Origin of the sequence: Bradyrhizobium sacchari (genome assembly GCF_002068095.1) — a bacterium.
Taxonomy (GTDB): Bacteria; Pseudomonadota; Alphaproteobacteria; order Rhizobiales; family Xanthobacteraceae; genus Bradyrhizobium; species Bradyrhizobium sacchari.
In genome coordinates this window covers 1-43682 of record NZ_LWIG01000006.1, presented here as the reverse complement: position 1 = coordinate 43682, position 43682 = coordinate 1, and the positions used below count along the sequence as shown (strand labels likewise).

Below are 43682 nucleotides of genomic sequence, written 5' to 3'. Positions count from 1 at the left end.
GGACGGAGGCTTCGGATGGGATTGGACAGCAAAAAGGACGTCTATTTGGACGGCTCATCGGCGGGGTCGGTGAGCCGGCTGGAGATTCTTGAAGGGCCGTCAGGACGTCGTGTGCGGTCGGAAGCTGAGAGAGCGCGGATCGCCGCGGAGAGTCTGTCGCCCGGCGTCCAGGTATCCGAGGTAGCGCGCAAGCACGGAGTGACGCGCTGGCAGGTCTACGATTGGCGACGGCGGCTTCGACAGCGAGGTATGTTGCCGCCGTGCGAGGCGTCTCCACCAACGTTTGCGCCGCTGGTTGTGGAAGATGCGTTGAAGGAGCGTCAGGCTCCGGCGGTCAAGCTTGAGATTGCGATCGGCGATGTCGTGCTGCGGACTGACACAGCCATAGATGCTGACCAGCTATCCCGGGTGATCCGTGCGGTGCGAGCGTCACGATGATCGCGGCCGGTGCTGATCTGAAGATTTACGTTGCCACGCGGCCGATCGACTTCCGCTGTGGCCACGACGGGCTTGCGGCGAAGGTACAGGAGATGCTTCGTCTCGATCCGTTCAGCGGCGCAGCCTTCGTGTTCCGATCGAAACGAGCGGACCGGATCAAGATTTTGGTCTGGGATCGAACGGGTCTGGTGTTGGTGCACAAACGCCTCGAAGGTTGCAAGTTCGTTTGGCCAACGATCGCGGACGGAGTGATGCGCATGTCGCCGGCGATGTTCGCTGCCTTGTTCGAAGGGCTGGATTGGAGATTGGTCCGCCCGGAAGAAGCACGGCGCCCGCAGGTGGCGGGATAACTGCGGCAGAATGACTCGGCAGCTATTTTGATCGTGGCACGGGCGGCGGCGATGTGCTCGAAATAGCGCATGAGCATCGCGACACTGCGCGACGAAAACGAACGCCTAAAGGCGCTTCTGGCGCAAACGCAGGCGGCCTTGAGCGAGCATCAGGGGGCACTGGCGGCATCGGAGGAAGCGCGGCGTCGGCTGGAGGTCATTCTCGGCGAATTGCGACGCGACAAGTTCGGCTCGAAATCCGAGAAGCTACGACCAGATCAGTTCCATTTGCCGCTCGAAGACGTGGAGATCGCGCAAGGCATTCTGGACGCGGCGCAGGAAAGAGCCGAGAAGGTCATCCAGGGTCGATCGCGCAGCGATCCGGACGATCGAGGCTCCCATCGCAATCGCGGCTGTCTGCCTGCCCATTTGCCGCGAGTGGAACGGATCATCGAGCCTGCGAGCACGCTCTGTCCGTGCGGTTGCGGCGCCATGACGAAGATCGGCGAGGACGTCAGCAAGCGACTCGACGTGATCCCGGCGCAATGGCGCGTGCTGGTCACACGCCGCCCGAAATACATCTGTCGCCGCTGCTCGGGCCCTGTCGCGCAGGCGCACGCACCGGAACACGTCGTGCCCGGCGGGCTGCCGACCGAAGCGGCTATCGCTCATGTGATCGTCTCCAAGTTTGGCGACCACACGCCGTTTTATCGTCAGGCCGAGATCTATGCGCGTCAAGGCATTCGGCTTGATCGGGCGACTCTGGGCAACTGGTCCGGCCGCGCCTGCTTCCATCTTCAGCCCATCGCGGACCACATGCGCCGCCACCTGGCCATGGCGGATCGCCTGTTCATGGACGAGACCACGGCACCGGTGCTTGATCCGGGGCGAGGTCAAACGAAGAAAGGCTACTTCTGGGCGATCGCGTCAGACGACCGTGGCCACAGCGGTCCAAGTCCACCGATCGTGTTGTTCCGATATGCCCCCGGTCGCAGCGGCGCCTTCGCGGAGCAGTTCCTGGACGGCTTTGGCGGAAGCTTCCTGCAATGCGATGCCTACGACGGGTATGACCGGCTGACCGAAGTCGTTCGACCGCAAGGGCCTTGGACGCTCGTGCATTGCTGGAGCCATTTGCGCCGGCGCTTTGTGAAATTGGCCCGCAACAGCAAGTCGCCGATCGCCGAGGCCGCCATTCGGCACATCGCGCAGCTTTACGCCATCGAAGCCATGGCGCGCGGTGCATCGCCGGACATCCGGCTGGCCGCGCGCAAGGAGCACTCGCTGCCCATGGTCGCCGCGTTGAAGTCCTGGTTCGAGAAACAGCTGTCGATGATCTCCAGCGGTTCGACGCTCGCCGAGGATATCCGCTATGCGCTCAATCATTGGCAGGGGCTGACCCGCTTCCTCGAAGACGGGCGTCTCGAGCTCGACACCAACCCGGTCGAGAACGCCATCCGGCCGATCTGCTTGACCAGGAAAAACGCGCTCTTCGCCGGACATGAAATCGGGGCGGAAAACTGGGCTTTGCTCGCCTCGATCGTCGCCACCTGCAAACTCAACGACGTAAACCCTGCTGCCTACATCGCCGAAACACTCGAGGCGATCATCGACGGCCATCCCCACAGCAGGATCGATGACCTCATGCCGTGGCGATTCCGCAAAGCGTCAAGCCCGCATCAATAGGGTGACCGCTAAGCGCTTACGAAGCACCTCGTGCTGGCTCAGCCAAAGCTGTTGACCGTCGACAGTTACCTGCCATTGGAGCCCGACGCGCCGCATCTGTTCTTCCAGCTGGTAGCCGGCGCACGAAACCGGCGCCATGCTGATCACGTGGTTCGGCCGTACCCGCTGCCGACGTGCCCGCCAATGTAGCCTCCGGACCAGTTCCACACCGATGGACAAACGAGCGTCGACAGTCGTTATTGCGCGGCGAGCGTCGAAGGCCCGCGGCATATGCGACTTTCATGTCTTTAATTGAAGTTTGCGCGGACCCCTTCCGCTCTGAATGAATCGCGTGATTGCAAGTGCAATGTCTTTTCACCGCGCGAGCTGCCGTGATGACAAGCAACCGGTCATTGCAAGTTCCGTCATGTTAATTTTTGGGAGCGTGAGTACGCGCGAAAGCTAGGGTAGTGCCCGGACCGCTTTAGGACCGACGCGCCTGTCGTCTTGCGGCTTTCGTCGCCTTTCCGCGTCCTTGAGCGCGTAGGGATGGTTCCACCCGAGGGCAAGATCGGATGGACCTCGGCCGAAGAAATCGATCACTAGATAGTTGCTGATCTCCTAACCTAAAACAGATTTCGATACGGGAGTCGCACGGTCGCGACTGGATGGAAGGGATCCTCTCGGCATTGCGCCCGAAAGTAAATCGACGCGCAAAGAGCGAGCCGCAAGCGATCGTCATCAAGTGCGTTTGTGAACAGCACATCTGCAACCCTGACATCAAGCGGCACAATCTGCGTATGCTAAGATAATATCAGGATCAGCGTCCGGCCGTCTCAGCCGCGATTGGGAATTGATCGAGCGTCATCAGATTTCTAAAGTAAATACGAGGTCGGGCACGTCCGCGGAGATCTTGCCTAGAGTAGGCTCGACAGATGTTTTGAACTCCACGTCGGGGCTATACCTCATAAAGCACGTTCGCGACCGTACGCACCGCACTCCGCGCCAAGGTCTGTCGAACAAGGCTGGCGCTCGCAATAATCTTCAAGCTGGACGAGGCAGCCGAAAAAACCTGGTGTCGGTCGATGGCCTCAACGAGTTGCCTCAACCCTACCCGTGTAAATTCGCCGACCAATTAAGTCGTCAGACCGCAGACTCAATCCACTGCCGCCTAGCCCGTTGGGGCATCAACATTCACGGATGGTTCTTTATTCCACGATAAGTCACACGTCGGATCGAAAAACAAGTAATTGCAAGTCAGTTCTTCACCAGGTTGTACGTCACGCGCGGTTAAAATTCGGCAATGATCGTCTTGATATGTGTTTGGCTGACTGCTGTGGTTCATGAAGCGGGCGTTGTCAGCATTGTACTCGATCACGCCATCGCTAACCCTGTAGTCTCTTGGATAGGCATGCTTATCAAGTAGCGCTTGAAATGTTGGAGCTAGAGTTTCGTACTGCTCAGGCGTCACCGCGATATCAACGATCGGATTGTGAATCCAAATCAGCGAACCTTTAGGCAAAAATGCAGCGGAGAAAAGTCCAATACCGCCAAACTGGTCTGGCTTCAAAATAGTTTCGACAATCAACACCGAGGAGGTCTCCCCTTACACCCAACAAGTTAACGGACCTGAGCCCCAAAATCTCCTGCACAAATCGGTAGGGTCGTCTAATCGCGCCTCCGTCCCAAATTGGAAGTTTTTGGCATTCGTTGCGGCAGCGGCTGCTGCGGATCGCCTTTAGCGGTACCGCCATCTTGGCGGTGCTGGAAGGAGGCTGCAAGTCAGTGGGATTCGGAGCAAAGATCCGCGTCGATCAAGGCGGCGAGTTCATGTCGCACGATCGTGACCTGTAAGCCTACCGGCGAGGCGATACGCTTACTTCCCGCGGTCCGGCAAGCCGCCGAGAACGGTTTCATCGAGACGTTCAAGAACCGCTTTCGCGCCGAATGCCTCAATGGCCACTGGTTCCTGTCCCTTGCGATGCCCAGGACAGAACGGGAGACATGGGCACATCGTTAGCGAAGGGCCACCCCGTGGGCGATCGGTAGTCGAACGCTGGTGTTGCCGCACAATCACGTCGGCGCAACCAGCGCGCCATCGTGATCTCGGGACAGAGCTCTAGTCTTGGGTGGTCTAAAGTTCGGTCTCACTGAAGGTCCCGAGATGCAACCGCCGCTGGATGAAAGTTCGGTGGCAGGTCAGGTGTAGGATAATTTCTCGGGCGTATCCACCGTACTGGCGGCACGTGAGCGATCTGGCGCTGGTGGCGTGCTCCTAGACTCCTGGTCATCTCCCGCGCTTCCGCTGCGACGCCGTCCTGTGAGGACGCCAAATCTGCACTAAGCGTTTGGCCGGATGCTTCCCCCTGTCTCGGGACAGAGGCCCCAATCAATGGCAATGCTGTAAAACGCAACGGCAATAACACCGTGGGTGTTCTTCGCAGCTTTGGCGTTCGCAAAGATCAAAGGGCGATGGCTGTGCGGCTCAACGTGGAGCCGCACAGCGATGATGCGCGCAAGTTAATCGGGCCGGGTTGCGCTCACCGCCTCCCAAGAACCGCGCCAGGCTCGCAAGACTCGCTGGAGCAAGCTCTGCTACATTCACAAGTCCAATACCGGACCTATGTGGACGGGTTCCTAGTTCCTAGCGTGGGGATTGTCTCTCGGCATCTACATGACTTGGGTGATGGATGAGCCGAACGTCATTGGGACCTCCCTGCCCCAAGAGGGCGGTGTAACGCTCGCCGCGAATGTCGTAGTTTATTTCCGGCTGCGCCTCGTTGGGCACGTGGCCCCAGCGGCGGAGCTTCGAGAGCATCGTCTCCGGGGCTGGTTGGGTGCCGTGCAAAAAATCCTCGGGAACGGCGAATGATGCAGCATAGGTCTCGCGGGGCGCGGGGAACGTCCTCTCAGCCCTGGAGGACGACGGAGCGCCTTGCTCCATCGACCGTCCAAGCCGCGATGATGAGGCTCGATTCGCTGGCTGCGCGCCGGGCTGCGGAATGTTTTCCGGTCGAGATCCCATAGGAATGGTAGCGCCTGGCGGATTGAGTGGGGTGCTTCGCCTCATCGCCGCCGCGGGCACAAACAGTGCCGTGTAACGGTCATTGTGAACGATAAAACTGTTGGGTCGGCTGTCCTGGCTCGGCGGGACGTCGCTCTGGTCAAGCGCAGCGGACGCGTGCTGGGCGCCCTGCCGGAATTTGATGGGAAGAACGGCCGATTCTGAATTCAGAGCTTGGTGATGACCCTCGGTTGGCTCGAGAGACGGCGATGGGCCGGCGTTTCCCACCATCGCCCACAGCAGATCCTGATCGTAGCCTTCGGCAGAAAGGACGAACTGATCGCTGGCCTGAAACGGTGCGCCGGCGTCTGCCATCAGTTCGCGAGCGACTGAACTGCCGGGCTCGCTCTCCGTGCGCCCGATCGCGTCCCCTCCCGTATGGCTTAGTGCTCTTTGCCTCTTCGCAGGCCTCAACTGCCCCGTGTAATCCTCACCGATGAGGGGATCGTGACCTGAAAGGGGAGCGCTCCCGATTAGCGCGTTCGGAGCCGGCAGGTAGTCGGCGCTCCAGTTGAACTGACGAACTGCTTCTTCGGGATCCGATCTCTGGTGATCGCGCGCGGTTGGGGGGCGAGATGATGCTAGCATAGCTTCGCCCATCATCCCTCGCCGCGGATCCTGATTGTGACCTTCCGCAGGCAGCTCGTTCGGCCAACTAAAAGCTTCCCGCGACGCGCTATGCTGCGCAGCGACGTTCCCGACGCCTCTGGTGACTGCGTCTTCGGGACGAGGACCGCGGGCCCCCTCGTGCCCAAGTTCCAAAGCCTCAATGAGGCTACGCTCTTCCTCAGACAGATGAGGATAGTAGCGATCTGAAGAAGCAGGAATCTCTGAAACGGCAGGGGCATCAAGCTGCGGCACTTCATCCAAGTACGGCTCAAACTCCGCTTGCTGCTGTTGCGGTACCGCGGGGTGGTCACGGTCGAATGGGTTGATGCTGTTAAATGGGTCCATGTTCACTCCCGAGGTTTGAGTCGGTTCGCAATGCCGAGCCGCTAGTATCACTCTCTCTCCCTCTATTAGGATCAGCTGTCGACAAGCTGACGGTTAGAGACTTACCGGATTGCGATCTCAGACTAGTCATTTCGCCCCTCTTAGCCGCGACTTGTGACGGAGCCGACAGGCGGCATGGCTTTGTGTGTTCGGGACGAGCTCAATGGCGTCGGCACTCTGACGCCGCGACAATCCCGGCAATCGATTGGGGCTCTTCAGTCAACTCGCGCTTTCGACGCCGCCTTGATCAGCTTGCACCATCGATCTTACAGCTTGTGGCGACAACGGTTCCTTGGCTCGCATACTCGTGTGCCGCACCGCGGCGGATTCTCTCGATCGGATTGTAGTTCTCAGCTGGCTCTGGTGCCCGCTAGGAAAGTCATAGAAAGCCAATAGGCTCTAGATTGGCGATCCTTGTCCGGTAATCAACGTCACGCACATATTGGTGGATCCTCGGCAAAGATAATCGAGTGCATACCCCGCGACCGCCCGGCGGGGCGCCATTGAGATCCTGCATGGCCTTCTTCTTGCCGCTCGAACCAGCTCCGGATCTCTTGGAGAGCGCTGACGATATTGTTCTGCCGGCGCTCGTATTCGCCCTGCGACAGGTCGTTCAGGCCCGAAATCACAAAGGCGAAAGCTTCGGCGCATCCTTTGCAGCAGGGCCGAGAGCGCCTCCTGGAATCGCCTGTCGACACACCGTGCAGCTAAGAGGTGGGCAACAAGGGATCTAGGCTCCTGGTCCGTCGGGCTCGGACTGGCGAAATCACCTATGTGAAGCTGATACAACCGGCAGGCTGCTCGCGCATCGGTCCTCACCTTGTGCCTAGCAGCCTCGATCGGGCCAATATCCGTTGCGGTGTTGCGCGCCGGGCCATAGCCGTGCCGCACGGCCGGCGCAACCATCCGGCGCGGCTTCGGCTTGCCGGGATCTCCGGAACGCATCGGTTTCGCCTCGATGGCCCTGGCGAACAGATCACGCGTTCTGTTGGGGAGAATTTGTACGAAATGCATGATCAACCGCAGACGACTGGGCGAAGGGCAGGATGTTGATCGTCTCTTAGGTGATTATGTGAATCAAGCTCACGAGTCCTGGCATGTCGATTGCTAGGAAGCGCCTGCTACATCACGCCACTGGACCAGATGCGAAGGCCGAGACAGATCTGCCGTCCAAACCAATTCTCTAGCATAGAAGCGGCGCTGTTAACTGCGGCTCCGCCAACGGGGCCAGGTCATGCCGATCGACACATCCAAAATCTTCGCCTCCATTCGCATTAACAAGAAGGAAGCGCAGGAGCGCCAGACCGCGGCGCTATGCGAATGGCCTGATTGCCAGAACAAGGCTACCCATCCCGCGCCAAAGGGCCGCGGCAATGCGCGCGAATATTGGCACTTCTGCATCGACCATGTTCGCGAATACAATCAGTCCTACAACTTCTTCTCGGGGATGGACGCGGAAGCGGTCGCGCGCTACCAGCAGGACGCGCTGATCGGCCATCGTCCAACCTGGAAGATGGGCGAGAACATCAGCGCTCGCACAATGACCGGCAGCGCGGCCGATTCCAAGGACGCCTGCGATGCCTTTTGCATGCTCGCCGAGCTGAGCGGACGCGCCAGTGCTCGCCCGCGCGCGGAGACCAAGCCTGAGGCGCGCAAGATTTTCAATGCCGAGCGGAAGGCGTTGCAGGTGATGGGCCTGAGTGTCGATGCGACGCTCGGAGATATCAAGGCGAGGTACAAGGCGATGGTCAAACAGCACCATCCCGATGCCAATGGGGGCGATCGTTCTACGGAGGGGCGCCTGGTCGAGATCATCAAGGCCTATCATTACTTGAAGACCGTGGTGCGCGAGAGCTAGCCCGCACACGACTTGAACGGCTTGTCTCCACCAGCCGCTACGTAGCCTTTCACCGTGTGAAGGCTGCATCCGAGCTGGCGTGTAATCCGCTTCAGACCGCCTCACTATTACGCCCGCGGGCGCAACATCTCTGCCACGTCACCCGGGGTCTTTATCAACTGCCCCCGGATCAATCCATGACGAGCCTTCCGTGATTCTTTCCTCTTTCATTCGCTATCTCCTCGGCTCTCGAAGGGGGGCAAGTCCTTATGACGCCGATGGGGCAGTTCGCAAGGCGCGCCACAGCGAGACGCCGAAAGCGCCGCTCCACGACTGCTCAAAGACCCCGATAGACTAAACTCCTGCTCCGCTGCTCGATTCAAGATGGGAAGACTAGTGTTGGATTTTGGTCGCGCCTTAGGACCGCACTCACAGGCAGTGCCCATCCGCGTTCCGCGTCAATCCAGGTGAGGCAACCGGCCTTAAATCACGCTCTTGATTTATATCAATTCGATGTCGTGCCTGAGACGATGTCGCATGTCTGACTTATGTCACATCGGCTCAAACATCTCAGAGGAGACCGCTTTTCTCTGGGTGCATCTCTTAAGGGGCCAATTTGCCGATCGGAATGTGGCGCGAGAATTGCTGTGCCCATCATCGTGGTTCTTGGAAAGGAGGATCGCATACACGCTGTCGTGCTCGCCAAGTAGATTTGCGAATGTCAGCGAGTGGCGGCCCAACATGCGCAAGCGCCTGAGGGGGCTGCTCCGGTCCGTAACCCGAGGTGTGCCGAGCTGTGCGAAGAGTTACGTGCCATGCTCATTTCTTTACGTCGGCGCTCCAGATGCGGGTATTTTCTTACGAGAAGTGCTGACCTTGGCAGCCGCAACCGTTGCATCATTTGCCAACCATTGTTTCGAGAGTCTGGATCCGCTCGCGACGATTTAGCACTCCCGGCAACGAACAAAGTCAGCTCCGCCTCGGCTCAACCTGCCGGCGCGTCGGGGTTTGCTCCACCTTTCACCTCGGTGCGCGCTGGACCGGGTCAAACATTCCGGGCCCGGCCTTTCCTTCGCGCGCGAGCGTTCACCTGCAACAAGCGGAGCCAACATCTGGGTACGCAAAAGGAAATAGAAATGTATGACCAATCGAAGGGTGAAATGCCAATCTCTCCAAACGGACGGAAAGGCGGCGGTCCCGACCTATTCAGCTTCGTCCAATGCGCGACGCAGACCAAATCAATCAAAGCGCTGTTCGAGCTTCTTGTGAATTACGCGAGCAATGAAGGGTTTGATAAAGTCGCCTACGGAGCACTCACCTGCCCGAATGAGCGTCGCCTGCCGGCGTATCTGCCGCCCCCGCCAACTATAAACTTTCCCTCTGATTGGTGCCAACGCTATGCTGAGCAAGCGTACAGAGCGATCGACCCGGTGGTCCGGCGGACAGCAACGCTGCTAAGGCCCTTTCTGTGGGATGAACTAACCCGTCGATATCAACTACAGCCCCGTGAGCTGCGCGTCTTAGACGAGGCCAGAGAAGCAGGTCTTAAGCATGGCATGAGCGTGCCATTGTTTGGATCGCAAGGTCGATTGGCTTTCGTATCATTTGCCTCTCCCTTCGATGATGCCGACCCACAGGCTCGCATGGCTCATCTCACGACGTTGGCGTCGGCGTTTCACAACGCTGTGGCGCAGATTACACCGCCCCCTGATGAAGCTTGCGAGACAGACATTCCGCTAACAGGGCGAGAAACAGAGTGCCTATACTGGGTCGCAGAGGGAAAGTCAGCCTGGGTGATCGGGCGGCTTGTTAACGTCAGCGACAACACCGTCAATTTTCACATGAAGAACGTCATCCGAAAGCTGGGGGCGGCGAACCGGATAAATGCTGTCGCCATAGCAATCCGACGCCGCCTCATTTAACAGCGTTCGCGTTTAAAGGAACGATCGGAGACGCCGACCTTGGGCCGGCTCTTCTGTTACCATTCATCTGCTGCGAATCGGGACACCGATCTCAAGTCGCTTCAACGGTGGACTTCAACGGAAGCGGCTCAACCAGATAACTGCGCGGGGAAGCGCATGAGGGGCGCGTATGTAGTGTCCTCCAGCAGTGCGCAGTGTGGATTTGGGCCGCCGTCGTTGCATGCGAGTCTCGTTGCATAAGACCGCCGACGAGCTCAATCCGCTCTCAGACCTTGAATTTCTTACCACGGACGATGCACGCCCTGCGTGCTAATCGCATGCCTTGTCGCTTCAATCACAAGATGCTGGCGGGATTGATGCGAAAATTCCATCCTTTTCAGATCGAGGATGTCGATTTGATTGCCGAGAATCGCGATGAAATTGGTTCTTGCGAGTTATTGTTGCTAAAACAGGCTGCTCAAACGAGATGGACGGGTTGAAGGGAGACACCGACATCATCATCATTCTCGCCACCAACCGTCCCTTGGTGCTCGAGGCTGCGCTGGCTGTCCCTCGCGGCCGTATCGATCACGGCAATAGAGGTGCCGCTGCCCGATACGACCGGCCGCGGCAAGCTGGTTCGAACCTATGGCAACGGCTTGCCGCCGGACGAAGCCATGGTCACTGACGCCGTGCGCCTCACGCCGCCGGACGGCGCCGCTTTTATCGAGGACTTGATGCTTCGCATTGCGGAATTGTGGCTTGCCAGCCACGGCGGCAATTGTTGCGCGATTTCCAGCAACCTGAAGCTATCTGCTCGTGCTGCGAGGTCAATCGCTCGATGAGCTTTGTGGTAAAGATTCTCCCGACATCCATCTTGCGCATGTTGATCTGGCCGAGGTGAGCAGGCCAAGGCGACATTGCCGCGGCGCCCGCTGACGGACAACACAGTCTTTATCTTGATTCGTCGCTTAAACTCCTCCGACCGCTCAATGGTGTGGTACCAGGTATGAGATGTCCCGGTACCAACGTGCCGCTGCGGTGTTCTGCAGCGTTGTAATGGTGCTACCATCGGAACAGAGGCAGCGGGAACACGAATTGCGTGCCCGGCGACAGGGGCAATGAGCCGGGAGTTCGAGTTGGGAGCTGGCCGCCCCCGCTGCTCGCTGCGTTGTGCCAAGAGCGCGAATTCGCACTCGTCGTGTCGCCGCAGCTCAGATGCCGATGAGACGAGTGATTGGAGCTGGCATCCACCGAAGCTTCGGAGAGGTGTTGTTTGGGGCGGCGGAAGGCTCCGCCGAGCACTGATATGACGCGGAGTGCGCTAGAGAGCTGGCAAGACCCCGCTGGCCAACGATGAGGTGGTGCTCGAGGTGACAGGCAACAGTATGGCGGTCTCGCCCGTGCGGACGCTTTTCGCGGTGCGTGTGATTATCGCAAGTCCGCTTCAAAGCGAAGCGACTCGCGCGGCTCTCGACAAAAACGACAAGATCGTCCCGGTCGCGACGACAAATTTGGAGGAGGAAGGCAACCTTCCCAGATCCGGATGCGTGAGAGCCCAGAAGCAACATCGCGAATACGTTGCCACCTTCGGGCAGGATAAGCCGAAGAGCAGGCACAATAGTGCCCGGTCTTCGATCTTCTGCCGATTTGCGACAGCAACCAGGACAAGAGACTCGTTCCCCACGCACACGGGGCAGACCGTCTAACAGGCAGCGGGCTTCAGGCAGCCGAACGCGGCGACAAGCTCGCAACCTCTTTGGCGCAACACCGATCTTACGGCCTGTTTAACCCCCCACCTCAACGATTTTTGACTGCCAGGCTTAGTGTCAATTTGTTTGGCAACGTCCTTCCACGATCGACTTCAAAGTTTCGTGCCAATTGCGAGCGTGCAGCAAGGCTCGACATTGATGGATTGTCTGAGCGGGCGGACACAGACTCTGAGCTCCGCGCACCCATGGCCGGCGGTCCTTCGGGATGGTGTAGGATCTTGGCTACTCGCAGAAGTCGCCGAAACTACCGCGGACTGGCGAAGTCCTTCATCGGAATCTCGCCACAGCGAAGCTGGCCCGTCGGTCATGCCCTCGGGTCACAGTGCACCTCCCAATCTTTAGTTCTCTACTTGTTTATTCCCGCGCGCGATGAGGCTTGATGAGCGAATTGCGACAAGTTTGTCGCCCTCCAGCTGTTCGCTTTCTTCATCAGCACTCTCATCTCGCATCTGCTTTTGCGCGACATCAAAGCGTGTAGATCAGCTCATGGCTAGATGAGCAAAACGCGGACCAACTTCAGCAGCGGTACTTGCTTCATGGCGCTCACGCAGAGATTAGAGTTTCGGCAGTCGCAGTCGTTAGTGATGTCGCCGCAGCTGATGCAGGCGATCAAGCTGCTGCAGCTATCCAATTTGGATCTCACGACCTTCGTGGAAGAGGAACTCGAGCGGAATCCCCTGCTGGAGCGGGCCAATGACGGGGCCGCCGGCGATGAAGCCCCGATTGAAGTCAATCAGGTCAGCGCCGAACAGTTGGCCGACGCCCAAGCGCACAACGCCCAGGATGGCCCCCTGACCACCTACACCGAATGGGGCGGCGGCGCTTCCGGCGAGGAAGACCACAATCTGGAAGCATTTGTCGCAGCCGAGATGACGCTGTCGGACCATCTGGCCGAGCAGCTCTCGGTCGCCTTCACCGCGCCGGCGCAGCGCATGATCGGCCAGTACCTGATCGACCTTGTCGACGAGGCCGGCTATCTGCCGCCGGATCTCGGCCAGGCCGCCGAGCGTCTTGGCGCATCGCAGAAGGACGTCGAGGACGTCCTTGCCGTGCTGCAAAAATTCGACCCGCCCGGCGTCTGCGCGCGCAACTTGAGCGAATGCCTGGCGATCCAGCTCCGCGAGCTCGACCGCTACGATCCCGCGATGCAGGCCCTGGTCGAGCATCTCGATCTGCTGGCCAAGCGCGACATCGCGAGCTTGCGCAAGCTCTGCGGCGTCGACGACGAGGACATCGCCGACATGATCGGCGAGATCCGCCGCCTCAATCCCAAGCCCGGCATGAAGTTCGGCTCGGCCCGTTTGCAGACCATGGTGCCCGACGTCTATGTCCGTTCGGGTCCCGATGGCGACTGGCATGTCGAACTCAACAGCGACACCTTGCCGCGGGTACTGGTCAACCAGACCTACTATTCCGAGCTGTCGAAGAAGATCGGCAAGGACGGCGACAAGTCCTATTTCACCAACGCGCTGCAGAATGCGACCTGGCTGGTGCGCGCGCTGGATCAGCGCGCCCGCACCATCCTGAAAGTTGCGACCGAGATCGTGCGCCAGCAGGACGGCTTCTTCACCCATGGCGTCGCTCATCTGCGGCCGCTGAATCTGAAGGCGGTCGCCGACGCCATCCAGATGCATGAATCCACGGTGTCGCGCGTTACCGCCAACAAGTACATGGCGACAAATCGCGGCACATTCGAATTGAAATATTTCTTCACGGCGTCAATCGCCTCGGCCGACGGCGGCGAGGCGCACTCGGCCGAAGCGGTGCGTCATCACATCAAGCAGCTGATCGATGCGGAAGAACCCTCGGCGATCCTGTCGGATGATACCATCGTGGAACGCCTGCGCGCCTTGGGCATTGATATTGCCCGCCGCACGGTCGCCAAGTACCGCGAAGCCATGCGCATTCCCTCCTCGGTGCAACGCCGCCGCGACAAGCAGTGGTCAACGATCAACAGTCGAGCATCGGGCGGAACTGGCCTCCGTGAAGAAAATCCCAGCCTCGATTTGGAATCCAGAATCGACGCTTTGTATTTACCTGAAAGCGGGCCTTTAGAGCGAGATTTGGAGATTGATAATTGACCGAAGCCGCTGGCGCGGCATTTGGTAGCAAAGGCCGACGCCGTCTGAGAGGATCTAACGTTCTCAGAGCCGACCTCTTCAGACAGGAGGGTCTCTGATGACCCAGCTGAGCCCTCTCCGCCGCCGCATGATCGAGGACACGGCGGTCGCAATTTGTCGCGGGGGACGCAGCCGATGGTATCTCAGCGCAGTATCGAAGTTTGGCCGATATTGCGGCCGACCGCCCGCTCGGAGGATGTTCATGCGTTCCAGGCTCAGTTGGTGGTGACGGGGATCTCTTGCCGGCCCTCAAGCAGATCATCTGTGCGTTGGGCTTTTTCGACGGCATTACGCTCGGCCACAGCGGATTGCCCAGCGGATCGCTTATGCGCGCGAGCTGCCGGTCACAAAGTTGAAGCGCGAATCATTACCATGACCAAAATATCTGGCACTAAATGTTGTAAAAGCTACACTAGAGGACCACATTTGGGAAATGAACAGGTTGTGGGGGCACAGCTGTAAGCCGCGGCCAACATCACTAGGCGGAGATCCGGCGGGACGCCAGCGTTGCACCAAAGGAGGACTGCTCAGGACTAGCGAGCTCATGGCGGCTTCAAGACAATCGACGAGGCTTCGGCAGGCACGACACCATGACCCTCGGCTGAGGATGGATGAATCTGCCGAATTACACGTCTTCTGAAGAGGCGCGTCCGAACTCGGCGACGGTCCAACGTAGTGACCGGGTCGGCGGCCAACGCCATCGCTCATAGCGTCTTGAGATACTCGACAAGCGCTCGCCGCTCGGCGTCGGTCAATTCTGGTCCGATGACGCCAGGCGGCAGTTTCCTTAAGTCGGTTTCCTTGCCCTCAAACGAATGCCCGCGATTGCTGTTCCCAAGCAGCGACACATCGAAGTTCGTGAGGCCGGCCGCACAGCTGTCGGTCACCTGTGCTTTCGTGACAAGCCCAACATTGACGGGATCGAACGCACGGCTGCCGACGCAAAACGACGTCGGCCGTTGGGCCTGCGGCACCAACATGTGTCTCAGGGTCGGAACGGACCCGTTGTGCAGATAAGGAGCTGTTGCCCAAACACCATCCAATGGGCGCGCCCGGTACTGAGGTTGAAGGGCGAGAACAACCTCGTCCTTGCCGTTGCGGCTCGCACGCGCCTCGACGTAGACCCGCTGGTTTTGGCAGTTCTTCCTCGGCCCCCACATCTGCCGCTTTGTTTCTTCAGAAGTGCCGTTCGTAATGGTCCATTGGTCGATCGTCTTGCCGACCACGTCCATGAGCGCGAGTACAAAAAGAGGATCTGTCCCTTTATCGACGGGAAGGCCGCAACCTCCGGCTTTGTTGAGGTCATCGGCAGGATTTAATGCGAGTGACTCGGGTAGGTGGACGCGCCGTGTCGTAAGGACGTCCGATTGTTGGCGGTCGGTGCCGATCGCCGAGACCGGCATCTGGACCACATTGAAATAATGGCGTCCGCCGATCTCCACCCAGTTCTTCTCGTTCTTGGCCGAACGATCGGGGTTCTCTGGGCGCCAGAACGAATCCTCCGGCCACTTTTTGTCGAAGGCATCATCGTTGACCGGGCCTCGGTGGCATTCAAAGCAGTGAGCGCGATAAAGATCGCGACCTTGTTCGACGAGCCTTTCATCAATCGCCCAGGCCGAGTCACCGCGGAATTTCTCCGCTGCGTCCTTCCATCGGGGCGCTACCAGCCCTGTGAATTTTCTGCCGGCTGCATCTCCCGTCGAAAAGGGATCGGCGCCGCGAAGAAGCTCTTCGAACCGCGCAATTTCGGAGAGATGTATCGACGAGGCAAAAAGCGGCCGTCCGGGAGCGGCCGCTGTCATGTTGATTTTCGCGCTAACACCAAGCGCCTCGCCTGAATTGCGAACGAGTTCGTTCAGAACAGAGGCGTCATACTGCGCCCAAAGGAAATACGGCGTGTCCCAGATCGGCGGAAAGCTCACGGGCGCATCGTGGCGCGCGAAGTTGCCCTTGAGGAGTGGGTCCCTAAGTTTGCCGGTCACGGGATCCAGTAGGTTGGTATAGAAAACCTGGTTGCCAATTCGGTTCAGCGCATCAAGTCGACCGAATCCTTCATCGAGATCCGCCACCCCCTGGCCCGTCAAAAGTCTGTCGGTCTCTGCCTTTTGATTCTTGATTTTTTGAAGTGCTAGCTCAAGTTCGCTTCGCAGCTGCTTTCGATCGACGTTCTGCCCCTTAATCTGCTCCAGCTTGCTGGCAAAACGCTCAAAACGCCATGGCAAAATCAGCGTGTAGCCGATCGACAGCCCGATGGCTCTTTCAACCTCGCCAAGATTGACCATCGCCGGACCGCCGTCGAACCGTATGCTGACATTCTTGTATTCGAGATGCCCCGTATGACAAGCGGCGCAGGTTAGTCCGATCTGATCATCATAAGGAGCGCCGGTCGTCGGATCTACACCGCCCTTGAGGATGGCAAAGCCGACCGGCAAAGCATTCGGATTCTCGGGTGCGCTTGGACTCCAATCGGGCTTCGCTGTGTCCCCATTCGGCGCATCCTCGTGATAACCGTATACGGGCGCATTACCGGCGAAGTCCTTTGAGCCTGGGCTCGGAATGAAGCCGAGGCGGCGCAGGTAGTTCTCGTCCGTCAATTTCGTGTAAGAGAACGACAGCTCCGGGCGTTCCAGGGCCAAAAACCACTGATAGGGGACAGGAATGGTCGCGGTCCCCTGCGATGTGTGGTGAAACCAGTAACGCTGGCGGGAGGTCCAATTTTGCGGCAGCCAATAGGCGCTTTCGATTTTTGATGACTCCGGCAGGGTCGCAGGCAGCAATTGAGCGACCAGATTGGCGTCGTTCTTGATTTTGAGAGCTGCATCGCGAACCCTCTCTGGGGCGAAATACACCACGCCGGCCGCCGCGATCACAACAACGACGATTGCCAATAGCAGGCTGGTGATATGAGGCCAGCGCAGCGCGGAGGAATAAATACGAGAGCTAAAAGAAGGTCTTCCCATAGCAAGCACTCCATAAATCTTTTCGCGCGTCCCAGCCGAGTCCGGCGGGGCCGCCGGAAACAGCGACGGCGTCTGCTACTTGTTCAGCAATTGGCTATTGATGAAGGCGACCACGTCGGCGGTCTCGGCTGCCGCGCGCCGGGTTATCGTCGCCGCTGCTGGGCCGCCGTGCAAGAACGACGGGAACCAACCGAAGTTGCGAACATTCCAATCTTCTTTCGGCCAGACAGCGCGGTTCACGCCAACCGCTGCGAAGTTTGGAATTTTCCTGGCGAGTGGCTGCGCGGTCTCGGTGTGACAGCTCACGCAATCGGTATTGAAGAAGTGGCTCTTCTTCGGATCTGCAATGGTATTGACGATCTCGATGATGCGGCTGTTGGACACATGCCCATCGATGAACTCGGCGGTTGAAACACCCTTGCGATCAGCCGCCGGCAAGGGCGGATTTTGCAACGCAGCGTGGCGACAGCTGATCGGATGTTGATTGTTCGTAGCCGGTTGCGGGACGACGTGTTTTCCGCCGATGATGCTGAACATCTGTGCTGCGTGCATACCATCAAGTGTCGGGCCGGGCACGGGTATCAAGCCGGCCTGCGGGACCCTTAACATCGACACGAAAATCCAGGGCTCGGGTGGTGCGATGCCCATCACTGCCATGGTGTTAAGGCGCTGCGGCGAGAGATGCTTCTCAAGCAAGGTCTTCAGCGCATCGCGAAACGCCTTCGCTGATGCCCCGACAAGACCCGGATGCACGTTCAAATCACCGGCAGTCGAGACCTTGACCTTACCAAAATCTCCGGCTGCGAGCTGATCGCGTAAGGTCGCGACGTCACGAACGATCGCCTTGAAGGCTTCGTCGTCCGGTTTGAATCGCGGGAACGGCGCGCAACCGCCCAGAGGCGGATCCGCGTCGAGAGTGAAGCTGAAGATAAGGTGGCCTGCGGTGTCGTGAACCTTGAAGCCGCCCGGCCCATTGGTCACCGGCTGAATGATGAGGCGGATTTGCGGTTGCCGGCCAAACTGGGCGATGACATCCGGCGACAACCCCGGCGCGCCCGGATCGATACGGATGCCGGCTACAAACCAGGCCTCGATCTTTTTCAAGGCATCCGGCAACTGAATGTGACCTACACCCGAGTCCGGCACGCCCGGACGCTCCGGATTTTCGGCGTTGGCGATGAATCGCGCGAAGTCCGCGTCGGAAAACAGCCGCTGCGGCGATCCCGTGGGGCCGGCGAGATCGGACACCGCGATCAGATTGGCGAGGTCGCCTTCCGACTTTGGCGGAGGAAAGAGAACGGACACATCATTGGGCGCAAGCGGCTTTGACGCAGCTTGCGCCAGAGCCGTTCCTCCATTCAAAGCCGCGGCGAACATGACCCCCGCCGCAAACAGTCTTGCAAGCCGCCGACGAACGATCGATCGGTGCATCTCACCACCCGCCACCATTGGCAATCCCCCTGTAAGATCAAAAGTTCAAAAATCAGCTGTCGAAAGCGGCGATCTCGCCACTACGCTCTCGCCACGGTGATGCGAGCTACGAGATCAAACGCCTCATTGCTCACCATAAAATTGGCTTTGCAAGGTCTTGAGTTTCGTCGGATGCAAGGTCTCCTCGATACAGCCGAGGAACATCTCACTTCTTGCATTGACCCGAGCGCTGTCAGCCGGCGCATGCGCCATGTCCGTTTGCAGCGCGCGCACGGCTGTCCAGTCGTTCGCACGATCTTTGAGCAACTCGAACAATGTTCGGCGATGGGTGGGCGCAGATAGCCGGTCGTCCTTATACTGGTGCAATCGGAAGTGAGCGAAAGTAACCTTGGCCGAGATCTTTGGATCCCTTAGCGCGTCGGGAAGCGTTAGCAGATCAAGTCCTTCCAGCTCGCCCAACTGCTGCATTTGGTCCTGCGCCTCCTGATATTGCTCGCGGCCGACCAGTTGATACATTCCTCGTGGGCGAAACAGCCAACCGTCATCGGTCCCGGGCTGGTTGCCGAACAGATTCCCGTCATAGCCAAGAACGAAGTTGGCCAATTCCTTGGGATGGTTGAGCAATGAACTCACGTCGACCGCGGGCTTGTTTGCGGCCATAAGCTTTGCGTTATTCTTCTCGATGCGATCATGCCATTTCTGCGGGAGCTGTGAAGCTGCGCTGTACGAGAAGTTCTCGCTGCTGCGGGTAAAGTCGGCACTGTCGTAGGAGACTGATCCAAGAATATAGGCCAGAATACGGGGATCCGTCTCCTCGACGCGATCCCATTCCTGCAACAAGGCTTTGACCTGCTCGGCCTGATAATAGGCCATGTAGCTCTTGCGATATGGCGGAAGGGGTGGCGGAGCAGGCGAAGGGTCCTTGCTCGACTCGGTCAACTGGTGCTCGTAGGCAGCGACGTTTTCCTGATATTTCTCATAACCGCGCGCTTGCAGCCAATTGCTCTCATAACAAGCAAGCAATGGCTGCGGCTTGACCTTTGAAGTTGGTTGATATTCCTTGGCTAGCTCGCCGGCGTAGGCAGCCCGTGCGAGTTTGGCGTCCTTTAGCGTTTCAAATGCGGACGCGACCGATCCATTCAGAAGATGGAACAACTTCACCTGCAGGCAATCAGCGTTGCTCTGCCTCTCGCGGGACTGATCGAAGTCGTCCTTCGGCACACAGTCCCAAAACCGGCCGCTGCTCAGTGAGATGATATCCTCGGTCTTCTGAGACAACGTCCAGCCGAGCGGAAGGCTATAGAACAAGCCCGTTATGTCGGTTCGGCCGAAGGTCGGAAATCGCTGCACGGTGGAAGTGACTTCGGGGTCCGGCCGACGATCGATGCTGGTTGCATGATTGAGCGCGACGTAGGTTCGGGAGGTTCGCGTGCTCAAGAGCGCGCGTACCGGCTCCATGAGCTCTCCGAACATGAATGAGCCATGATCACCGAATTGCCCGCTCACGAGGGACAGAAGGTAGATGCGGAATTTCAGCGCATCGGAGGTGCCCTTGATGACATTGAGCTTCTCAATCAGGTCGAGCGCGGTCTCGATGCCGGAGTTCTCGACATAGCCACCGTCCACGAGGCGCGCCTGCGCATTAGCGGTGATGCAGTCATTTTTGAGCGAGACGGTCGCCGCCGGCGTCACCCACGGGAAACGCGCGCTCGTGAAAGCGGCTGTGCTGAGCGGAATACGAAGCGAGTGGCTCTTGACCGTTTGGTCGGCCCCGGCCCCCGCGCGTTCAAGCGCCGCAAGAACACACAGGTCCGTGTCTTTCGGGTGCAGCGGATCGAAATCGAAGGGAGAGATGACGGCTCGTTTACCGCTGCCGGCATCTGTCGTGTTGAATAGCAGGGCCGGCATGTTGTTACCGGGCGCCCAATGGGACTGATAGTCGGCCCTTAGCAGATTGGATTGATCGCCGCTGCCCTTGTGGCTGCCGAGCATTCTATCACCGGCGTTCTCTAAAGTGTATTCGAGAAAGCGCGCGCGATCGAAGGCCGGGACCGCGAACGGTGAAAACATTTGAGTGAAATCGGTAAACAGAAAGCCGGCGACCAAAGGCGACAGAAAATCGTTCGCCAAGACGCTTGCAACGCGCTGCTCGACTGGCCCGGGAACATCAATATCTTGGACCCGTCCGACCCCAGCCAGGAAATCCGCGATTTTGGGGCATGTCTTTCCTTCAGCGGCATTCGAATCAATGGCTGCATTCTCGGCGTGAAGCGCAGCGGCGAAAATTGCAGAACCGACACTGCCCCCGGAGACAGCGCTTATCGCAAATAGATGTTGCCGAAATGCCGGACAGAGATCCTGCATCCTCGCAAGGAACCGCGCCGCATTATTGGCGGCATAGATACCTCCTCCTTGAGCCGCCACAATGAAGACGGGATATTCGCCGAGCCTCTTGGCTTCCTCGACCCGCGGCCTTTGTAAAAGCCACTCACGGAACGCCGTGGCGGCCGACATGCGCGCGTCTTCCGGCGGGCTGTTTACTTTAGCGACGGTGCGCAGTTCGTGGTCGTCGCCTCCCAAGAGGGAGGCAAGCAGAAACAAGCCACCAAAGACAACGGGAATAAACGGAAACGCAAATTCGATCGTCATCAAAGCAAAATGGACGGTGAGACCAACGACGCAAACCGCAAAGAGAGCGATCACGCCGAACGATCCGAAAAATTGTGAGAGCCTATCCGGCAGCAGGATGAATGCCGTCGTCAACAGTACTATGCCGCCGATCGTGAGCGCGAGAAACCTGTAGCGGATAAAGTAGGCGTTGTTGGCTCGACTCGCGAGATCGATCGAGCGATCTCTGGATCCGATCCGCCACGTAAATATGACGAAGCAGATGAGCATGATCAGCATGGCGATGGCGAGGATGAACAGCATGTTCCGCTCAAATGCGAGCGCCTGGTCCTGAATGCGGAAAATACTTCCGACTTCCTCGACCTCACCAATCTTTTGCGCCGGCCGCGAGGCGAATTGTCCTGCCGTCGCAGCCGCGATAGGCAGTGCCCCAAGCAGAACGGGCGCGAATCTTATGTAGAAGGCCAGGCGTCCCGTAGGGTGGGGAATTTGCGGCAGGGACGCAGTTGTCAGCTGAAACGCGCCTGCCCAGATCGTTATGGCAATCACGCCCAGAGAAGCGAACTCCCTGACAGTCACCCAACCAAGGTCGTCGGCGGCTATCCGGTAGAGCTCCTGAATCTGATCTGGCAGGTAGAGCAATAATGAGATCGCTATCGACAGAAAAATTATCCATCGAAGGTTGCGCAACAGGGTAAAGAGCTGCTCGCGCACAGTCATCGCGTCATATCCCCCGTCATATTGATAGAGATCGCTGGCAAGCCAGTGAAATGGCCTCGGGTACCAAGCATTGGCGCTAGCTCATATGAATGTTTTGAGCCCGTAGGCCTAAGGGCGACTTTGCAAGAAATGGGACACGCTCTTAGGTAGCGCGTTAATTATTTGCAGCTTACCTACAGTACTGTGCCTGACTTGTCGATATGTTCTGCACAGCGATCCGAGAGTTTTTCTCCGAATGACTTCGACGTCTTTCCACTCCTACCGCCCATCCCTCGCTAACGTGCGACTCGCGCCTTATCGCCAGGCCCGTACGAACGCACCGTTGCCTTGTAGGCGAAGCACGCGCTTGCCAGGGCGTGGTGTGAGTTGGTCTGTGACGAAGCTGCGATCAACGGGGCTTGATGGAAGCGTCTTGAGGCTTGAAAGCATGAGTTGGCGCTGTTGTTCGTCGCCGATGCCCATTAAAACGCGAAAAACCCGCGCCATTGATGAACTAATTTTATGGATTACGAAGCTTACGAAGCGCCGTTGGTTGGGCTCCCCTCTGGACGGCATCGCTGAAGGATGACAGCAATCGCAAGAGCGATTCTCTTTAGGCAATGATGATGCTCACCATCTGCCTTACGCGTTCGAACTTTTCGAGCAGAGGTGAGTTCAGTCGCGAGTTGAGTATTTGTGCTGCTCCCACCCGTTAAGCGTTCGTGGGCTTGGCTGGCGTAAGTTGGTCGGCGACCGACCGCTGTCCCATAGACATTTGCGCCGGACCGCGATGGGGCTGGCATTCCTTGCTTGTTCTGTATTCTTGGCTTTATTTCAAACAGGTGGCTCGAGGAGTAGTCACGCGGTATAGGTGGTCTAAGCACCTGGATGTTCGCTCGAAGTTCTTCAGCCAAGCATGGATTGAAACGCGACGGCAGCCAGTCTTGATCTGCATCAAGATGCTCTTGCTTGCGGGCTTTTGACCCATCTGGTGCGACAGGACGTTGCCCGAGGTGGGCGCGTCCGAGCTTGTGCAGTACATTCGTTGCGTAGGCCGACTGATCCAACACAAGGCCAACGCACTCTTTCGCTAGGAGGAGAGACCTCTCATTCCGCGCCTGAATTCTCCTGTACCTTGGTACAATGTTCCTTAGTACATGCGCCAATTACCCTTCTACTGGCAACTACGGTTCTACTGGAAAGTGCGATGGAGCTTAGCCGTGTTTCTGCGTACCACTCGAAACAGTAAGCCCCACATCAATACGCTCGACGACTTCGGTATAGCGAGTCATTCAGGCGCCGCGGTAAGCCTGAACGAAATCACCTATAGAAAAGGCACGGAAGTTTACGGCGAAAAGGAGCCGGCCGAATACGTCTATCAAGTTAAAAAGGGCGCCGTGCGAACATACAAGCTGCTCTCCGATGGCCGACGGCAGATTGGCGCGTTTCACTTGGTGGGAGATATTTTTGGTCTCGCCGATGACGATGCCCACCGGTTCACCGCGGAGGCAATCATTGAGACCACACTGCGTTTGATCAAGCGTCAGACGTTGGAGACGGTCGCCGAGACCAACAACCTCATAACTCGCGAACTCCTCAGCATGGCTACGCTGAATTTGAAGCATGTCGAGGACCATATGTTGCTCTTGGGTCGCAAGGACTCAGTTGAAAGGGTGGCCGCTTTTCTCGTGGAAATGGACGAACGTGTCGCTTCGCAAGTTATGGCTCTCCCTATGACGCGACGGGATATCGCCGATTATCTCGGACTGACACTAGAGACTGTATCTCGCGCCTTGTCCAAAATGCGCCGCGCGGGACTGCTCGACTTCGTGGGCTCGACGCAGCGTAAAATCATTATCCTGGATCGGGCGAGACTTCGCGCAGCTGAGTTCCAGCGTCAGTGAGGCGCCCGTCCGCTGCGGGTCAAAACCGGCAATACTCTGATGAGCAGAAAATATCTGCTGAGACCCGGAAAGCGGACCTCTTTGCCATTATGAGTGCACGCCCTAAGACTAGCATAGCTTGCGCGTTTTCCTTCCATGTTGCGAAGGATAATTGCGACTTCGGCGCGGCCGATCCTGTGAAATCGTCCACAGGCGAAACCGCAGGTCTCGGCTTATCGGCAAGCCGCGACTTCAGGCACGAGGACGTCAAGATTTTCCGTTGTCAGGGACACAGCCAAAGATCTTTTTGGAGAATAGCCAGCGGGAGTGTGGCCCGCGCTACGATTAGAGGTCTTCCAACTAAACCTGCCCGATTGCAGGGAAGATCGAGGTCGACGACCTGGTTTCGACGTTCTTTGGATCAATGAGATCGGTAATTTGTCCTAAGCAAGACGAGTGCGACGGCTTTTGCCGATACATTGGCATTCACCGCGACCATAGCCCGATCAGTCTCTCCGCACGTACCGTCGCGCTGTCGGGAAGCGGGTGAGGGGACGGCGCGCGCCGCACGCCTCGGCGTCTCCGGATCGAGGGTGGATATGCGCTGATCATTTGTCTGTCGCTCGACACGATGAACGGCTCCAGGCGGACGGATCAGAGCGCGGTTTGATGCTGTCACTCAAGCAGTCTCGACGCTTATCCTGATTGCCTTTTCGCCAAGCCAGAGCTCTTGTTCTTCGTCGCCACCACATCGAATGTCGTGTGCTTTTGAGCTGCAGGTCCGTTTTGAATCACAAGATCGTCAATCCCGGAGAATCTAGGATTGAACGTGGTTCCGTTGGGCGTCCTCGTCGCCTCCATCAAACTGGCCTACCTTGTTCCGCGAGACATGCTTGGGTTCATCAGCGTCGCATGAACACCACGCAAATCGCCTCATCTCGGGGCGCTGGTATTCTGTCATCCGCACTCTGTTTCTATTCTGAGTGCACGGCCATGAAACCAAAACGGCCGCGCTCCGTAGCGAAAATCTTCGGGCAGAACCAAAAACGCAGCTCACCGCCGAGGACGACCTGCATTCCGTGGCGAGTGCAAATTGTGAAAATTGATGGATTGAGTCCGTTGTTAGGGATCACTGGAAGTTGCAGTCTCCTAAATTTGCGCCGCTCTCCCGATCGGCAAAGTCATAGAGCAAACCCAATAGATTAGCTGACGAGAGAGGTCGCATAGAGCATCTCGAGGTCGCGAAAAGATGATTGGGAGCCCGTTGAGGTAGTCGTCCAGGCATGCTACATCGTTAAGTAGATTGATCCTTCTTGAGGCGGCGCGTCCTATCTGCCTCGCAAGCCCAGGCGCGAACCAGTTCCATTCTTCATAGCGAGGATGAGGGCGTGCGGGTCGTATGAGGTGACGACGCAATCGTTATTCGAGGATTTTCCAAGCACGAGTTCTGAGGCGAGGCGAACGTTACGCAAGCTCGAAAAGAAAGCTGGTTTCGTTTCATGGACTGGACATGGATTGCCTTTATGATCTGCGCTGTTGATCAGGCTGCAAATCGATCGAGTGGCCTTATATGCGAGTGCCCTTCTATGGGAACGGCACTGGTCGTGTCGTCACGCAGAGAGAGTCAGATCTTAAGATGCTGGTGGTGTGTATCAAAATTCAGCCGCCTGATTGTGCGGCGTGGTGACCCCCGCGCTCAGACAATTCGGATGTGTGTCCTTCGTTTGTCGCCGGACACGACCACCAAACTCGGAGCTTGTTTAGACACCCACAGAGAGAGGCACCGTCATGAGTGGCACAATGACCGTTGATAACGTCTTCCCGCGCGCAGACATCGTCAAACGCGCGGATCGGCTTGGTGCCGAAATCAAGAACATTAAACTGTCCGACGATTTGCCTGACGAGGTTATCATTGCCTTTAAACGGCTGCTGCTGGAGCATAAGGTCATCTTCTTCCGTAATCAGGGACATCTCGATGACGCCCAGGAGGAGCGTTTTGTGCTCCGCCTCGGCTCGCTGATGCCGAATCCCAAAATGGTGAACACAAGCGGCGGCTTAACAATCCGTAAGACGCTGCCTGGTCGCGCTTGCAGTCATAGGGACCAGATCGAGGATGAGGTCGTCTTCAACGCCGGCACCATTTCAGCGCTGCGGAGTGCAGCGATCCCGCCTTTTGGCGGGGACATCGCTTGGTCGAGCATGGCGGCCGCTTATCTGGACCTTCCCGAGTCTCTGCGGATGCTTGCAGATAATCTCTGGGCTGTGAGCTGCGTCGCATTCGATCTCACTGGGACAGAGGGGGCCGCCGAGGCCAACAAGAGGGCATGGCATGGCGTATCCACCGGAACGATCTACGAAACGGCACATCCGATCGTTCGTGTTCATCCCGAGACCGACGAACGTATGCTCTGGCTTGGTCGGTCAGTGCAGAGCTTCGTCGGCCTGCAGCGCTTTCCCAGCCAAAGACTATTTGAACGGCTGCAATCGTATCTCATCGCGCCGCGGAACACCCTGTCCTGGGATTGGAAATCAGGCGACCTCGTAATCTGGGACAATCGCGCGACCGAGCCGTACCCCATCAACAAAATTGGCAACCCTCAATGGAACATGGATCAGCTTGCGATTGACGCCGGCGTACCGCACATGAAGAGGCCGAAATCACGCACCGCTAGGGCTGCCTAGCACGTAGAGGCCCTGCCATGTCGAGCGGAGCCGTGCCTTCTAATTCGCCACGAGCGGGCTAACCGGCGCGGCGCTACGCTTGTTGTGGAACCTACGAGCTCGCACCTTCACGGCCTCAGATGCGCTGAGGTCCTGCGCCGCCTCGCTGTACGCTGGCGCCCTGCTCGACGTCTTCCAGGCCCAGCAGCTTTAATCTTCGGGCAGCCTTTCTGCCCGCTGGCCAAACTGATGCTGCTGCATTTCCTTGATGATCTGACGCAGCCGTTCGCTTTTCCTCGGTAAGTAGCATCGCTTTCAGCGTCTCGGGATCGTTGGGCAGGGGGCGCTCACACGCAATTCAGAACATACTCGCGCCATCTGTCGACGTTCCGATGAAGCTGATCAGCTAGCCCCGGCGTCCGCAGTGACTATCCCGAAGCCTTCGTGCCGTAAGCGTTCATTTCGAAGATGCTCGGCCTCATAACATTCGGCGCTGGGCGTTCTTGAAGCGGAACGTGCGCGCGGCACCGGCTCGAAATCGGCGGCCGCAGATTCGAAGCGAGCACGTGGGGAGATCAGGCTCGCTTGCTCCCGTCGTTAGCTCAAAGATGGCTCTCTCGAGCAACTACGTCCTGTTCCGATAGAGCCGTGCCGGCTTGCGTCCTCTAGACATCGGCTTGGGGGGCATCGCACCCTTGGCTGGCTCAGCGAACAATTCGGACAAGTGAATACCCAAGGTCGCGGCGATACGGTCCAGGAGATCAACGGTCGGGTTCTCTTTCTCCTGCTCAATGCGCCCCATATATGAGCGGTCGATCCCGGCATCATAGGCCAATTGCTCTTGCGGAATGCCGCGCTCTACGCGGATCCGGCGCACATTCCAAGCCACAAGCGCACGAGCGTTCATGCGCAAAGGCAGCCATTCAGATGACTATCAAACCACAGGTTATAGCCAGACTAATACGATAACCTCACACCCGATCAGTGGCTGTCCTCCTTCCCCAATTGCTTCAAGGAAGCAGGCTACGGTGCGATGCAGAGGCCCGTAGCGTTTGTCGTCTTCGAATGTCCTTGACCACCACATGCGTTCTCGGGGGGCGATAGCTTGCCATTGGCGGGAGAGCAGGCATTGACGCTCAGACTTAGCAGGGCGTTTTCCGATCACCGCAACTAAATAGGACAACCGTTCAACTGCACCTCGAAAGGGAAACGAATCTTCTCCGGTTGGCTGGGCCTGGCCAGCGCTTTTCATTGTGCGAGGGAGCCGGTCGCAACGGGCCACCATGCCTTTCCGGCAGGGAAGAGCAGAAACAGCCAAGTTGCAGGGCAAATCTGCGATCAGTTCCGGTGCGGACTGCGATGAACGAGGCAATGCGCAGGATGGAGACAGCAGGTCACTGTAAGCCGATATGCGATGGCGGTCTTGGCGCGAAACGGAGGTTGTCGCTGCATCCATTGGGCTGATACCAAAATGCGCCCAATTAGTTATCGTCGTTTGAATTTTGGTAGCTTTTTCAGTTTGGTAGGAATTTGAGGCAGTGCCGGCCGAGCCGAAGGTCGCAGAATCGGCGCGAAGCGGCCACGAGCTCACGTCATACGACAAGGAGTACGCTGTGACCTACATGCGCCTCCTTGATGCCGCGGCTGATAAGGCGGATTTGGGGAAATCGCGCGCTTTGTGCTTTATCTGACGGCTGTGTCGGATAGTGCGCGACGCACGTCCGAAAGTCATCTGGCTCGGGCAAATGACTAGCAGGTCACGGCTATTGCGATCTGCTGCGTGGCGGTTGGCCAAAGCAATGACCACCGCGGATGTCAGGATCCACGACATTCCTAGCAATCACAAAAGTTGATCATTCCATCGACCAGCTGCGTGCAAGGCGCGCAGCGCGACGCAAGCAACTCCAAACGGCCACAACCATAGGCTGCAGTTTGCCACGTGTGAAGATTGTGCGGAAATAGTGCGACGCCGGACTGCAGATCTGACGAAGCGTATAGCGGTCTCAAGAAGCCAGAGGCTGCCGACCTGGCCTGGGAGTTGCTGCGCCGAGAGAGTGACTACCAATTATAAGCGGCTATCTCGCCGCGAACATTCAAGCGCCGCGGCAGGCCAATTCTGGCGCAAGTGGGGGCTCTCGTTTTCCAGCTGATCCGCAAAAGACCTTCGACAAGCAAGCAGCCTTCTGGGCGCCCGAGGCGCTCTCGACCGTACTGGCTGTGCCGGCGCCAAGTGCATCGCGCCCAAAAGCTATCAGCTCGATTTCGTCAATCTGTGGGGCAGCGAGCTTCGCCGCGCGCCGGATGGGTGGCATGCGATCGTGCCGCTCGGGGGCGCGAAGCATCGCCTTTGGCTATCCATCACATCATTCGATCTCCATAGGAAGATTGCCGCATATATGGGGTCGGTTGCTCATAAATCCACGCCGAGCCATGATATTGGTCCGGTACCGCACAAGATCTGCGTTAACAATTCGGTGCCGTAACGGGGGCTATCTCTTTTTGCGGCGTGCCGACTTCGGCTTACGACCTTTACGTAATGTAGCGGGTAGCGGCGCACCCTTGGATGGCCGAACAAACAGCTCGGAGACGGCAACCCCGAGCGTCTCGGCGAGACGATCGAGAAGATCAATTGTCGGGTTCGCCTTTTGGCGCTCAAGTCCGCTCATATAAGAGCGATCAACACCCGCATCGTATGCCAATTGTTCTTGCGGAATACCGCGCTCGACGCGGATCCGGCGCACATTGTAAGCCACAAGCGCACGAGCTCTCATGCGCGAAGGCAGCCATTGCGCTGGTCATCAAACCACTGGCTATATCCGACATAAAAGCATTACAAAATTGCAGGCGAGAGTAAGAGCGCAAGCGGCGAGGCGTCGCGAAATGGATCCGTCACGATCAAGTCGTGCAGATGGCGACGCCTATCCTTCCATGACTTCTGAGCCTGAAAGGATGCACACTCAGGCCGGGTTGAGACTAGCTGGGCAATTTCGCCTTTCCTTGTCCGTACCAATCGAAAGCCGGGCGCCGGATACGCCAAGGAGAGACTTCGATGTTTCCCACGACGCGTCAAACGCGACGAGGGTGTCAGGAAAGAGCTTTTGCAGAAGACGGGGAGCTGCCCGGACGCGATTGGCGTCATGGGAGGCAATCCGATGCTGATCCTACTAGCCCGCAAATTAGCCCGAGTAGTTCGGCGCTCGCGCAGTGAATCCCTGAAAGCCTGTTCCTTGCAAATGCCGCAACCCTTTGTCGTCAACCAAAGCCGGCCAGCTTTGCTCTCGTGAGCGGCAGGCCCACACGATGCTACCAAGTGGTATCGTTGAGAGGTGCCGCAAGGTGGTGGGCAGGCCTTCAAAGACGACGCCGTCCGGGCCAACGACGTCAAAGGTTAGCGGCGACATGACTTGGCGCAGTCCTGGAAAGCGCTGTCCCTGCCACGCCGCTAAATTTGGTGCCAGCCTAATCCCATCCGGCGTCAAGGCTGACACTTTGCCTCCTCCAAGATGCCGCCAAATGTTTTTAGGCCCAGAACGATTGCCAATAATCCACCTGAGTTGGTCGGATCGTCTGCAGCTTTCTAAGCTGGTCCGCCGCCTTGTGAAGAAATCGATAATGCGCTGCATGCCAGAACCGTACGCTGCATGACAAAGGCCGACACGCTGCCGCTCAGGAGAGAAAATATAGACTGTTAGTCGGGTAACACGGGAGGTGATGGAAGCGATCGCATGAAAGACTACCCGCGCCGCTGACTTCAACATGGTCAGCCTCCATTGCAAAGGCCTGACCGGGCGTCTATCGCCGGGCAAGGCATACACTCATTTCAGGAGTGGTCGTGTCTCGCCACCGGGAGCAGCGCGGGCGCGACTCGGCGCCCGTCGGTTGGGCTGCATCGGCGCTGTCCCTGCCGCGCCTGCGCTGCAGATTGAGGTTAGCAGAAACGTGACTCGGCGCTGTCCCATTCTGGTAAGGCGCTGTCCCTGCCACGCGTCGCTAACCGCAACGCCTCTGTATCCAGGCTAGCTTTCTAAAAGCTGACGAAACCGTGCAGAAATTCACAGACGAAAAGCAGCTCGTGCGCCGCTTGCTGACGACGCTCACTGACGCCGCTGAAGCGTCTTGTCAGCGACTACGCCCGTATACCAAAAACGGACCGATCGCTCCCAAGCGATGGCACAAAGGACCCTCTCTGCAGTGGTAGGCGCGGCAAGGACAGATTTTGCCGCACGAGATCATGGCGAGCCAAAATCGATTGTAGACCATCGATGTGCGCACAGCACGGCGATCTGTTCAGCTGAAGGCATCGATCTCAGAAATTGGGTGGTGCGCAACGGATTGGTGTTGGCTTGGCCTCAATCTTCGTGACGGCCACACCAAGCTGCGCAACGCGCTGCCGGCCGCGCCCGACCAGTGTTATGAGCGGGCGGCTTTGGCGTACCTTGGCTGTACGCGTGTGCATCCGGTTTGCTGGCGGGCGAGCTAGTCGTTCGGGTGAGGCATACACATCGTTGACGCGCGTTCCCCACAGCGGCAGAAAGTCGCCGAGGATCACCGCGTACACAGAATAAGCCAGTCACGAGGAGCTGGCCTGATCAGGGGCGAGTGAAGCTCAGGATCTCGTCGGCTCTGGGCCTGCCCTCAGGGCCCACAACGTTTGCGAGGGCAGCCAACCCCATCGGGGCCGGCCGTTTCGATTGGCAGAGCATGGGGCCTGCCAGCTGTCGCGCGTCGACGCGTACTTATGGGACAAGTTGTCACTACCAGAGTTGGCGGTTGCGAAACGGTACTTGCGTCGTAAGGTTACAGAAAGGTCGGATGCACATAAGCGTGTTTTCATTCAGCTTCTCCAGCTTCGAACGCGCAAAACAATTCTATGGCAAACATGAATCCAGCTCCCAATCTTTTGTCTTTTGCCGATGCACGCGCGCGCCGGCGGGTCGTCACCAACCGAAAAACCACTAAATGGATGGCACTGGTCCCGAGACGCCCAGGTTTCCGAATGCGACGTGGCATGAAGCCGATAGCGCGGATGGCTGCAGCAATGAAGCGAGCGTGCGCGCTATCCGATCTCGAACGGTGCTGCGCAATCTGGTGGCTCTATCGCCTCCATTTCGGAATCACTCGCGACGTGATGTTGGGCCTTACCGCGGCCAAGCTGCCCAGGAGAAATCCCGCTGCAGCAATTAGAAGTCTTGACACCGACGGCCCATACGACCGAAGCGCAGCCCCACCGAGCTCGCCACAGGTCGCGCATTTGGCTGGCGAGCAAAAATGTGAGGCCAGCGCCAATCGTCTCAAGTCTCCCCCAGCCCACAAAGGTCGCAATCACATCTAGCACTGATGACCTGTCCAGGGGTTGGAATGGCTACGGCAAATTCGGTCAGCAGACCGCAACTAGTGCCCGCCGTTGCAGTACCGGCAGCCTGAAATTGATGGCGCGGATGATGCTGCTCATGGAGGTCCCCTAGCGTTAAACGACGGACCAGGCTAGCTGAGAGCCGGGAGCGTCAAAATCGGACCGCTTGGGTGGTAAAGTCTTGCGATCAGGAGCAAGGACGCGACGCTGGCATTCCGCCTGGAGATCTTTGGCGGCTACATGAAAAAAGGGATATGCCGCGCCCGCCGCGAAGCCATTGGAAAGGCAGGTCGAGCAGCTCGTCCAGCAAGCCTGGCCGAGCGCCTTCCGAGGATTGATCCGCGCGCAGAAGCTTATCGGCACGCTGCGTCCCTGTGGATTGACTTTCTCGGTGTGCCATTCGTCCTTGCATACCACTAAGCGTTCAGCCGTTCGCCACCCGCGAACTATGCCGTCGCCACCTATCGACAACGCTTGTGCTCGCCTCCGGGCGCGACGCAATGACAGGACGGTCTTAGCTTCCGGCTCGTTTGGACGCCCTCGCATGAAAGGCAGCCCGGCCGCCCGTGTCTTGCGGTGCCCCGAATGATCACGGTGGTAGATCGACGGATGCTGCAATCGTCGGCCAGTCCTTGCTTGGTCGAACCCGCTTCAGTTGTACGAGTGCAGAGGCGCCCCCAAGAAGACTGCGATTGACTCGACGCGCAGGAACCGCCTGAGGGCGGCACGGCCTTTCCCAACTTCGGCATGTAACCACAATGTTTTAGAAGAGGCTGCTGCGACATAGTATCTGTACGGCCGCGAACGCGAGATCAGGGTGAACGATGACCGACTGGATCCGCTTGGAGCGATTTTCCCCGCAGGTCCCGGGTGATCGTACGAAATGCCGCCTTTTACCCGTCATTCGCTTCGGAGATGGTCACAGTCGGAAACAGGACCGGCTATACCAAGTGACCGAGCACTCCTTCACTCCGTTGGCTTGTTTGACACACCTCTGCGGAAGCGACGAACGTCAGAGCGTTCGGGCTGAAACGCGTCCACCAGAACTGGCACAGCGTTGGCAGGATCACTGTCGCCACATACGAAAACATCGGCGGCCGCGTAGGACCTTTCAGGCCAAGTATGTAAGGTCAGGTGCGACTCAGCCAACAAGGCTATTGCGGAGACGCCGTGACCGGGACAAAACTGATGAACATGAAGGTGGAGCAGTGTCGCCCTCGCTGCACGAATGGCTTTTCGCATTGCGATTTCCGCATGGGCAGGATCGTCGAGATTCTTCGCTCCCCATAGCTCGATGAGCATGTGGGTCGCACCTTCGGATAGAGCCGGCGGGGTAGTCATTTAGAAATCTCCATTGAGTTATCGGCCAAATAGGTTGAGCTATTCGGATTAGGTGACGAGGTGATCAGGCGCTTTGATCGCCGGTGTCGGCGCTTGGATGGCCTCAATTCCTCCTTGAGACTGGCCACTTCGAGCTTCGATAACTCATCTGTACCGTCGAGCAGCCACCGAGTCCTTGAAGCGGCGATCACCGGCGTGAATACCATCGGGCTGGCGGTGGTTGGCGATAAGGAGCCGTCTCCCGTGCGATCCGGTATCGCCCAGTGGCGAACACGCTCTCGACGGGATGGGGCCGGCTCAAGTTCCGCGAAATCGGCAGGTCAATTGCGCTGATCACAAGCCGTAACGAGCCTGTGGGCGCGTTGATTGCCGGTGCCATGCAGACGATCGCAGGTCCACTACAAGAGTTGGTAGGCGCCAAAGTGAACTTGCGGTCGTAGCATCAGCCTCGTTTCTCTGCTGATCATCGGGCCAGAGGCGAACACCCCAGACGATAAGCTCATACGGACAGAACCTTATGATGCGGAATCAGGGTGGCTGCGCAATGCACACCTCGATGAACAGCTTTGGCGTTCCGATTTGGATGCCGCAGAAAGTCACGAATGGCGGGGCGCGTGCCTACGGCAAATCAATCAGACAAAAAGCAATCCGTGGGACGTCAACCGATTGACGCGATCACGGCGATCGATTGCCTTGCAGGATCGAATCCGGAAAGAGTTGCGCTGAGACACGGCGCAGACAAGCTCACATATGGGGAGCTACGATTAAGATCTGATGCCCTTGCAGGGACCTTACGAGAGCAAGGCGCTCACGGAGCGATTGTTGGCTATTGGGGGGAGCGGGACCTCGACTGGGCGACGGCCGTCGTCGCAATTTTGAAAGCTGGATCAACGTATCTACCGCTCGATCCATCGCTGCCGTATTCCCGTTCATCATTCATGATTGAGCAGAGCGGCTGCCGGCTGTTGATTGGTCGAGACCGGCCCGATACGCTGAGCCTGTTCCAGGGGAGCAGCAAAGGCACCACGCAATTCGTAGCTATAGCGGCGGCGCTGCGCCGGATCCAGACTTCATCTGTGGTGCCGGCGCCGAACGAGGACGGACTTGCGTACATTCTGTTTACGTCTGGTTCGACGGGCCAGCCTAAGGGCGCAATGATCGGGCGCGCCGGCCTAAACAATCATTTGGCGGCAAAGATCGATGCTCTAAGCCTCACCCGGGCGGATTGCGTTGCCCAAACGGCGTCGCACTGCTTTGACATCTCGCTGTGGCAGCTTCTGGCTGGGCTTTGCGTCGGAGCCTCTACAGCGATCATTGATGATACGACACTGAGATCGCCGTCATCCCTCCTCCAAGCAATTCGAGGATTCGGCGCCACCGTTGTCCAATTCGTCCCGTCCATGCTGGCAGTCTTTGTTGAATATCTGCAGTCGCTTCCTGCGGCGGAGCGAACCATGGACGATTTGCGGATTATTTCGACCGTCGGAGAACCTCTAACACCTGGATTGGCGCGCGCTTGGCTTGCCTTGTATCCCCGCGTTTCCATTCTCAACCACTACGGGCCGACCGAGTGCGCGGACGGCGTCACGCATCATCTGGTTTCCGTGCCGCCTTCCTTGGCTGAGCCGTACGTACCGATCGGCAGACCGATTCAAAACGTTGAGGTTTATATCGCGGACGGTCCACGGCTGTGCAACGTCGGAGAGGTTGGCGAAATCTGTGTTGGCGGTGCTGGTGTCGCTGCGGGTTACGTCAATGATGATGTTCGCACTAAGGATGCCTTTGGGCCAAACCCGTTCACAAGCAATCGGTCGTTTCGGTGCCTATACCGGACAGGTGATCTTGGGCGCGTTCGCACCGATGGCCTTTTGGAATGTCTCGGCCGGCGGGATCGTCAGGTCAAAATTCGAGGACACAGAATCGAGCTGGGCGAAATCGAGGCGCGACTGTCCGCTCATCACATGGTGCATGGCGCGGTTGCGGTCGCCTCTGTCTGCGCAGGTGTAAAGCTTACGGCTCGTGATATCGCTCGGGCCGAGACGCAAGCTGAATCGAGGCGACTATTTGCGTATGTGTCAGCACCAGCTGAGCTGGCGGAAAGCGAGCTCCAGAGCTTTCTTGCCGAGGCACTCCCCAGCTACATGCTTCCGGAAAGAATTATCCACGTCAACTGCATTCCACTGACCAGGAACGGAAAGGTCGATTTTGGAGCGTTGCCTGACCCGGCGAGTGTTCGTCCTCGACTGTCGACGCCATTCGAAGAGCCGCAAACAGACCTCGAAGTCCGGCTGCGTCAAATATGGGCCGGCATTTTGCGTATCGAGAAGATAGGTGTGAATGACCAATTCATGAGCCTCGGCGGAGACTCGCTCCGCGCAATGCTCGTATTAGGACAACTACAGACCTCCCTCGGAGTGAGAGTGGATTTCAGGCTGGTCCTGAATGGGACAATTCGCTCTCTTGCCGCTGCGATCGCGGCACGCGCCGAGCCCAATTCGTGCACAGCTTTGACATGCGAAAGGTTTAACCGGGCGCCTCTGACGCGCCTCCAGGAGCACCTGTGGTTTCTCTCGCAGCTCGATCCGTCTGCTAGGAACTACATCATTCAAGGCGGCTTGCGAATTAGAGGAATCATCGATTTAGCTCGGTTCAATCGCGCCTGGACGGATGTCATTCATTCCCACCAGGCACTTTGGGCGCGCTTTGTCGACGAAGACGGTCCGGTTCAATATTTTGATGCTCCGCCGTGCACCAGTCTTGAATTGACCGATGCATCAGATCTCACCTCGTCGCAGGCTGATGAGCTCATCGCACAGTTTCGGCGAACGGAGCTGAAAGACAGTTTTGATCTCCGACAAGGCCACCTGTTTCGTGCGCGCATGGTCCGGCTTGGCCCCGAGAACCATGTCATATTGATTACCGCTCATGAAATCATCCTCGATGCCTGGTCGATCTCTATTCTGCTCAGGGATCTTGAGCGAAGATACGTAGATGCCGGGGCGGATTGCCCGGAGAGCCGCGCGTCACTCTCGAGTTACGCGGTATGGGAGGCAAAATACGTTCCGCCAGAGGCGCTGGAGAGCCAACGTCACTATTGGCGACGCCAGATCGGTGATGATCCGCCGGTGCTTTCGCTTGGAACGGGAGGAGCGCGCCCACAAGCAAGTTCGTACCGCGGCGCCTCGCACGCAGTGCTGCTTGGCGGCGATCTCCCCAGTCGGGTGAGAGAATTTGCGCGCCGAAATGGCTGCACCACGTCGACAACACTGCTGGCTTGCTTCAAGCTGCTGCTACGGATGTACAGCGGTGAGGACGATATTGTCGTCGGCATACCACACGCGGTACGGGATCAACCCGGCAGCGCCGACATCGTCGGCTTTTTTCTGAACATGCTGCCAATCCGCACCGCGATCGAGGGCGGTCAATGCTTTGCTGCTCATGCCGCGCGCATCCAGGGCCTGATCAGCGATGCCATCGCAAATTCGGCCTATCCATTCGGCTGGATCGTCAGGGATATCCGGTTGTGTCGCGAAGCGGGGCGATCACCGATCTTCCAGGTCATGTTCAACATGTACTCCGAAGCCGCCGAGCCACTTGGCCAACACGAACTGGGCCTGACATTCCGCGAGTACGACACAGGCTATGTCAAGTTCGACCTGACGTTGTACGCGCAAGATCACGGCGATGAAATTGCGCTCCAGCTCGCGTACGCGGAAGATATATTCTCGAGCGATTTGGCTCTTCGTATGGCCAACAATTTGCGCTGTCTGATTGCCGCCTGCGTTGATAAACCGCTTGCGCCCATTGAAGAGCTGAGCTGCCTCAGCGCGTCAGACCTCACTATACTGGACTCCCTGGATGGGGCGAACCAGTCATATGAGTCTGAATGTCCGCTTGTTGAAGCCTTCGAGAAAATCAGCGTCTCCAATCACGGCACGGTCGCATATTTTGGCGAGTTCGGGGAGGTCACATTCGGCGAGCTGCGCGAGCGCGTAGCGGCTATCACGTCGTCGTTGCGGAATATGAAGGTGGGGGCCGGCGATCTGGTCGCCATCCTCGTTGACCGGTCCCCCGACGTTGCCGCCGTAACGCTTGCGGCGCGAGCCTTGCACTCTGTTGTTGTGCCGATAACGCCGGAATATCCACGCGATCGGATCCAACATATCCTGCGAGATAGTCAGGCAAAGCTTTTGGTTCACGCGAATATCACGGAGCCTGATTTTGACATACCCTCGATTTGTCTACTTACCTTAGAGAGGTACAGGGGGGCGGCGAATAATTTCGACTCCAGCGACACACCCTCAGATCCCCGAATTGCGAACCTAATATACACGTCCTCCTCAACAGGGCGGGCGAAAGGAGTTCTTATACCAGAATCGGCCATTCTTAATCGGCTGAACTGGATGTGGCGACGCTTTCCCTTCGATAGCACCGACGTGATGGTTGTCCAGAAGTCGGCTTGCCTTGTTGCGTCCGCTTGGGAGTATTTTGGGGGGCTTCTGAGAGGCGTGCCCACGCTGATCTTAACCCAGGAGCAGGTGGTAGATCCAGATCTGCTGTTGTGCAGTTTGGCAAAACATCGGGTGACACGCTTTTTTGCCTCTCCGCCAGTCCTGTCCGGTCTGATTAGGTCCCAGCAACAGCAACCGCAAAGGACCGCCTTGAGGTTGGTCACAAGCAGCGCCGAGCAGATGCCTTCCTCGCTGGCCGCTCGCTGGCGAGCGTCTTTTCCGGACGTGCCGTTGTGGAACTTCTATGGTGCGACGGAATGCGCATCGAATGCAGCCGTCTACGAAACATCGGATGCCTATGACAACTCGGCACTCGTCCCAGTGGGGCAACCAATCGACAACGTCAAAGTCTACGTGCTCGATACCCGATTGAAGAGAGTGCCTGTTGGAGCCCCCGGCGAACTCTGCATCGCGGGCCGCTGTTTGAGCGCTGGGTACTGGCGGGATCAAGATCGGACTGACCGCTGTTTCGTTCCCAATCCGTATGATAGCGGAAAATACGGCATGCTTTACCGAACTGGGGATATCGCACGCATCTCAACCAGTGGCCTTGTCGAGATTTGCGGCCGATCGGACAACCAGATCAAGCTGAGGGGATTTCGAATTGAGCCGGAGGAGGTCGAAACGGCCCTTGAATCTCATCCGGCAATCGCAAAGGCCGTAGTGTTCGCAGAAGGCATGGATGAGGGTCGTCGCTTAGCCGCTATCGTGGTACCCGCTCGCGACAATCTAAGCTCTAGCGAGATTCTCACCCACCTGCGCAACAAATTGCCATCGTACATGCTTCCAGCAGCCTTCAGGGCAGCGGACAGTATTCCCCTGACGACGAGCGGAAAGATAGACCGCACTCGCCTGTCCTCCGTTCCTTACCGCTACATCGAGACTAACCTATCTGCTGAGCCCCGCACCAGAAACGAGCAAGTTCTTGCTCGGATCTGGGAGGATCTATTAGGTGCCAAGGCGGTAGGAATCGACGGCAGTTTCTTTGATCTTGGCGGAGATTCTCTTCTGAGCGTACGTTGCGTCACGCTGGCGCGCAAAGCCGGGTTGAATCTCACCGTCAACCAACTTTATCGAACACCCACCATCAGGGACTTGGCGGCGGACGAAGCGCGCGGGGCATCCCATAACGTCCCTTCTGAGAACGGCTCACTGCCTGTGCCCCCGGCAATCGCGTCTTGGAACCATCTTGTCGGGTTTGATGAGCATTTTAACATGGGCGACCTGTTCTTCTTGCCCGGCCGCATCCTGAATATCCAGATCCTGGAACGGGCTCTCGCCCATGTCATGGAGCGGCACGAAGGCCTCAGGCTGCGCATTGCCAGAACCCAAGATGGACTACGTCTGAGGATCGGACCTTGCCTCGCCGAGCGCATCGTGGAAGAGATCAATCTCGTCGGAATGACCGGCCCAGACCAGCGCAGGGCAATCGAGAGCGTTTCGGCAAGACGTCAACATATGTTTCGGTTTGACGGCCACACGCCTCTTGTTCACGTCACGGCCTTCCGCACTTCGGAAAGCGGTGATTACTACCTGCTGGCATTGATCCATCACTTCGTAGCGGATGGGATAGGCTATCGCCTGTTCCTGGAAGCATTGGATGGCGCATACAACGCCCTTGCCGCGGGCGATGACGTGAATGGTTCCAAGACCCCACAAGGGCTCTCTCATTGGTTGAAGCGCCTCGAGCACTATGCGAACAGCGAAGCGCCAGGCGAACTCAAATATTGGGAGCAGATTGACTACGATCAATTCAATTTGCGTGTCAGCGACACGTCCTCGCGAGGCGCGAGTTTTGGCAAAGAGACCGCGAGAGAGCTTCACTATGCAAATCTCGGAGGTAGCCGGGAGGATGCGTGCTGCCGTTCGCTTTCGGAAGAGCAGGCCATGTATCATCTTGCGATGGACGAGGAAGCGACAGCGGGCCTCCTCAGCATTACAGCCAGATCAGCGCATTGTCAGGACGTTGATGTGTTTCTTGCCGCCCTGTCTGGTGCGTTTGGCGGGCTTTTCGGCAACTACTCGCTCTTCATTGATGGCCTTACCTCGGCACGAGGTGGGCTGTTTGACGATTTCGACTCATCTCAAATCATTGGCCATATCAGCGAGCTTGTTCCGCTTCCATTGATTGTCACCGGAAGGGAGCCGCGTTCCAACCGTGCCCGTTCAATATACCAGCAGCGCAATGCTCTGCCGCGCAGAGGAATAGGATTTCGCGCCCTGAAATTCCTGAACCGAGATCCAGCCGTGCGGAGTCGAATCGATCGTCTGCCGCTGCCCAGAATTGGGGTGAATTATCGAGCGGGTTTGCAGCGCCATTTCCCACGCCGTCTCCTAGACTCAGACCCTTCTCCACTTTCGATCGGCGACTACATGGATGAAGCGGCAGCGATTCACCTCTTCTGGTTCGATGTCGGATATCAATCCGGCCGTCTACAGATTGAAATGAGGTATGATCCGAGTGAGGTCGGTTATGAGGTGACGTGCCGTCTTTGCACGGTGTTGCAACAGGAGCTGCTACAGACGATCAATGAGTTTGGCAGAACTCACGACCGTACGAACCATGAATGAGCGCGATGCGGAGGTCGCCCTCGAGAGGGATCGCGATGCGATGCGCAAGAAGAGTCAGCACATTGATCTCTCGGATCAGAATCTTTTGAGCCTTCTCCTGCGGCTCGCCATCCCGTCTGTTATCGGCTTGTCGATCAACGCCCTACAGCAGCTCCTCAACGCGATTTTTGTTGGCTCACTTGGCGCGCAGGCGATCGCGGCTGTGAGCATGACCATGCCGATCGTGGTCTTTCTCGCATCGGTGGCAGAGGGGATCGGTGTTGGAACCGCCTCCTTCATCTCTCGTCATCTCGGTGCTGGCAAGGACCTGGAAGCGAGTCGAGGTGCGAGTACCGCGCTGGCGCTCGCCGCTCCGATCGGTGTCATTATGACCGTCGCCTTGCTTTTGGGCCTACGAGGCACCTTCATCGTCCTCGGGGCAACTTCAACCATCCTGCCCATCGCGCTCGACTACGCCACGCCCCTCTTGCTGGGGTCTACAGTGATGCTCCTAAACATCGTTAGCGGCTTCATCGCCAGAGCGGAAGGCAACACACGATTCAGCATGTGGACAATGCTGAGCGCTTTCATATTGAACGCCTTGCTTGATCCCCTTTTTATATTCTTACTTGACTTGGGTGTGCGAGGCGCAGCCCTAGCAACGCTGCTATCTCAGATCGCGGCCATAAGCCTCTACATCTCGTATTTTGCCAAGCGGCGCGGCATCGTCCTTGTCAGGATATCTCAGGTCTCGTTGCGAGTAGACCGGATCAGACAGCTCGCGTTCATTGGGGCGCCGGCGACAATGACGAGCATCTTATCCGCTCTTGCCGGTATGTTCTTGTACGCAGCAGCTGCGCGGTTCGGTGACGAGTTCATTGCCGCAGTGGGAATAGCCGTAAGAATCGTGACGATCGGCGCGCTGCCTATCACCGGCTTCTGTCTCGGCTCTCAAGCTCTCCTAGGGTTCGGCTGGGGCGCCCGCGACTTTGCCCGTGTACTGAAGGTAGCAAAGCTCATGCTCTCTATCACGGTCGCGTTTTCCCTTGCGTATTCCGCTGCCGTTATGGTTTTCGTCCGGCCTTTGGTCAGGCTGTTCAGCGATAGCGATCAGGTCACGAATATTGCCGTCTCGACCTGCATTGTCTTCCATCTGTTTTTTGGACTTTACGGTATTCAGAGTTTTGTGACAACAATGCTTCAGGCGCTAGGGAGAGCACGCCTCAGCGCGGTCGTGTCTTTCGCGAGGCAGGGGTATCTCTTCATACCGGCCGTACTGTTATTCCCTGTCATTTCGGGCTTTAACGGAGTGTTGGCCAGTCAAGCCATCGCTGAGCTGGGCGCCGCAATGATCGCGCTGTTTGTCATGTTCCGCCAGTTCGCCGAGCTCAGACAAGGGGACCGGCTCAATCAGCCAGGAATCGAAAGTGCTCTTTGATCTGATAGGGAGATCCTCGGAGCCGCATTTAAGCCTGCATGGCCGGCGAGGGGGGAGCCGGCTTCGGAAATCTGAACAAGGCGTTAAGTGGCGTTTCTGCCTGACGGCGGGCAAGATTGTCCCGCGAATCAGGAGAGACGATGAGCACACGAGACCGCCGGCGCCACGCACCGGCGTTCAAGGCCAAGGTGGCGTTAGCCGCGATCAAGAGCGAGATGACGCTGGCCCAGTGGAGACCTTGTTGCTCGGCGCCAGTCCCAGCCAGGAGGTAAAATGCTTTGGACTTGGCCACGAGGAGAGGTCGTCACCGCATTCAGCGATCAGCTTCAGCGAGAGGTAAGGACCGAGACGATCGTGGTGATGTCTTTTCCCAGTAACGCGAACAGCGCCTCGCGGACATCGAAAGCTAGAGCGTTCGCCTGATCGGTTCGATTCCGACGCAGGGGGGGCCGCGGTGCTGGTCCATGGCCTCCACCGCGATGGTTGCTCAGTTCCTTCAACACGGCTTCGATCCGGGCGTCGCAGGCAGATGCTTTCTCGTGGTAGGTGTCGTAAAGCGCAAGTGCCTGCTCGAGCGCAAACAGATGTTCGGCGCGGTAGCTCCCGGTGAGCGCCTTCGCAATCGTCTCCGCACTGGAGTGGCAACTGTAGTGGCGCAAGCACGCCAGCGCCTCGGGATCGCGCTCGCCGGCAAGGATCGCGCGTATGATACGCAGGCCGGTCGCGCCGGAGATGTCGGCGACGACGTGGTGGAGCTGAAGTTTCATCTCCGTCAAGGCCTTCTGCATATGCTGGATGTGTGAGGCCGCGTACTCCGGCAGACGCTCGCGCTGACGCACGTAGGCTCGCAGTTCGGCAATCTGCCCTTTGGGCTGAAAGCTGGCCCGCAGCAACCCGAATGAATGCAGCCGCTGCAGCCATTGTGCATCGCTGACATCGGTCTTACGCCCCGGCACGTGCTTGGCATCGCGCGCGTTGACAAGAAACACGGTAAACTTCTCGGCATCGAGAAGCTCGAAAATCGGAATCCAGTGACGCTGGTCGATTCCACGCCGACCGTCTCGACGCCGCATTCCGTAAAGCAGTCGACCAGCCGATGCAGATCCGCCGTGAAGGTACCGAAGCTCTGGCTCCGGTGCGCGATCTGCCCTGACGGCAGCCATATGTATGGTGGCGCCAACGTCGATGGCAGCCGCGTTCGGGTGCACCATGGGCATCTTACCGCCGTCCTTCGACTTCGATCTTTTGGGATTCATCTGTAGCTCCTCCTGACTCCGGCGGAAGGGCTGGGCTGCGCAATTCATTCACAATTCATAAACGGGATTGCCGAGATGGCGTCACCACTCTTAAGTGCGCGACAGCCCATGGACGAGGTGTTTTGACGGGGTCACGGGCCACCGGCCGCTCCCTTCCGGCTGCAGTCTAGCGGTTACCCGTCTATCCCACAGAGGGCGCGCAGCGCCGCGCTCAGTTTTTTAGAAGGCGCGCTCAGCAAAGCTGGCCTGCTGAGTGCAAAGCGATGATCGATCGCGAGCACGACCTGCCGATCACGAAACAGGCGGAAGTTTTGAAGATCAGCCGCGTCAGCGTTTATTACCTGCGGGCGACCAGTGCCGGACGCCGACCTCGCGATCATGCGGCGTCTCGACCGGCTGCATCTGCAGTTTCCCTTCGCCGGTTGGCGAATGCTGAGAGGCCTGCTGGCTGCCGAGGGGTGCAAGATCGGCCGCCGGCATGTCAAAACGCTGATGCGGCGGATGGGGATAGAAGCGCTCTACCGCCGGCCGCGTACCACCAAGCCCGGACCCGGGCACAAGGTCTATCCGTATCTGCTGCGCGGGATGCAGATCACACGCCAAAACCAGGTCCGGGCGATGGACATCACCTACATTCCGATGGCTCGCGGCTTCATCTATCTCGCACTGGTGCTCGATTGGTTCAGCCGCCGGGTGCTGTCGCGGCGCGTCGATCACGATGGAAGCCGCATTCTGCGTCAAGACGCTGGAGGACGCTCTGCTCGCCACGGCAAGCCGGACATTTTCAACACCGACCAGGGCTCGCAGTTCACGGGCGCCGCGTTCACCGGCGTGCTCGCCAGTCATGGCATCGCC

General features: G+C 58.0%; 23 protein-coding genes and 2 pseudogenes. 14 read left to right on the top strand and 11 right to left on the bottom strand.

Translation table 11 applies throughout. The features are described 5' to 3' along the window. From tnpA to tnpC, 3 genes are all read left to right on the top strand, one after another. The coding region (gene tnpA / locus A5906_RS06425; protein ID WP_245326617.1) for an IS66-like element accessory protein TnpA at window positions 1–438 on the top strand (438 nt) is incomplete at its 5' end. After that, window positions 435–788, top strand: coding sequence for an IS66 family insertion sequence element accessory protein TnpB (gene tnpB / locus A5906_RS06420; RefSeq protein ID WP_080134255.1), 354 nt, complete (start codon window positions 435–437; stop codon window positions 786–788). The genes tnpA and tnpB, both read left to right, overlap by 4 nt. A 69-nt stretch (window positions 789–857) precedes the next feature. Further along, window positions 858–2450, top strand: coding sequence for an IS66 family transposase (tnpC, locus tag A5906_RS06415; protein ID WP_136615016.1), 1593 nt, complete (start codon window positions 858–860; stop codon window positions 2448–2450). Window positions 2451–3600: 1150 nt separating this feature from the next. On the opposite strand, the gene A5906_RS06405 is transcribed toward tnpC, so the two are convergent. After that, window positions 3601–4020, bottom strand: a complete 420-nt coding sequence (locus A5906_RS06405; RefSeq protein WP_080134414.1) for an SET domain-containing protein — start codon at window positions 4018–4020, stop codon at window positions 3601–3603. 252 nt (window positions 4021–4272) lie between these two features. Between A5906_RS06405 and A5906_RS42465 the strand changes: the two genes are divergently transcribed. Beyond that, entirely contained in the window at window positions 4273–4449 is a 177-nt protein-coding gene (locus A5906_RS42465; RefSeq protein WP_161495371.1) for an integrase core domain-containing protein, read from the top strand. Window positions 4450–5073: 624 nt separating this feature from the next. On the opposite strand, the gene A5906_RS06400 is transcribed toward A5906_RS42465, so the two are convergent. After that, a complete protein-coding gene (locus tag A5906_RS06400; protein ID WP_080134413.1) occupies window positions 5074–6447 on the bottom strand; it encodes a hypothetical protein in 1374 nt (457 codons plus the stop codon). Window positions 6448–7720: 1273 nt separating this feature from the next. Here A5906_RS06400 and A5906_RS06395 point away from each other — a divergent pair. From A5906_RS06395 to rpoN, 4 genes are all read left to right on the top strand, one after another. After that, a complete protein-coding gene (locus A5906_RS06395) occupies window positions 7721–8344 on the top strand; it encodes a J domain-containing protein (RefSeq protein WP_080134412.1) in 624 nt (207 codons plus the stop codon). A gap of 1115 nt (window positions 8345–9459) precedes the next feature. Then, entirely contained in the window at window positions 9460–10245 is a 786-nt protein-coding gene (locus A5906_RS06390; RefSeq protein ID WP_245326616.1) for a helix-turn-helix transcriptional regulator, read from the top strand. Window positions 10246–10826: 581 nt separating this feature from the next. Then, window positions 10827–11069: a hypothetical protein gene (locus A5906_RS06385; protein ID WP_080134411.1), complete on the top strand. Its 243-nt coding sequence runs from the start codon at window positions 10827–10829 to the stop codon at window positions 11067–11069. Window positions 11070–12532: 1463 nt separating this feature from the next. After that, window positions 12533–14077 carry an RNA polymerase factor sigma-54 gene (rpoN, locus tag A5906_RS06375; RefSeq protein WP_430642357.1) on the top strand — a complete coding sequence of 515 codons (1545 nt, stop codon included), beginning with the start codon at window positions 12533–12535 and terminating at the stop codon, window positions 14075–14077. A 743-nt stretch (window positions 14078–14820) separates the two neighbouring features. Here the strand turns inward: rpoN and A5906_RS42355 are convergent. The 3 genes from A5906_RS42355 to A5906_RS06355 form a co-directional block, all read right to left on the bottom strand. Then, on the bottom strand, window positions 14821–17076 hold the full coding sequence (locus A5906_RS42355) for a di-heme-cytochrome C peroxidase (protein WP_245326615.1): 2256 nt from the start codon (window positions 17074–17076) through the stop codon (window positions 14821–14823). A gap of 75 nt (window positions 17077–17151) precedes the next feature. Beyond that, window positions 17152–18525 (bottom strand): hypothetical protein, encoded by a 1374-nt coding sequence (locus tag A5906_RS06360; RefSeq protein WP_245326614.1) that lies wholly within the window; start codon window positions 18523–18525, stop codon window positions 17152–17154. 105 nt (window positions 18526–18630) lie between these two features. Next, window positions 18631–21855 carry a hypothetical protein gene (locus A5906_RS06355; RefSeq protein WP_245326613.1) on the bottom strand — a complete coding sequence of 1075 codons (3225 nt, stop codon included), beginning with the start codon at window positions 21853–21855 and terminating at the stop codon, window positions 18631–18633. Between the two features lie 1199 nt (window positions 21856–23054). Between A5906_RS06355 and A5906_RS06350 the strand changes: the two genes are divergently transcribed. Both A5906_RS06350 and A5906_RS06345 read left to right on the top strand, forming a co-directional pair. Further along, window positions 23055–23738: a helix-turn-helix domain-containing protein gene (locus tag A5906_RS06350; RefSeq protein WP_080134416.1), complete on the top strand. Its 684-nt coding sequence runs from the start codon at window positions 23055–23057 to the stop codon at window positions 23736–23738. Between the two features lie 1779 nt (window positions 23739–25517). Then, window positions 25518–26399, top strand: coding sequence for a TauD/TfdA dioxygenase family protein (locus A5906_RS06345; protein WP_245326612.1), 882 nt, complete (start codon window positions 25518–25520; stop codon window positions 26397–26399). Between the two features lie 160 nt (window positions 26400–26559). On the opposite strand, the pseudogene A5906_RS46570 reads toward A5906_RS06345, so the two are convergent. Together A5906_RS46570 and A5906_RS06340 are read right to left on the bottom strand one after the other, a co-directional pair. Beyond that, a pseudogene (locus tag A5906_RS46570) lies at window positions 26560–26688 on the bottom strand (IS66 family transposase); the annotation flags it as partial. A 315-nt stretch (window positions 26689–27003) separates the two neighbouring features. Beyond that, window positions 27004–27285 (bottom strand): helix-turn-helix domain-containing protein, encoded by a 282-nt coding sequence (locus A5906_RS06340; protein ID WP_080134409.1) that lies wholly within the window; start codon window positions 27283–27285, stop codon window positions 27004–27006. A 1041-nt stretch (window positions 27286–28326) separates the two neighbouring features. On the opposite strand from A5906_RS06340, the gene A5906_RS46325 reads away from it, so the two are divergent. Next, window positions 28327–28449: a transcriptional regulator domain-containing protein gene (locus A5906_RS46325; RefSeq protein ID WP_430642355.1), complete on the top strand. Its 123-nt coding sequence runs from the start codon at window positions 28327–28329 to the stop codon at window positions 28447–28449. Window positions 28450–28867: 418 nt separating this feature from the next. On the opposite strand, the gene A5906_RS06330 is transcribed toward A5906_RS46325, so the two are convergent. From A5906_RS06330 to speD, 3 genes are all read right to left on the bottom strand, one after another. Beyond that, the gene (locus tag A5906_RS06330) at window positions 28868–29149 is read right to left on the bottom strand and encodes a helix-turn-helix domain-containing protein (protein ID WP_080134408.1); all 282 of its coding nucleotides are present in this window, start codon (window positions 29147–29149) and stop codon (window positions 28868–28870) included. Between the two features lie 405 nt (window positions 29150–29554). Next, window positions 29555–30136, bottom strand: a complete 582-nt coding sequence (locus tag A5906_RS41105) for a hypothetical protein (protein WP_136615014.1) — start codon at window positions 30134–30136, stop codon at window positions 29555–29557. Window positions 30137–32697: 2561 nt separating this feature from the next. Further along, window positions 32698–33072, bottom strand: coding sequence for an adenosylmethionine decarboxylase (speD, locus tag A5906_RS06320; protein ID WP_080134406.1), 375 nt, complete (start codon window positions 33070–33072; stop codon window positions 32698–32700). A gap of 602 nt (window positions 33073–33674) precedes the next feature. Between speD and A5906_RS06315 the strand changes: the two genes are divergently transcribed. Both A5906_RS06315 and A5906_RS06310 read left to right on the top strand, forming a co-directional pair. Then, a complete protein-coding gene (locus A5906_RS06315; RefSeq protein WP_080134405.1) occupies window positions 33675–40154 on the top strand; it encodes a non-ribosomal peptide synthetase in 6480 nt (2159 codons plus the stop codon). Beyond that, a complete protein-coding gene (locus tag A5906_RS06310) occupies window positions 40147–41571 on the top strand; it encodes an MATE family efflux transporter (RefSeq protein WP_080134404.1) in 1425 nt (474 codons plus the stop codon). Before A5906_RS06315 ends, A5906_RS06310 begins: the two co-directional genes overlap by 8 nt. A 225-nt stretch (window positions 41572–41796) precedes the next feature. On the opposite strand, the pseudogene A5906_RS06305 reads toward A5906_RS06310, so the two are convergent. After that, window positions 41797–42827, bottom strand: a pseudogene (locus A5906_RS06305) (IS110 family RNA-guided transposase); the annotation flags it as partial. A gap of 354 nt (window positions 42828–43181) precedes the next feature. Here A5906_RS06305 and A5906_RS06300 point away from each other — a divergent pair. After that, window positions 43182–43682: DDE-type integrase/transposase/recombinase (locus tag A5906_RS06300; protein ID WP_245326610.1), on the top strand; the 501-nt coding region annotated here is incomplete at its 3' end.

Excerpts from the sequence above, each read along its gene's own strand:
- A5906_RS06395 (WP_080134412.1), top strand. The coding sequence starts at position 7,721 with ATGCCGATCGACACATCCAAAATCTTCGCCTCCATTCGCATTAACAAG.
- A5906_RS06400 (WP_080134413.1), bottom strand. The coding sequence starts at position 6,447 with ATGGACCCATTTAACAGCATCAACCCATTCGACCGTGACCACCCCGCG.
- A5906_RS06355 (WP_245326613.1), bottom strand. The coding sequence starts at position 21,855 with ATGACTGTGCGCGAGCAGCTCTTTACCCTGTTGCGCAACCTTCGATGG.
- A5906_RS06310 (WP_080134404.1), top strand. The coding sequence starts at position 40,147 with ATGAATGAGCGCGATGCGGAGGTCGCCCTCGAGAGGGATCGCGATGCG.
- A5906_RS06345 (WP_245326612.1), top strand. The coding sequence starts at position 25,518 with ATGACCGTTGATAACGTCTTCCCGCGCGCAGACATCGTCAAACGCGCG.
- speD (WP_080134406.1), bottom strand. The coding sequence starts at position 33,072 with ATGACTACCCCGCCGGCTCTATCCGAAGGTGCGACCCACATGCTCATC.
- tnpC (WP_136615016.1), top strand. The coding sequence starts at position 858 with ATGAGCATCGCGACACTGCGCGACGAAAACGAACGCCTAAAGGCGCTT.
- A5906_RS06340 (WP_080134409.1), bottom strand. The coding sequence starts at position 27,285 with ATGAACGCTCGTGCGCTTGTGGCTTGGAATGTGCGCCGGATCCGCGTA.
- A5906_RS41105 (WP_136615014.1), bottom strand. The coding sequence starts at position 30,136 with ATGTTGAAGTCAGCGGCGCGGGTAGTCTTTCATGCGATCGCTTCCATC.
- A5906_RS06315 (WP_080134405.1), top strand. The coding sequence starts at position 33,675 with ATGGCGGGGCGCGTGCCTACGGCAAATCAATCAGACAAAAAGCAATCC.
- A5906_RS06360 (WP_245326614.1), bottom strand. The coding sequence starts at position 18,525 with ATGGTGGCGGGTGGTGAGATGCACCGATCGATCGTTCGTCGGCGGCTT.
- A5906_RS06330 (WP_080134408.1), bottom strand. The coding sequence starts at position 29,149 with ATGAGAGCTCGTGCGCTTGTGGCTTACAATGTGCGCCGGATCCGCGTC.
- A5906_RS06390 (WP_245326616.1), top strand. The coding sequence starts at position 9,460 with ATGTATGACCAATCGAAGGGTGAAATGCCAATCTCTCCAAACGGACGG.
- tnpB (WP_080134255.1), top strand. The coding sequence starts at position 435 with ATGATCGCGGCCGGTGCTGATCTGAAGATTTACGTTGCCACGCGGCCG.
- A5906_RS42355 (WP_245326615.1), bottom strand. The coding sequence starts at position 17,076 with ATGGGAAGACCTTCTTTTAGCTCTCGTATTTATTCCTCCGCGCTGCGC.
- rpoN (WP_430642357.1), top strand. The coding sequence starts at position 12,533 with ATGGCGCTCACGCAGAGATTAGAGTTTCGGCAGTCGCAGTCGTTAGTG.